This window comes from Nocardia puris (assembly GCF_003315035.1).
GTDB classification, from domain to species: Bacteria; Actinomycetota; Actinomycetes; order Mycobacteriales; family Mycobacteriaceae; genus Nocardia; species Nocardia puris.
Window position 1 is genome coordinate 510,907 of the sequence record NZ_QNRE01000004.1, and the last position, 57,671, is coordinate 568,577.

At 69.4% G+C, this 57,671-nt stretch carries 47 protein-coding genes (2 of these 47 only partly in view); 30 read left to right on the forward strand and 17 right to left on the reverse strand.

The genetic code is table 11. From position 1 onward, the window contains the following. From DFR74_RS15385 to DFR74_RS15395, 3 genes are all read right to left on the reverse strand, one after another. A protein-coding gene (locus DFR74_RS15385; protein WP_067509808.1) for a hypothetical protein crosses the window boundary here: on the reverse strand, positions 1-148 show its 5' end (the start). Its footprint begins 782 nt before the window's first position; the window shows 148 of its 930 coding nt (coding positions 1-148); the start codon lies at positions 146-148; its stop codon lies beyond the left edge, outside the window. A 52-nt stretch (positions 149-200) separates the two neighbouring features. Then, positions 201-404, reverse strand: a complete 204-nt coding sequence (locus DFR74_RS15390; RefSeq protein ID WP_067509895.1) for a heavy-metal-associated domain-containing protein — start codon at positions 402-404, stop codon at positions 201-203. A 73-nt stretch (positions 405-477) separates the two neighbouring features. After that, a complete protein-coding gene (locus DFR74_RS15395) occupies positions 478-1,896 on the reverse strand; it encodes an MFS transporter (RefSeq protein ID WP_067509806.1) in 1,419 nt (472 codons plus the stop codon). A gap of 171 nt (positions 1,897-2,067) precedes the next feature. Between DFR74_RS15395 and DFR74_RS15400 the strand changes: the two genes are divergently transcribed. Continuing rightward, on the forward strand, positions 2,068-3,240 hold the full coding sequence (locus tag DFR74_RS15400; RefSeq protein WP_067509804.1) for a DUF418 domain-containing protein: 1,173 nt from the start codon (positions 2,068-2,070) through the stop codon (positions 3,238-3,240). Positions 3,241-3,365: 125 nt separating this feature from the next. Here the strand turns inward: DFR74_RS15400 and DFR74_RS15405 are convergent, their stop codons facing one another. Both DFR74_RS15405 and DFR74_RS15410 read right to left on the reverse strand, forming a co-directional pair. Beyond that, positions 3,366-4,022, reverse strand: coding sequence for a sterol desaturase family protein (locus tag DFR74_RS15405; RefSeq protein ID WP_067509801.1), 657 nt, complete (start codon positions 4,020-4,022; stop codon positions 3,366-3,368). A 27-nt stretch (positions 4,023-4,049) separates the two neighbouring features. Beyond that, positions 4,050-4,763: a FadR/GntR family transcriptional regulator gene (locus DFR74_RS15410; RefSeq protein ID WP_067509799.1), complete on the reverse strand. Its 714-nt coding sequence runs from the start codon at positions 4,761-4,763 to the stop codon at positions 4,050-4,052. A 101-nt stretch (positions 4,764-4,864) separates the two neighbouring features. Between DFR74_RS15410 and DFR74_RS15415 the strand changes: the two genes are divergently transcribed. Then, the gene (locus DFR74_RS15415; protein ID WP_067509797.1) at positions 4,865-5,254 is read left to right on the forward strand and encodes an NUDIX hydrolase; all 390 of its coding nucleotides are present in this window, start codon (positions 4,865-4,867) and stop codon (positions 5,252-5,254) included. A 595-nt stretch (positions 5,255-5,849) separates the two neighbouring features. Here DFR74_RS15415 and DFR74_RS35975 read toward each other — a convergent pair. The 6 genes from DFR74_RS35975 to DFR74_RS15445 are packed head-to-tail and all read right to left on the reverse strand — an operon-like array spanning position 5,850 to position 13,835. Then, positions 5,850-6,734, reverse strand: a complete 885-nt coding sequence (locus tag DFR74_RS35975) for a hypothetical protein (RefSeq protein WP_067509796.1) — start codon at positions 6,732-6,734, stop codon at positions 5,850-5,852. Next, entirely contained in the window at positions 6,731-8,413 is a 1,683-nt protein-coding gene (locus tag DFR74_RS15425) for an ABC transporter family substrate-binding protein (protein WP_067509794.1), read from the reverse strand. Before DFR74_RS15425 ends, DFR74_RS35975 begins: the two co-directional genes overlap by 4 nt. Then, on the reverse strand, positions 8,410-10,086 hold the full coding sequence (locus DFR74_RS15430; RefSeq protein ID WP_067509792.1) for an ABC transporter family substrate-binding protein: 1,677 nt from the start codon (positions 10,084-10,086) through the stop codon (positions 8,410-8,412). Before DFR74_RS15430 ends, DFR74_RS15425 begins: the two co-directional genes overlap by 4 nt. 10 nt (positions 10,087-10,096) lie before the next feature. Continuing rightward, positions 10,097-11,944, reverse strand: a complete 1,848-nt coding sequence (locus DFR74_RS15435; protein ID WP_067509790.1) for an ABC transporter ATP-binding protein — start codon at positions 11,942-11,944, stop codon at positions 10,097-10,099. After that, on the reverse strand, positions 11,941-12,861 hold the full coding sequence (locus DFR74_RS15440; protein ID WP_067509787.1) for an ABC transporter permease: 921 nt from the start codon (positions 12,859-12,861) through the stop codon (positions 11,941-11,943). The genes DFR74_RS15435 and DFR74_RS15440 overlap by 4 nt, the downstream gene beginning before the upstream one ends. After that, positions 12,858-13,835 carry an ABC transporter permease gene (locus tag DFR74_RS15445; protein WP_067509785.1) on the reverse strand — a complete coding sequence of 326 codons (978 nt, stop codon included), beginning with the start codon at positions 13,833-13,835 and terminating at the stop codon, positions 12,858-12,860. The genes DFR74_RS15440 and DFR74_RS15445 overlap by 4 nt, the downstream gene beginning before the upstream one ends. Positions 13,836-14,034: 199 nt before the next feature. Here DFR74_RS15445 and DFR74_RS15450 point away from each other — a divergent pair, with 199 nt between their 5' ends. Next, positions 14,035-14,835, forward strand: a complete 801-nt coding sequence (locus DFR74_RS15450; protein WP_067509783.1) for a Cof-type HAD-IIB family hydrolase — start codon at positions 14,035-14,037, stop codon at positions 14,833-14,835. Positions 14,836-14,887: 52 nt separating this feature from the next. Further along, the gene (locus DFR74_RS15455) at positions 14,888-15,301 is read left to right on the forward strand and encodes a hypothetical protein (protein WP_067509781.1); all 414 of its coding nucleotides are present in this window, start codon (positions 14,888-14,890) and stop codon (positions 15,299-15,301) included. 12 nt (positions 15,302-15,313) lie between these two features. Here DFR74_RS15455 and DFR74_RS15460 read toward each other — a convergent pair whose 3' ends face one another. Continuing rightward, a complete protein-coding gene (locus DFR74_RS15460) occupies positions 15,314-17,683 on the reverse strand; it encodes an N-acetylmuramoyl-L-alanine amidase (RefSeq protein WP_084537743.1) in 2,370 nt (789 codons plus the stop codon). A gap of 266 nt (positions 17,684-17,949) precedes the next feature. Here DFR74_RS15460 and DFR74_RS15465 point away from each other — a divergent pair, with 266 nt between their 5' ends. From DFR74_RS15465 to DFR74_RS15495, 7 genes are all read left to right on the forward strand, one after another. Then, complete coding sequence (locus DFR74_RS15465) at positions 17,950-19,347, forward strand: SpoIID/LytB domain-containing protein (RefSeq protein ID WP_113975118.1); 1,398 nt, start codon at positions 17,950-17,952, stop codon at positions 19,345-19,347. A 448-nt stretch (positions 19,348-19,795) separates the two neighbouring features. After that, positions 19,796-20,587, forward strand: coding sequence for a MerR family transcriptional regulator (locus DFR74_RS15470; protein WP_067509779.1), 792 nt, complete (start codon positions 19,796-19,798; stop codon positions 20,585-20,587). Positions 20,588-20,788: 201 nt separating this feature from the next. Then, positions 20,789-21,850 carry a hypothetical protein gene (locus DFR74_RS15475; RefSeq protein ID WP_113975119.1) on the forward strand — a complete coding sequence of 354 codons (1,062 nt, stop codon included), beginning with the start codon at positions 20,789-20,791 and terminating at the stop codon, positions 21,848-21,850. A 343-nt stretch (positions 21,851-22,193) separates the two neighbouring features. After that, positions 22,194-22,817 (forward strand): hypothetical protein, encoded by a 624-nt coding sequence (locus tag DFR74_RS15480; protein WP_067509776.1) that lies wholly within the window; start codon positions 22,194-22,196, stop codon positions 22,815-22,817. Positions 22,818-22,832: 15 nt separating this feature from the next. Continuing rightward, on the forward strand, positions 22,833-23,087 hold the full coding sequence (locus DFR74_RS15485) for a hypothetical protein (protein WP_067509775.1): 255 nt from the start codon (positions 22,833-22,835) through the stop codon (positions 23,085-23,087). Positions 23,088-23,118: 31 nt separating this feature from the next. Then, positions 23,119-23,322 carry a hypothetical protein gene (locus tag DFR74_RS35425; RefSeq protein ID WP_067509772.1) on the forward strand — a complete coding sequence of 68 codons (204 nt, stop codon included), beginning with the start codon at positions 23,119-23,121 and terminating at the stop codon, positions 23,320-23,322. 328 nt (positions 23,323-23,650) lie between these two features. Next, positions 23,651-23,920, forward strand: coding sequence for a hypothetical protein (locus DFR74_RS15495; protein WP_067509770.1), 270 nt, complete (start codon positions 23,651-23,653; stop codon positions 23,918-23,920). An 82-nt stretch (positions 23,921-24,002) separates the two neighbouring features. Here the strand turns inward: DFR74_RS15495 and DFR74_RS15500 are convergent, their stop codons facing one another. Further along, the gene (locus tag DFR74_RS15500) at positions 24,003-25,220 is read right to left on the reverse strand and encodes a hypothetical protein (protein ID WP_067509768.1); all 1,218 of its coding nucleotides are present in this window, start codon (positions 25,218-25,220) and stop codon (positions 24,003-24,005) included. 197 nt (positions 25,221-25,417) lie between these two features. Here DFR74_RS15500 and glf point away from each other — a divergent pair, with 197 nt between their 5' ends. The 16 genes from glf to DFR74_RS15580 all read left to right on the forward strand — a co-directional run bounded on the left by glf (position 25,418) and on the right by DFR74_RS15580 (position 51,387). Continuing rightward, positions 25,418-26,635 carry a UDP-galactopyranose mutase gene (glf, locus tag DFR74_RS15505; protein ID WP_067509766.1) on the forward strand — a complete coding sequence of 406 codons (1,218 nt, stop codon included), beginning with the start codon at positions 25,418-25,420 and terminating at the stop codon, positions 26,633-26,635. A 23-nt stretch (positions 26,636-26,658) separates the two neighbouring features. Next, positions 26,659-28,644 carry a glycosyltransferase gene (locus DFR74_RS15510; protein WP_067509893.1) on the forward strand — a complete coding sequence of 662 codons (1,986 nt, stop codon included), beginning with the start codon at positions 26,659-26,661 and terminating at the stop codon, positions 28,642-28,644. Further along, entirely contained in the window at positions 28,641-29,201 is a 561-nt protein-coding gene (locus DFR74_RS15515) for a phosphatase PAP2 family protein (RefSeq protein ID WP_195124908.1), read from the forward strand. The genes DFR74_RS15510 and DFR74_RS15515 overlap by 4 nt, the downstream gene beginning before the upstream one ends. A 64-nt stretch (positions 29,202-29,265) precedes the next feature. Further along, positions 29,266-30,192: a decaprenyl-phosphate phosphoribosyltransferase gene (locus tag DFR74_RS15520; RefSeq protein ID WP_067509764.1), complete on the forward strand. Its 927-nt coding sequence runs from the start codon at positions 29,266-29,268 to the stop codon at positions 30,190-30,192. A 4-nt stretch (positions 30,193-30,196) separates the two neighbouring features. Next, the gene (gene zomB, locus DFR74_RS15525; protein WP_232331764.1) at positions 30,197-32,116 is read left to right on the forward strand and encodes a flagellar motor control protein ZomB; all 1,920 of its coding nucleotides are present in this window, start codon (positions 30,197-30,199) and stop codon (positions 32,114-32,116) included. Positions 32,117-32,346: 230 nt separating this feature from the next. Beyond that, entirely contained in the window at positions 32,347-33,432 is a 1,086-nt protein-coding gene (locus DFR74_RS15530; RefSeq protein WP_067509761.1) for an alpha/beta hydrolase, read from the forward strand. A 362-nt stretch (positions 33,433-33,794) separates the two neighbouring features. Beyond that, positions 33,795-34,853 (forward strand): alpha/beta hydrolase, encoded by a 1,059-nt coding sequence (locus DFR74_RS15535; RefSeq protein WP_084537731.1) that lies wholly within the window; start codon positions 33,795-33,797, stop codon positions 34,851-34,853. Between the two features lie 300 nt (positions 34,854-35,153). Beyond that, positions 35,154-36,164, forward strand: coding sequence for an alpha/beta hydrolase (locus DFR74_RS15540; protein ID WP_067509886.1), 1,011 nt, complete (start codon positions 35,154-35,156; stop codon positions 36,162-36,164). 294 nt (positions 36,165-36,458) lie between these two features. Beyond that, positions 36,459-37,496, forward strand: coding sequence for an alpha/beta hydrolase (locus DFR74_RS15545; RefSeq protein WP_267465286.1), 1,038 nt, complete (start codon positions 36,459-36,461; stop codon positions 37,494-37,496). A gap of 147 nt (positions 37,497-37,643) precedes the next feature. Next, complete coding sequence (locus DFR74_RS15550) at positions 37,644-39,509, forward strand: alpha/beta hydrolase-fold protein (protein WP_084537729.1); 1,866 nt, start codon at positions 37,644-37,646, stop codon at positions 39,507-39,509. Positions 39,510-39,577: 68 nt separating this feature from the next. Continuing rightward, on the forward strand, positions 39,578-40,114 hold the full coding sequence (locus DFR74_RS15555) for a DUF732 domain-containing protein (protein ID WP_067509758.1): 537 nt from the start codon (positions 39,578-39,580) through the stop codon (positions 40,112-40,114). Continuing rightward, positions 40,111-41,091 (forward strand): cutinase family protein, encoded by a 981-nt coding sequence (locus DFR74_RS15560; RefSeq protein ID WP_084537727.1) that lies wholly within the window; start codon positions 40,111-40,113, stop codon positions 41,089-41,091. Before DFR74_RS15555 ends, DFR74_RS15560 begins: the two co-directional genes overlap by 4 nt. Positions 41,092-41,256: 165 nt before the next feature. Next, entirely contained in the window at positions 41,257-42,276 is a 1,020-nt protein-coding gene (locus tag DFR74_RS15565; protein ID WP_067509754.1) for an LLM class F420-dependent oxidoreductase, read from the forward strand. 194 nt (positions 42,277-42,470) lie between these two features. Beyond that, positions 42,471-44,390, forward strand: coding sequence for a long-chain-fatty-acid--AMP ligase FadD32 (gene fadD32 / locus DFR74_RS15570; protein ID WP_067509752.1), 1,920 nt, complete (start codon positions 42,471-42,473; stop codon positions 44,388-44,390). A gap of 110 nt (positions 44,391-44,500) precedes the next feature. Then, the gene (gene pks13, locus DFR74_RS15575) at positions 44,501-49,846 is read left to right on the forward strand and encodes a polyketide synthase Pks13 (RefSeq protein WP_084537725.1); all 5,346 of its coding nucleotides are present in this window, start codon (positions 44,501-44,503) and stop codon (positions 49,844-49,846) included. Further along, entirely contained in the window at positions 49,843-51,387 is a 1,545-nt protein-coding gene (locus DFR74_RS15580; protein ID WP_067509750.1) for an acyl-CoA carboxylase subunit beta, read from the forward strand. Before pks13 ends, DFR74_RS15580 begins: the two co-directional genes overlap by 4 nt. 58 nt (positions 51,388-51,445) lie before the next feature. On the opposite strand, the gene DFR74_RS15585 is transcribed toward DFR74_RS15580, so the two are convergent. Then, a complete protein-coding gene (locus DFR74_RS15585; protein WP_067509748.1) occupies positions 51,446-51,943 on the reverse strand; it encodes a peptidylprolyl isomerase in 498 nt (165 codons plus the stop codon). A gap of 128 nt (positions 51,944-52,071) precedes the next feature. Here DFR74_RS15585 and DFR74_RS15590 point away from each other — a divergent pair, with 128 nt between their 5' ends. Next, complete coding sequence (locus DFR74_RS15590; protein WP_067509746.1) at positions 52,072-55,407, forward strand: arabinosyltransferase domain-containing protein; 3,336 nt, start codon at positions 52,072-52,074, stop codon at positions 55,405-55,407. 84 nt (positions 55,408-55,491) lie between these two features. After that, a complete protein-coding gene (locus tag DFR74_RS15595) occupies positions 55,492-55,782 on the forward strand; it encodes a hypothetical protein (RefSeq protein WP_198161750.1) in 291 nt (96 codons plus the stop codon). Between the two features lie 76 nt (positions 55,783-55,858). On the opposite strand, the gene DFR74_RS35980 is transcribed toward DFR74_RS15595, so the two are convergent. Both DFR74_RS35980 and DFR74_RS37145 read right to left on the reverse strand, forming a co-directional pair. Beyond that, positions 55,859-56,020, reverse strand: coding sequence for a hypothetical protein (locus DFR74_RS35980; RefSeq protein WP_170160759.1), 162 nt, complete (start codon positions 56,018-56,020; stop codon positions 55,859-55,861). Between the two features lie 250 nt (positions 56,021-56,270). Beyond that, entirely contained in the window at positions 56,271-56,435 is a 165-nt protein-coding gene (locus DFR74_RS37145) for a winged helix-turn-helix transcriptional regulator (protein WP_233444443.1), read from the reverse strand. Here DFR74_RS37145 and DFR74_RS37150 point away from each other — a divergent pair. Continuing rightward, complete coding sequence (locus tag DFR74_RS37150; RefSeq protein ID WP_067509744.1) at positions 56,358-57,056, forward strand: zinc-binding dehydrogenase; 699 nt, start codon at positions 56,358-56,360, stop codon at positions 57,054-57,056. The two genes, DFR74_RS37145 and DFR74_RS37150, sit on opposite strands and share 78 nt — an antisense overlap. Before the next feature lie 204 nt (positions 57,057-57,260). Here DFR74_RS37150 and DFR74_RS15605 read toward each other — a convergent pair whose 3' ends face one another. Further along, positions 57,261-57,671, reverse strand: partial view of a HEAT repeat domain-containing protein gene (locus tag DFR74_RS15605; protein WP_228789710.1) — the 3' portion only. The gene runs 426 nt beyond the window's last position; the window shows 411 of its 837 coding nt (coding positions 427-837); its start codon lies off the right edge, out of view — the gene reads right to left on this strand; its stop codon occupies positions 57,261-57,263.

Here is a 57,671-nt window from a genome sequence, read left to right on the forward strand (position 1 = left end):
TGTTCGCCTCGGTGCCGGCGTCGTGCGCGATGTCGTGCGCGGCCGGGCCGGAGGGTTCCGGCCCGACCAGCGCGCCGGTCGCGAAGGCGATCCCGAAGACCGCCGCGAGGCCGAGCGTGAATCCGGCGAACTTGGTGGTCGCGTTCATCGGGGTGCTCCGTTTCCGGGGTAGTGCGAGGTTTCCGGGGTAGTGCGAGTGATCAGCCGAGCCGGAACCCGGCGAGCTCCACGGCGGCGGCGACCTGGTCGCGGTCGGTCTCGCCGGTGACGGTCACGGTGGCGGCGTCCAGATCGACGGCCACCTCGGTGACGCCCGGCAGTGCCCCGAGCTTGTCGCGCACCTTGCCGACGCAGCATCCGCAGGTCATACCGTCGACGGTGTAGGTGGTGGTCGCGGTGCTCATGTGGTCCTCCTGGTCTGGATTCGCGGCGTTCCCCGCCGCTTCGGTTTTTACCATACCCCCCTAGGGTACTTTGTCAATCGGTCGCCCCGACCAGCTCCTTCGCCGGTGCGCGCAGGGTCGCGGCCGCGATGCCCGCCCCCGCCAGGGCGATCAGCGCCGCCCCCGCGAACGCCGCGGAGAACCCGCTGGTCAGTTCGTCGATATCGGTGAGCTGCCCCGCGCCGAAGGCGGTCGCGACCGCGGTCATGGCGGCCAGGCCGACGGCCGAGCCGACCTGATAGCTGACGTTGACCAGGCCCGAGGCCAGACCGCCCTCCTCGGGCGGCGCCGCCGAGATGGCGGTGCCCAGCGAAGGGATGAACGCCAGCGACATACCGCCGGCGGCCACCAGCGACGCGGGCAGAACGTCGATCCAGAACGTGCCCGTGGGGCGGATCAACGACATGATGCCCAGGCCGAGGCTCAGCACCAGCAGACCGGTGACGATCATCGGTTTCGCGCCGAACCGGGCCATGGCGCGCGGGGCCAGCACGATCATGCCCAGCATGATCAGCGTGGTCATCGGCAGCAGCGCCGCGCCCGAGGGGAACGCGCTGTAGCCGAGCACCTGCTGCAGGTAGAGGTTGAGGAAGAACCACATCGGCACCCACGCCGCGCCCAGCAGCAACTGCGCGACATTGGCGGCCGCGAGATTCGGCGCGCGCAGCATGCCCAAGCGCATCAAGGGTTCTCGCCGCCGCGACTGGATCGCGACGAACCCGGCCAGCAGTGCTGCGGCCACCGCCAGCACACCCCAGGTCTCACCCGAGCCCCAGCCGATTTCCGGCGCCCGCACGATCCCGTAGACGGCGGCGGCCAATCCCGCGGTGACGGTCACCGCGCCGAGCAGATCGATCGAACCCCGCCGGGCGGGCGCGTCCGGCATCAGCGCGGGCACGGCGATCAAGGCCAGCAGCGCGAGCGGGGCGTTGATGTAGAAAACCCAAGGCCAGCTGATGTATTCGGTGATCACGCCGCCGAGGAACACGCCCGCCGTGCCGCCCGCCGGCGCCGCCGCGCCGTAGATCGCGAGCGCCTTGGTGAGCTCGCCCGGCGTGGCGCCGAACAGCATCATCAACAGCGTCAGCGCCGAGGGCGCGATGAGCGCCGCGCCGCCGCCCTGGATGGCGCGTCCGGCCAGTTCGACCCCCGCGTTGCCGGCCGCGCCGGCCAGGATCGAGCCGGCCAGCAGGGTTGCCCAGCCCGCCGCGAACACCCGTCGCGCGCCGAACAGGTCCGAGAGCCGTCCGCCGAGCAGCAGCAGTCCGCCGAACGCGATCACGTAGGCGTTGAACACCCAGGTCAGGTCCTCCTGCGAGAACCCGAGCGCCGCCTGCATCTCGGGCAGGGCAATTCCGATGATCGAGGTGTCCATGATGACCACGAATTGCGCGGCGGCGATCACCCCCAGCGCCCACCATCTCTTCGTGGTGGAAATCCCTTGTGTAGCCATGACTTTTCCGTCCTTCCGGAACCGGGACCGGTTCCATGGCGACGTACCATACCCCCCTAGGGTATCTTCTCGTCAAGTGTTGATTCCGTGGGATGTGCGAGATCGCTGCGGTGCGGGCACGCATCGCCCGGCTGATTGCCATCGAGTAGCTGATTCCGGGAGGATGCTCGGATGGCCGAACAGCGGGGGAGCGATGTGGCGCTCGTGATCGCGGTGGGCGTGGCGACGATCGGGATGATCGTCGCCGACGTGATGGGCGGGAATCCGCTGGGGTGGTCGGGGCCGGGATCGCTCGCGGTGGGGCGCGCGGCGGTGTGCTTCGTCGTGTTCGGCGGGGTGGTGCTCGCGGTGCTGTCCGGCGGGTCGCGGCCGTTGCGCGGGGCGGAGATGGTGGCGGCGCGGTTGGGTGCGCTGGTGCGGGCGGGGGCGTTGTTCGTGCTCGGTGGTGTGCTGGTGACGGTGTCGGATTCGCCGTCCGTGATCTTGGAGAGTTTCGCGGTGCTCGTCGCCGTGGGGGTGCTGGTGCTCGGGTGGCGGGCGCGGTGGTTGTTCGTCGCGGCGGTGGTGACGGCGGTCGCGGGGCCGTTGCTCGTGTGGTGGTGGCAGCCGGAGATGCCGCGGCGGTACGCGGATTACCTCGACGGGTGGGTCGCCTCGGATCGGTCCGGGTCGGGTTTCGTCGCCGAGATGGCGTTCGATGGCGTGTACCCGGTGCTGGTCTGGGTGCCGTTCCTGCTGCTCGGGGTCGCGATCGGGCGTCTCGATTCCGAGGAGGTGCGGGTGCGCGTCGGGCTGGTGGTCGGCGGGTTGGTCGCGGCGGTGGTGGGGTATTTCGCGGTCTGGTCGATGGAGGGGGATTCCGCGGGGTTCGGGTGGACGGCCTACACGCCGCTGGAGGAAGGGGCGTCGACGGGGGCGACCTACATCGATCTACCGCCCGACTCCGACTTCTATACGATGTGGTCCCTCTCGACCGGCCCCACAGGCCCCGCCTACGACCCGCTCCTCGCCGCCTCCGCCCAATCCGTCGTCACACCGCTCCAGATCCTCGGCTCGGCCGGTGTCGCGGCGCTACTCCTCGGGCTCATCCTGCTGATCCCCACCACCCTGCATCGCCGGCTCGCTCCACTGTCCGCCGTCGGCCGCATGCCGATCACGCTGTACACCCTCTCCGTCCTGGCCCTCACCGGCCTGAACCTCGAAACCCTCGACCGCGCGGCGGTTCTCATCACCCTCCTGACCCTCACCCTGATCGTCGCCTACTTCTGGAACCGCTTCCTCGGCCGCGCGCCCCTCGAATGGGCGACCGACCGCCTGGCCGACCGCCTCACGTCGATGTCGTGAGTGCGCCGGCAGGCTTGGCGAACTCCTTCTTCGCGGGAGTGGACTCGCATCAACGGGCGGCCCCGATCTGGAACGCCCACTTTCTCGACCGGTCGGTCTGACCGGATCGGGCGCCTGGGCGTCCGCTAGGCGGTGCCGTGGAGGTTGCGCGCCGTGGCGGAGGTCGGGACCGCGGCAGGGTCGGGGCGCGTGCCGAACAGGCGGTCGGCGGTGCCGGAGGTGGTGACGGTGAACCAGTAGTGCTCGTTCTTGTAGTGGTGGTGGCGGTGGTTGCGCCAAACAGCGCGGTAGAGGGCGGTTTTCGGCTTGTAGTCGGTGTGGATGAGGTAGTGGGTCCACTCGTAGAGGAGGCCGACCACGGTGACGGTGAGCAGGAAGGTCAGGCCCAGCCCGACGCGCGGGAACGCGAACGCGGTGAGGGCGAGCAGAACGACGATGACCACGATCAGCGAGCGGGTGGGGATGAAGATCAGGGGGATGTCGCGCGGGTCGCGGTGATGGCGGCGGTGGTCGCGGGCCAGCTCGCTGTCGAGCGTGATCGGCCCGAGTTTCCTGGGCCGCCAATGCAATACGGTCACGTGCACCACCCACTCGAACGCCGGGAACAGCGCCAGCATCACCAGAGGCACGAGCGCGTCGGTGAGCTGCCAGTCGCCCACGATCAACCGGACGGTGAGCGCTCCCGCCAGCACGGTGGCGATCATCCACGGTGAAGGATGGCGCAGGAATTCGCGGAACGCGTCGCTCAGCGAAAGTCCGCGGCGCAGTGTGGATTCCGACATTGTGAAACACCTCGTCGTGTCACGCGATCAGTGCCCGTCCAGGGCGTCGATCAGGGCGGTGGTCGCCGGCTCGAGCAGTGCCCGAGCCTTCTCGGCGGCCTTGTTGGGGCGGCCCGCCACGATGGCGGCGGCCAGGTCGCGATAGCCGGGCGCGTTGCCGACCTCGGCAGTCATCAGGGGCGCGAGCGCGGCGAGCGCGGGTTCGTAGGCGGCGCGCAGCATGTTGAACATCAGGCGGAAGACGATCGAATCGGCCGCGTCCACCACGTGATCCCAGAACTCCAGCGCGTGCCGTTGCCGCGCGATCGGGTCGGTTTCGGCGGCCAGTGCCGCGACGGTGCGATCCAGCGCGGCGCCCAGCTGTTCGCGATCGGCGCGCGCGGCCGCCAACTCGGCGACCTTCGGCCCGTTGTGCAGCCGCGCCTCGAGGATGCTGCGCGCGACAGCCGGTTCCAGCGTGCCCTGCTGGATCAGCAGGCGCGGCAGCACTTCCAGGCCCGCGCCGCGCCGGTAGTCGAGCACGGTCGTCGCGTCCCCTTGACGCACCGCCACCAGTCCGGCCGCGGCCAACCGCTGCAACGCCTCGCGCACCGCGGGCCGCGAGACGCCCAGCGCCTCGGCGAGTTGCCGCTCGCTCGGCAGGGCTGTGCCGGGGGACAGTTCCCCGCTCAGCACATCGGCCGCGATCTGTTCGAACACGTCCGCCGACACCGACCGCTTCACCACTGGTTGCCACGCCATGCCTCCACTGTGCGCCGCTCTGGTCTGCTGGTCAAGTGGTCAGACCAATTCCGTTCGGCGGGTGCGCGTGGCAGACTTGGGAACCGGGAGGGAGACAAGACATGAGCGAACAGCATTTCCGTGCGCACGCGTTGCTCATCCGGGCGGGAAAGGTGCTGCTGCACCGAGTCCCGGATCGCGGTGACGTGTGGGAGATCCCCGGCGGTTCCGTCGCCCCCGACGAGACGCCGGCCGAAGTCGCGCGCCGCGAAGTCACCGCCGAAACCGGCCTCGACGTCCTCGTCGCCGACGAACTCACCCACTTCGTCGACAGCGCCGGCGACACCCACACCATCACCTTCGGCTGCTTCGAAAACGAAGTCCACCCCGAAGCCGACCCCACCCCCGCCGACTTCCAATGGATGTCCTACGAACAGGCCACCCACCTACCCTTGGCCTGGCACGTCCGCAAAACGTTGGAACACGCCGACGCCCTGGGCATGCTGTCGTAGGGCGCGCCCGGCAAACCGGCTGGCGCGGTTCGGCTCAAAGGCTGAGCGTTGCCCCGTCGTACCTGGTTGTCGTTGACCGCGCCATCGATCGCGGAGTGCGGGCCTCTTGCTCCGCTACGCCTTCGCGGCTCCGCTGCGGTCTGTCCGACGGTTCGGGCCTGGCGTCGAGCGGGTGCGTGCTCGCCCCATCGAGTCAGCTGCCGGTCGGCGTTAGTGTGCAGAGATCGGACTCGATCCCGCCCGTCGCATGGCCTCGGCGTGTCGCCCTGAGTGGATTGGCGTGCCGTAGCCGAGCCGACATCTTGGTGTCGCACTGGAACTTTCGAAGCCGTTGTCCTCGATCCAGGGATTGCGGACAACACAAAGCCCCGGCGACATGATCGAAGTCAGCGGCCCACCGGGGCTATTCGTCCTTGCGGCTGAAGAACATCGGCGAGGGATCGCAACCTGCCCTCGGCGCCGAGCATGTACCGGAGCTCAGGGAAGTGCGGCGTCAGGTCGCCGAACGCCGGGAAGCCCGAGGGGGAGTTGGTTCTTCGACCGGTGAATCGGCCGGTGGTGACCGCGGGTGGTCCGGGGACGAGCGGGTGCTGCGCTAGCTCGGGTCGGACCCGCGGATGGCGGGGAGCCAGGTGGCCGTCGCGAAGGCGACAGTGAGGGCGGCGGTGAAGGTCCAGAGGGTGCCGCCGTCGAGGTAGATCCAGAGGAGGGCGGCGAAGGGGGCGGCTACGGCGGGTTGGGCGTCGAGGAGGAGGCGGCGGGGGAGGCGGGTGGTGGTCGCGGTGAGGGTGGGGGCGTCGGGGGTGGGGCGGGTCGGGTTGTCGATGAGGCGGCCGGGGGGTTCGGTGGTGCGGGCGCGGCCGGAGGGGTAGAGGCGGAGGGATTCGGTGTGGAGGGAATGGGTTGTGGCGGTGGCGTTTTGGGGGGTGAGAGTTAGGAGAGCCGGGTCGAAGTAGACCGGGAGCCAGTGGGTGGGTTGGCCGGGGGTGGTGACTTCGAGCCAGGTGCGGCTGGTGAGGCGGTGCTGTTGGCGGATGCGGGTGATGTGGACGGTGGCGCCGGTGGGTATCCGCTGGGGGTGCTTCCCGGGGACGGGTGCGGCTCCGGCGGCGGTGCCGGGGCTCGGTTCGGGGTCGCCCCCACGCCCGCGTCCGGCCCCCGTCGCCGACGTGGTGCTAGTGCCGACGGTGTCGCGCGCGGTGGTGCCGCCAGGTACCCTCTCGGAGCCGCCCGCATCCGAGTCGCGGCGCCCCGAACCGGTTGCGCTACCGCTGGATTCCCCCACCGGCAACCCATTCGACAACACCCCCAGAGCCCGGCACACGCGAAAACCCGTGTACCCCACGATCGCCAGGGCGACGGTCGAGATGGCCGCCCCCTGGTCGATCGTGGCGAACGGGATCCAGGCCGCGCACACCGCGAGCGCACCCGCTGTCACCGCGAGGGGATAGGACAGCGGGTGGCCCGCGCGTGGGCTCACGGCAGGAAGCCGACCTTGGTCGGATCGACCGACGCCAAGCCGAACGCGCCGTAGTTGGCGAGCTTGTCGCGGGTCGCGACGGTGCCGGCCGACTGGGTGATGGGCAGCGAGTGACCGAGTTCGAAGATCATCTTGTCGGCCTCGTTGGCCAGTTCGACGGCGCGATCCGGGTCGAGCTCGGAGATGGTCTCCTCGATGAGCGCGTTGAGTTCGGGGCTGCCGATGCGGCCCTTGTTGCTCAGCGGGTTGGCCGGGTCGTAGGAGTAGATCTGCGGCAGCGAGCCGAGCGGGAAGATGCTGCCGCCCCAGGTGAACTGGCAGATCTCGAAGTTGCCCGGGTCGATGACGTCGGTGAACAGCCCGTTGCCGGGGAAGGTCTGGATCTCCATCTTCACGCCGACGGCGGCGAGGTTCTGCTGCGCGATCTGCGCGACCTGCACCCAAGTGGCCTGCTGGAACATCACATTGCGCAGCACCAGCTGGCGCCCGTCCTTCTCCCGCACGTCACCGTTGAGCGTCCAGCCCAGTTCGTCGAGCATGCGGGCCGCCTCGGCGGGGTCGTAGGCGACGACTCCGGAGTTGTCCTGGTAGCCCTTCTGCCCGTGCAGGAAGACGTGGTTGTTCAGCGGCTTCGGATTCGTGACGACGCCGTTCTGGATGGCCGTCGCGATGCCCTGCCGGTCGATCGCCTTCGAGATCGCGATCCGCAGCTGCGGGTCCTCGAGCAGCGAGCCGGGCGCGCCGTTGAAGGTGAAGTGCGAGAAGCTCGGGCCGGGCGCGCGGCGCACCACGATGCCGGGCGAGTTCGAGGCGGTGGTCACCTCGTCGATGCCGGAGACCGTCGCCGCGTCGAGTTCGTTGTTCTGGAGCGCGCCGATGCGGGCGGAGTAGTCGAGCACCGAGTAGGTGATGTTCTCCAGCTTCGGGGTGTCGCCCCACCACTGCGGGTTGCGCCCCAGCGTGATGCGCTGCTGCGCGCGGTCGATGTTCGTGATGATGAACGGCCCGGACGAGACCGGCAGCTCGTTGCGGGCCCAATCGTTCAACGCCTGGGGCGATTCGGTGGCGGCCTTCGGGTACAGGGGGTTGAACATGCCCTGCCACTCGGCGTAGGGCTGGGCCATCGTCACGATGACCTGCCGATCGTCGACGCCGCGCTCGACCTTCTCGATCCGGCTGTAGCCCTGCGTCGCGCGCACCTGGAATTCGAGGTCGCGCCCGCTCAGCGCGTTCGCCTGGGACGCGAAGTCCTCCCAGGTGATCGGCGTGCCGTCGGTCCAGATGGCCTCGGGGTTGATCGTGTAGGTGATCTGCTGCGGGTCGGTGCCGGTGAGCTGGACGTCGGTGAAGAAGTTCTTGTCGACCGTCAGGTTGCCCGCCGCGTCGGAGTTGATCGTTCCGGGCAGCGTCCAGCCCACGACTTCCGAGGAGTCGCCGTCGGCGTCGACGTGCAGGGTGTTGTAGGTGGCGGGGAACGAGGTCAGCGCCAGCCGCAGATTCCCCCCGTCCCGCAGCTCGCTCACATCCCGGGGGTTGATGTCGTTGGTGTCGCCGATCGACGCGTCCCCGGTCTCGAGGTTCGAATCCCCGCCACAGCCGGACAGGATCAACGCGAGGGCGACGGCGGGCGCGGCCACGCGCAGGCCGAACCGGCGCGGGCGAGATAACGTAGCGGTCATTGCACGAATCCGATCTTGGTGTAGTCGTAGGTCGCCAGGCCCGGCGAACCGAAGTTGGCCAGGTCCGAGCGCACCCCCCAGCTGCCGTCCGACTGGGTGAGCGGCAGGGAATGGCCCATCTCGAACACCGTGCGGTCCACCTCGTTGGCCATCTCGATGGCCTTGTCCGGGTCGAGTTCGCGCAGGGTGCGGTCGATGAGGTCGTTGAGTTCGGGCGAGCCGATCCGGCCGTAGTTGCCCTGCAGATCGTCGGGGTCGTAGTAGTAGATCTGCCGCATGCTGCTCAACGAGAACGCGTCACCGGCGAAGATGAACTGCGCGGCGTCGAAGTCGCCGGGCTGGATCACGTCGGTGAAGAATCCCGCGGCGGGTTTGGTGTCGATGGTGAGGCCGACGCCGATCCGGGCCAGGTTCTGCTGGATGATCTGCGCGATCTGCACCCACAGCGGGTCGTTGTACATGACGTCGCGGATGATCAGCTTGCGGCCGTCCTTCTCGCGCACGTCACCGTTGAGCTTCCAGCCGAGCGCGTCGAGTTCGCGCGCCGCGGCGTCCGGGTCGAACGGCAGGCTGTTGTCCTGATAGCCCTTCTGGCCCTGGAGGTAGAGGTGGTTGTTCAGCGGTCGCGGGTTCTCGACCAGCCCCGCCTGGGTGGCGGCCGCGATGCCCTGCCGGTCGATGGCCTTCGAGATCGCCACGCGCACACCCTGTTCGGCGAGGATGGAGCCGGGCGCGCCGTTGAAGGTGATGTGGCGCCAGCGGTTGCCGGGCGCGCGGCGCACCTCGATGCCCGGGGTGTTGCGCACGTTCTGCACATCGTCGATCGAGGCGAGCGAGATGGCGTCGATCTCGTTATTGCGCAGCCCGCCCACCCAGGCGCTGCGGTCGAGCACCGTGTACGTGATGGTGTCGAGCTTCGGGCGCTCACCCCACCAGTTCGGGTTGCGGCCCAGCACGATTCGGCTCTGCCCGCGATCGGCGGACTGGATCTGGAACGGCCCGGCCGTGGGTCCCATCGCGTCGCGCAGGCCCTCGTTGAACGACTCCGGCGTGGCCGTCACCGATTTCGGGAACAGCGAGGAGTTGCCGGAGAACTGTCCGCGCCATTCGGCGAACGGGTGGCTGAAGGTGAGCACGGCCTGGCGGTCGTCGACGCCGCGCTCGACCTTCTCCACAAACTCGAAGCCGTTGGTGATGGCGATGAAGAACGACTTGTCGCGTCCGCTCAGCGCGTTGGCTTGGGAGGCGATGTCTTCCCAGGTGATCGGATTCCCGTCCGACCACGTGGCTTTCGGGTTGATGGTGTAGGTGACCTGTTGCGGGTTGGTGTTCGTCAGCTCGACCGAGGTGAAATAGTCCTGGTTGACCGTCAGTTCGCCCGCCGCGTCCACGATGAACGAGCGCGGCATCATGGGCCGCTGGATATCGGCGATCTCGCCCTCGTTGCCGTCGTTGGACAGCGTGTTCCAGTTGGCGGGGTAGGAGGTGACAGCCAGCCGCAGGTTGCCGCCCTCGCGAATCTCCTCGCGCGGGCGCGGATTGATGTCGCTGGTGGTGCCCAGCTCGCCGGACAAGCCCTCCGCGGACGGATCGTCGGCGCTACAGCCCGCCGCCACCAGTCCGGCCGCGACCAGACAGACCGCCCACCGTATACCGCTGGATCGCCACCGCATCCTGCCCTCCTTATCCGCTGACGACCGGTAGGGGTACCGCGTCGATCAGCCTGCGGGTGTACTCGTGTTCCGGATCGGCGAAAATCCGCTCGGCCGGTCCGGATTCGACGATCTTGCCCCGGTACATGACGGCGATGTCGTGGGCCAGGTTGCGCACCACCGACAGATCGTGGGAGACGAACAGATACGACAGGCCGCGCTCGGTCTGCAAGTCGCGCAACAGGTTCAGCACGCCCGCCTGGATGGACACGTCCAGCGAGGACACGGGCTCGTCGAGCACCAGCAGCTGCGGGTCCAGCGCCAGCGCCCGCGCGATGCTGATGCGCTGCTTCTGGCCGCCGGAGAAGTCGGCCGGGTAGCGGTCGGCGTGCTCGGGGCGCAGGCCGACCAGTTCCAGCAGTTCGGGGACGCGGCGGCTGATCTCGGCGCGCGGGCGGCCGTCGATGCGCATCGGCTCGGCGAGCGCGTCGAAGATCGGCAGGCGCGGGTCCAGGGACGCGGTCGGGTCCTGGAACACGATCTGCATCTTCCGCCGGATCTCGCGCTTGTCGGCCTTGGTGAGCGCGGCGACATCGCGGCCCATGATCTCGATTGTGCCCGACTGCGGCGCCACGAGGTCCATGATCTGGGTGAGCGTGGTCGACTTGCCGGAACCGGATTCGCCGACCAGCGCCAGCGTGCGCCCGGACCGCACCTCGAAGCTGATGCCGTCGACCGCGCGCACCTCGCCGCGGCGGCGCTGGAACACCACGCCCGAGGTGATCGGGAACGTCTTGACCAGGTCGGTCACCCGCAGCACCACATCGGGATGGGTCTCGAGCTCGGCGCGCGGCTCCTCGATCTCGGCGCGGTAGGCGGCGAACAGGCCCGCGCTGTCCACCTCGGCGGTGCGGATGCAGGCCGCGGCGTGGCCGGGCGAGGTCATCTCGAGCGGCGGTTCGGCGGCGGCGCAGTCATCGATCGCGATCGGGCAGCGCGGGGTGAACGAGCAACCGCGCGGCAGTTTGTGCATGGCGGGCGGCGCGCCGGTGATCGGGATGAGCGGGGAGCGCGCGGGCCTGTCCATGCGCGGGATGGAGCCGAGCAGCCCCACCGTGTACGGCATCCGCGGCTCGTTGAAAAGGGCTGCGGCGCCCGCGGATTCGACGATGCGCCCGGCGTACATGACGGCGACGCGGTCGGCGAGCGTGGCGGCGATGCCCATGTCGTGGGTGATCATCACGACCCCGGCGCCGGTGATGTCGCGCGCCTTGCGCAGCAGGTTCAGGATCTGCTTCTGCACCGTCACGTCCAGCGCCGTGGTGGGCTCGTCGCAAATGATGAGCGCGGGATCGTTGGCGATGGCCATGGCGATCACCACGCGCTGGCGCATACCGCCGGAGAATTCGTGCGGGAACGCCTTCGCCCGCATCTCGGCGTCGTCGATGCCGACCAGCTCGAGCAGTTCGACGGCCCGCTCGGCCGCCTCCTTCTTGCCCATCGACTTGTGCGCGAGCAGAGCCTCGGCGATCTGATCGCCCACCCGGTACACCGGCGTGAGCGCCGAGAGCGGGTCCTGGAATACCATGCTCAGCGAGCTGCCGCGCAGTTTGGACATCTCGCGGTCGCTGATGCCGAGCAGTTCGCGGCCGCGCAGCCGGATCGAGCCCGTGATGCGCGCCTGCTCGGGCAGCAGACCCATCACCGCCAGCGACGACACCGATTTGCCCGAACCGGATTCGCCGACGATGGCCAGCACCTCGCCGTCGGCGACGGTGTAGTTCACCCCGCGCACGGCGTCGATGCGGCCCTCCTCACTGGGGAACGTGACGCGCAGATCGGCGACTTCGAGCAGGGGGGCGGTGGAGCCCGAGGTCATTCGTCGGCCCCTTTCTTACGCGAGCGGGCCCGTTTGGCGCTGGGGTCGAACGCGTCGCGCAGACCGTCGCCCACCAGGTTCGCCGAGAGCACCGTGATGATCAGCAGGCCGCCGGCGAACATGTACAGCCACGGGTAGGTGAGCGCGGACGCGGTGCCCGCGGCGATCAGCGAACCGAGCGACACGTCCGGCGGCTGCACGCCGAATCCCAGGTAGCTGAGCCCGGTTTCGGCCATGATCGCCGCGCCGACCGCCAGCGTGGTGTCGATGATCAGGATGGACGCGATATTCGGCACGATGTGGCTGACGATCACCGTGCGCGTCGGCGCGCCCATGTAGCGGGCGGCCCGCACGAATTCCCGTTCCCGCAGGCTCAGCGTGAGCCCGCGCACCAGGCGCGCGCTGATCATCCAGCTGAATACCGACAGCAGCACGATCAGCAGCAGGATCGACCCGCTGCCCTTGGTGCGCGGCGCGAACAGCGCGATGATGATGAAGCTCGGCACCACCAGCAGCAGATCCACCAGCCACATCAGCGCCCGGTCGGTCCAGCCGCCGAGCAGGCCGGCCAGGGTGCCCACCGCGGCCGCGATGAGGGTGGAGAACACCGCCACGCACAGGCCGATGATCAGCGATTTCTGGAGTCCGCGCAGGGTCTGGGCGAGTACGTCCTGGCCGATGGCGGTGGTGCCGAACGGGTGGTCCAGGCTGGGCGGCTTGCGCAGCGCCGTGTAGTCGAGTTCCTGGTAGTCCCAGGGCAGGAACGGCGGCAGCGCGAAGCTCAGCACGAACATCAGCGCCAGCACGATCAGCCCGGCCACCGCGGGCTTGTTGCGCAGGAACCGGCGCAGGATCAGCTTGCGCCTGCCCATCGCGACCTCGGGCGCACCCTGGATGATGATCTCGGTCTCGGTCATCGGACACGCACCCTCGGGTCGAGCAAGGCGTAGACGACATCGGACAGCAGACCCGCGATCAGCACCATCAACCCGGCGAACGCGGTGATGGTGACGACCGGGTACAGGTCCTGGGCGTTGATGGAATCGAGCAGCCACTCACCGACGCCGTGCCAGCCGAAGATCTTCTCGGTGAACGTGGCCCCCGTGATGATGCCCGCCAGGCTGTAGGCGAACAGGGTGGCCATCGGGATCAGCGCGGTGCGCAGGCCGTGTTTGTAGAGCGCGCGGTTGCGGGTGAGGCCCTTCGCGCGGGCCGTGCGAATGAAATCGCTGCTCAGCACGTCGAGCATGGCGTTGCGCTGGTAGCGGCTGTAGCCGGCGATGCCGCCGAGCGCCAGCGCGGTGGTGGGCAGCACCAGGTGCTGGAGCCGGTCGAGCAATTGCGGCCAGAAGCCCTCGATCGCGGTCGCCGAGGTCTCCCCGGTGTAGAGGAAGATCTGCGCGCCGGTGAGCGAGTTGATCTCGAGTGCACCGTATTTCAGCAGGTTCGCGAGCAGGAATATCGGGGTGCTCAGAATCAGCAGGGAGAAAACCGTTGTGAAGTAGTCGCTGAATTTGTATTGGCGTATCGCGCCCGCCGCGCCGATCAGCACACCCAGCACGGTGCCCATGATCGAGCCGAGGATGAGCAGGCGCAGACTCGTCGCGACCCGGCGCGGCAATTCCTCGCTCACCGGCTGCCCGGCCAGCGTGGTGCCGAAATCCCCGCTCGGGATGCCCTTCAGCCAGGTGAGGTAGCGCTCCGGAATCGGATCGTTGAGATGTAATTCCTCGGCCTTCGCGTCGATCACCGACTGCGGTGGGCGGGGATTGCGCTGTTCCAGACTGTCCAGCGGGCGGAATGTCAACGACGCGAGACTGAACGTCAGAAACGAGGCCAGCAGCAACAGCACGACATAATTGAGCGCGCGTCGTAGCAGGAAGCCGGTCATCAGTCCTCTGGTTCTGCGGCTGGGCGGGCCAGCGGGGCGAGTGTTAGCACATGATCTTAAGGACGGTGCCCCGGACGCGCGTGCCATGTGGGCCCACGGCATGTCCGCGAAACCCCCGCGCCGGTGGTCCGCGACCGCGCCGAGACGCTTTTCCGGCAGGATGGAATAGGTGACTCGCCTGCACCTCCCCAAGCCGAAGATGGTGGCCACCGACGTGGACGGCACCCTCATCGATCACGACGAACGCGTGACGCCGCGCACCAGGGCCACGGTCGGGGCGCTCATCGCCGACGGTGTGCCGTTCGTGCTCGCCACCGGACGCCCACCGCGCTGGATCGATCCCGTGGTGGACGGGCTCGGGTACGCGCCGCTGTGTGTCTGCGGGAACGGCGCGGTGATCTACGACAGCGCCACCGATCGCGTGCTGGCCAGCCACACTCTCGACGTCGAGACGCTGAGCTGGATGGCCGACCTCGCCGAACGGGCGCTGCCCGGCTGCGGCCTGGCCGCCGAACGCGTCGGCGCCAGCGCGCACGACGCCGTGACGCCGCAGTTCGTGAGTTCCCCGCTCTACGAACACGCCTGGCTCAACCCCGACGACACCGCCGTCGCCCGCGACGAGGTGATCGACACGCCCGCCATCAAGATGCTCATCCGGCTGCGCGGCGCGCCCAGCGGCGAGATGCGCGACGTGCTCGCGCCCCTGATCGGCGATCGCGCCGACATCACCTACTCCACCGACCACGGCCTCATCGAGCTGTCCGCCCCCGGCGTGACCAAGGCGTCGGGTCTCGCCTCGGTCGCGCAGCGCCTGGGCGTGGAACATCCGGCGATCATCGCGTTCGGCGACATGCCCAACGACGTGCCCATGCTGAGCATGGCCGGACACGGCGTGGCGATGGCGAACGCGCATCCGGAGGCGTTGGCGGTGGCGGATGAGGTGACGGCGACCAACGCGGAGGACGGGGTGGCGCGGGTGCTGGAACGGTGGTGGACCTGAGCGGATTTCGCTCGAAGGGCGACATCGCGCCGGGTCACCTAGGGTTCTGAGCATGAGCGCCATGGCGAATCCACCCGTTGCGGCCTGGCGGGATCGCGTCGCGCGGGTGCTGCTCGTGCTCGGCGCCGTCGCCGCGCTGGCGGGCGCGGCGTCGATGATTCCGGATTACACCGCGTTGGCGGGCGCCGAGGTCGAGCGGGTGTGGCGATCGTTCGGGCTGGTCGTCTTCGCGGGGTTGTTCCTGCTGCTGGCGTGGCGGCCGCGGGGGTTGCCCGGTGTGTGGGAGCTGGTGATCTTTCACAAGGCCGCGCTGACCGTCGCCGGCGTGGTCTGGTTGTCGGGTGAGGTGGACGGTGCCGGCGAGCTGGTGGTGAGCGACGGGGTGCTCACGGCCGTGCTGGTGGGGTGCTATCTGCTGACCGAGGGCTGGACCGCGTGGCGGCCCAGCCCTCCTGCCGAGGTGTGATCTCCGGAACGGTCAGCCGGCCGGGGCTGGTTCGGGAGGGGTTGCGGGAGCGGGGGTTTCGGCCGGCGGCGGAGCGGAGACCTCGGTGCCCTCGTCGCGGCCCATTTCCTGCTGGTAGGTCTCGTTGTAGGTCTTCCAAACCGTGGTGACGATGCCGGTGATCTGGTTGAGGATCAGCGAGCCGTACTGGAAGTCGGCGCGCAGGCCGTCGGGCACGGGGTAGGCGTCGGTGAGGGGGAGACCGAGGATGCCCGCGTCGGCGCCGAGTTGCAGGAAGCGGTCCAGGATCTCGCCCAGCACCTCCACCACCTCGCCGTCGGGCGTGGTGTACACGTAGCCGTTGACGAACTTCGCGTACTGCGCGCCCTGCGCGGCGGGCAGCACCTCGGAATCGGCCTGGCCGAGCGGGCCGTCGGGACCGCCCGACGCGGCGTAGTGCTTGGCGATCAGGTTGTCGTTCACCATCGTCAGCAGCTTCGCGGTGAGCGCCGCCAGCGTCGCCAGATCCGACTGGGTCCGTTTGCGCGGTGGCTGCTGCTGATTCGGGCTCGGTCCCCCGCCGCTCGCCGCGATATCGCGGATGCGATCCATCGCCGCGTAGCCGGCGTCGCCGGGGCAGCTGGTGTTGCCGACGTCGCGGTGCGCGAACACGATCGGCAACCGCACCGCCTCACCCTGGCGGTACGGGGTGAACTCGGTGCCCTCGGAGTACATCGTCGTGTAACCCTTGGGGTCCAGGCCGGCGATCTTGGTGCGCCAGCCGACGAACCGGCCGACCGCGTTGATCGCCGCGTCCGAGGGCGCCTCCGACTCGTGGTTGCCCATGAGCGCCACGCCCGAGGTGTTCTCGTTGAACCCGCCCGCGTGCGCGCCCTGCACCGGGCGATCCAAGCCGCCCTTGCGGCCCTCGAACACCTGGCCGTACTTGTCGACCAGCGCGTTGTAGCCGATGTCGCACCAGCCCAGCGTGCGCGAGTGATAGGTGTAAATGGCGCGGACGATGCCCGCCGACTCGGATTTCGAGTAGTCGTTGCGGCCCGCCGTGTGATGCACGGTGACGCCGCCGAGCGCGTCGTCGTAGGTCGGTTCGGCGCAGCGGATCGACTCGTCGGCGCCCCACTGCGCGCGGGTGATCACGTTCGGGCCGCCGCCGGGCAGCGCGGCGGCCACCTCGGAGAGCGCGCCGTCGATCGCGCCGCGGCCCGGATCGATGAGCACGGCGGTGAGCGGATCGGCCTGCATAGGATCACCCATCGGCGCGGCGGCGGGTGTGGGCTCCCACGGCGCGGATGGCGGTGCGGCGGCGGGGTTTCCGGCGGCCCGGTCGCGGGTGACGAGGATCTGCACCGCCGTGGTGTTGCCGACGTAGATCGGTTCGGTGCCCGCCGTGCCGCCGGCCGGGGTGGCGTCGTCGCGGCGGGTGTCGATCGGTTCGGTCTCGTACCACGGGCCCCAGGTGCCGTCGGGCTGTTTGGCGCGCACCATCGCCTTGGTGCCCGCCAGATCGGCGGCGGTGAGCGCCACGACGCTGAACGGCGTATCACGCGACAGCTCCTTGACCTGCGCGCCGACCTGATCCACCAGATCCGCGGGCACGGCGCCGGGAGCGAGGGCGGGCGTGTCGGGGGTGGTGCCCTCCGGCAGCTGCGCCGGGTCGGCGATGAAGCGGATGGGCTGGGGGACGGGGCTGGGAGTGGCGGGAGCCGGGATCGACTGGGTCGCGGGGGTGTTCGGGGTGGTGGGTGCGGGGGTTGCGGGTGCGGCACCGGCTGGCGGCTGGGAGTCGGGTGCCGTGTTCGCGGGTGCGGAGTCGGGCGCGCTGCCGGGGGCCGGAGCGCCGTCGGGTGCGTGTGGGTTGGGGGTCGCGCCGTCGGGTGAGGGAGCCGCACCGTTGGGGGACTGCGGGTTCGAGCCCGCCGGCGACTGCGAGCCGGGGTTCGACGCACCGGGAGCGCCCGCGTTCGGCGCTCCGGGCGACACGCCGGGCGCGGGTGTCGGAATTGCGGTGCCCGGGGTGGGTGTGGGGATCGCAGCGCCCGGTGCGGGGGTCGGGGTCGCGGCGGGCGCCTGGGTTTCGGGGGCGAAGCGCGGGAGCGGAATCTCCTTGGGTAGCTGCACCCCCGGTGGTAGGGGTAAGCCTTCCGGAATCGGGATGGAGGCGGGCAACGGGAGCATCCGCAGATCGGAAAGGCGCAGGTCGGGCAGGTCGAGGCCGGTCAATTCGCGCAGCGGCAAGGTGATCTCGGGCGCCTGCGTGAGCATCACCTCGGCCAGCTGGGCGGGCACCGCGGCCACATCGGTGTCGTTGGCTTGGCGGTAGTCGGCCGAATCGCCCGGGACCAGTGCCGCGAGGGGAGCCGCCACCGCCAGCGTGGTCACCATCGGGAGCACGTATGAACGTTTCGGTTTGCGGTGCGGCACGAGCGTCTCCAATCAGGTCGAACCGGTGATCAGGCGCGGTGTTCAGGGCCTTGCTTCCTGATGCATCAACCATCACACTAGTTCACTAATGTCACATATCTAAACCTCTTGTTGAGGATTAGGATCATGTGATTGCTCGAATGTAGCTCTCGGAATGCGACCGGAATGGAAACGACATGCCGACAACCGCGACGTGATCCGGTCCCGACGACCCGTGGGAGTACCCGATGCGCAATAGAATCCGACCAGGTCCGCTACCGTTTCACGCACTGCTGGCCGCGGGCGGCGCAGCGGTGCTCACCGGCACGATGGTGACCGTGGGGGCGTACACGACAGGGGGGTCGACACCCGGCGACACGCCGTATCGGGAACTCGCCGGACCCGGCCACGGACGTGGCATGAGCCAGCACGGCGCCTTCGACAACGCCCAGCAGGGCTGGCTCGCCGAACGAATCCTCGAGCACTACTACCCCGGCGCGACGCTCGGCACCGTCCCGCCGACCGTGCTCGCCGTCCGGCTCCAAGGTATGGACAACGGCTCCCTCGACGCCTTCGCCGACGCGGGCATCCGCGTGGCGGGCCGTGAACTCGAACCCGGCCAGGTCGCCCACCTCACCCCGCTGCCCGACGGCGGCGCGAACGTGGTGGTCACCGTCGGATGCGACGGTGAAGTCCTGTGGCAATCGGCCACCTCCGATCCCTGGGTCTATCCGCTGGATCCGAATCCGGGGCGGCCCGCCGCCGAACACCTGAAATTGTGCGGCGGCCCCAGTTATCGTGGTGCGTTGGGCGTGGCCAGCGAAAATGGTGAATCGCGCGTGGTGAACCGGGTGGACGTCGAGGATTATCTGCTCGGTGTCGTGCCCGCGGAAATGCAGGCCAACTGGGCGGACAAAGGCGCGGCGGAAGCATTGCGCGCCCAAGCCATCGCCGCGCGCTCGTACGCATTGTCCGAAACCCGCTATCCCTATGCCGGGACCTGCGATTCCACCGACTGCCAGGTGTATCCCGGTACCGCCAAAGAGGATCCGCGCGCCGCGGCGGCGGTCGCGTCCACGGCCGGGACGGTGCTCCTGCGCGACGGACGGATCCTGCGCTCGGAGTACTCCTCGGCACCCGACGGGGGTGAGCCCGCCGACATCCAGACCTTCGAGGTGGGGCCGATGCCCTCCGAACTCGAGGTCGCGCGCCCGCCCGCCGACCCGCGCACCCGCACCTCGACCACCGAGACGATCATCGACGCCGAATACCGCCGCACCGGCGGTGAGGACGGTCCGCTCGGCGCGCCGCTCGGGCCGGAGTGGGTGCTGCCGTTGAACTCCGGGACCTACCGGCTGTTCACCAACGGCGTGATCATCGCGACACCGACGCTAGGGCCGCAGGTCATCGACTTCGACACGCTGCTGGATCTGATCCCGGACCCCGACGAGCGGCCGTCGATTCCGGAGAACATGCCGGAGTCGGGCGCGGTGCCGCCCGGGTCGGACACGTCGCCGGGGCAGAACGCCGTTCCCGGTTCGGAGTCCACGACCGGTCCGGATGTGGCCCCGGGCGCGGAGTCCGTTCCGCTGGGACCCGAGCACGTCGTGCCGGGTGAACCCTCGGAACCGGTTTCCTCCGAATAGTTTCCGCTCGCGCGCGGCTTCCCGGTCTCGGCTGGGGGGCCGCGTCGCTCTTTTCGGGGTGACGGGACCGGGTTCGAACGGGCCGCCCACGTACCCCGGGGACCCGAGGCTGCCGAGCAGCGGCGACGCGGGCGAGAGCGTAGGTTCGAGGTGACAGGTGCGAAGCACGCGCCGGACGACTCGTGGCACCTTCCGCTCCGCAGCCGCATGCCGGGTAGTCGTGTGTGCTGCGGGCTAACCGTGACGCGCGCTGTCCGCCCACGGCCGGGTTCCAGAGCGGTGATGCGACCGGGGTCCCGGACGTTGTGGGTCGGCCCGGCTCGGGCCCGGTAGCTCGAGTCGGTTCGCGGACTGTCTCGGCGCGCTCGTGCCGCCCTCCGCGAAGCCCCTGGACAATCAGGGTTGACCTTGACGCTACGTCAACTTGCAGACTGGTTTCACCGACGAGATGAAGGAGACCCGGATCGTGGGAACGGGTACCCGGACCGGCGAATGGTCCATCCAGGATCTGGCCAGGGCGGCCGGTACCACCAGCCGAACGCTGCGCCACTACGGGCAGCTGGGGCTGTTACCGCCCAGCCGGATCGGCCCCAACGGGTATCGCTACTACGACCAGGACTCCCTCGTGCGGCTGCAACGAATCCTGTTGCTGCGGGAACTCGGCCTCGGCCTGCCGGTCATCGCCGAGGTCCTCGCGGGGGAGCAGGACGCGGCCGCCGCGCTGCGCACGCACCTGGACCTGCTGCGGCAGGAACAGGACCGGATCCGGCGGCAGATCGACTCGGTGACGGCCACGCTGGACAAGACGGAAAGAGGTGAAAATCTCGTGGCAGCAGAAGTTTTCGACGGGTTCGACCACACGCGCTACAAGGATGAGGTCATCGAACGCTGGGGCAAGGACGCCTACGAGAGCGGCGACCGCTGGTGGCGCTCGCTCAGCGACGAGGAGAAGAAGCAGTTCCAGCAAACCCAGGCCGATATCGCCGCCGACTACGGCCGCGCGTTCACCGCGGGGCTGGCGCCCGACAGCGACGAGGTGCAGGCCATCACCGCCCGCCACAAGGACTGGGTCGGTGTCGGCTGGCAGGGGCGTGAGGTGGTGGCGGACTACTTCATCAACCTCGGCCAGATGTACGTCGACGACCCGCGCTTCACGGTGCACTACGACAAGCACGCCGAAGGCACCGCCGCCTTCGTCCGTGACGCGATGAAGATCTACGCCGAGGCCAACCTCCGCTAGGTCGAAGCACGAACGCCCGCACGCCCATCCGCGTGCGGGCGTTCCGCGTGCGGGCGAGGGCGAGGTTCTTTCCCCCGGCGCGGGGTCTGTTGCGCCGAGTGGGAATCGCGCGATTGTTCCCGCGCAGGTGAGTGTGGGGGCACGGTTGGGCATACTCGACCATCGGGAGTGACGATCGCGCGGTGGAGGAGGGTGGACCGGATGGTCGACATGAGTGTGGGGGTGTCGCGTGAGAGGCCGGGGACCACCGCGGCGAACGTGACGATCGGGCTGGCGGCGCTCGGCGCGCTCGCCAATCTGGTGGGCGCGCTGGTGGTGGGCGTGGGAGTCCTGCGGCACGCCGCTCGCTACGACAACTCCCTCGCCGGCATCACCGTGCTCGGCGGAGTGCTGCTCGCGTTCGCCCTCGGCTACGGCGCGCTGCTGGTCTACCGCCGTGACGAGGCCGGGCGATTCGCGATCCTGCTCGCGGCGGGAGTGTGGACGGCCGTCGGCGCGGTCGGCCTGTTCGGCGCGCTGATCGGGTACGAATCAGACTACGGCGTCCGCTGGCCCGGCTCGAGCGGATACTCCGCCGACATCGCCACCTCCACGACGGGCTTGCCCGGTGCGATCACCGCCTTGGTGCACAACGATGTGCTGCCCAACCTCACCGGACTCGTGCTGCCCGTGCTGATCCTCGTCGCGGCCGGGATCCATGCGACCGCACTGTGGTTCGAGGACGATCCCGCGCTGGCCGCGCGACGGCGGGCGCTCGCCGCGCAGTACTCGCCGGACCAACCCCGGCCGAGCGGCGGCACCGCCATCGCGGCGGGAGTGCTCGCGGTGCTGGGCTGCCTGGCCAACGCTCTGGTCGGGGCCGGCTTCTTGATCCTCGCGCTCGCCGGTGCCGACGGGATACACCTGCGTTCGACCTACATCGTCGATTCCGACGTCTACCAGCTGGTTTTCAGCGCCTCCAGCGTCCTCGTGGCGATAGTGCTCGGCGTCGGCGGCGCGTTTCTGCTGATGCGCAGAAAGGTGGGCCGCGTCCTGGTCATCCTCGGCTGTGTGGGCGCGCTCCTGCCCAGCTCGGTCACCACGGTGATCGATGTGATCCAGCGTGGTGAACTGGGCTCGATCTCGGCGGCCACCGCCCTGGCCGCCCTCCTGTTCGCCCTCGGCTTCCCCGTTCTCACCCTCTACCTCGCCGCCCACCGCAACACCCGCCGCTGGCTCACGGCGCCCGCGCAGCCGTCAGGGGCCGAACTGCAAGGAACCTGAGCCGGCTCCCGGGGCCCGCCTCGGGCACGTCGCTCCACCCATCTCCGGCTTTCCCCCACCGACACTTTCGTGCTGGTGATGCTGCGGTCCACCCTGGGGTGAACGCGCGCACCGCGCCGGCTCCCGAGTAGGTGGTCGGCGTGGGCCGACGACGTCGACCTGGGCGGGGGTGCGCGGCCGGGCCGTGGTGGGCAGGTCAGCGAGGTGGGCGCAGGCACCAGAGCGCCGGGGACGCGAGGGAGGTTTCGGTCGCCGCAATGCCGGGCGTACTTCCGGGCCCCGCACGTCGGCCCCGTGGCGGTAGAGTCACGCGCGGAGGAGATCTGCGACGGGGGAGGGTGTCATGTATCCGGGATATCCCGCGCCGAACGGTTATGCGCCGTACGGGAACACGCGGCCGCCAGGTGGTGGGACGGCGATCACCGCCGGGATTCTGGCGTTGCTCGGGTGCGTGGCGGGTGTCGTCGGCCTGATTTCGGGCGTGGTCGCGGTGGTCGATTTCCACGACTACAACGACGTGTTCAACGATTCCGTCTACAGCGGGTTCGAGTACGAGATGTTCCTGTACGCGCGCATCGGTTGCCTGGCGATCCTCGCGCCACTACTGGGGATCGGCGGCGTCATGCTGCTGATGCGCCGTCGCGCGGGCCGTTCGATGGTCATCATCGGCTGCCTGGTCGCCATCGTCCTGAGCATCGGCAGCCTGGTGACGAACGGCGCGCTGCTCGGCAGCATAGGCGCGCTGGACGGCCGGACCGCGGGCGTCTCGTTGCTCGGCACCGTCGTCGGCCTGATCTTCCCGGTCACCACCCTGATCCTCGCCGCCGTCGGCGCGACCGTCCGCTGGATCGACGCCCGCGCCACCACCTCGGCCCCCGCCTACGGTTACCCGCCCAACCCGTACGGCCAGCCGAACCCGTACGCCCAACCCAACCCCTACGGCCAGCCGCAGTACCCGCCGTATTGATGCCGAAAGCCAGTCATGGCGCTGGTGCTCGCCACCGGCGCCATTCTCCTGCTCGCGCGCCGCCTCGCCGGCCGGGTGGTCCTGCCGATCGGCTGCGCCATCGCGGTGATCCTCGGCATCGCGAACATCGTGACCCGCTGGTCGGATTCCTACCTCGCGACGGTCTACGGAGTCGTCATGATCGCCGTCCCCCTCGCCCTGGCGGTCTTCGCCCTCCTGGAACCCACCGCCCGCTGGCTCCGCACCCGCCCGGTTCCGCAGGCCCGTTAGCGCCGAATTCCGCACAGCGAAGGGACATTCGATGAGCTACCCGCAGATGCCACACGGCGGCGCGCAACCGGGACAGCAGCCCTATCCGCAGCCCGGTGCGAACGGGCAGTTCGCCTTTCAGCCGGGGTATGCGCCACCGCCACAGGGGCAGCAGATGTACGGGCGCCCGCCCGGCCCGCGCCCGAGCGGGGCGACGGCGATCCTGGCGTCCGTCGCGGCCCTGGTGGCCGGGTAGTTCCTCGTCGCGTCGGCGGCGGGCGGCGTATTCATGTGGCGCCACGACTATTCGAGCTTCCTGTACTACCGCACGCCGCCGTGGCCGTACTCCGTACTCCTGGGCGCGCGCGATGGCGGGGCTGGGCGCGGCGCGCAGTGCGAGATCGCTGAGCAGCCGGTCGGAAGCCTGTAGCTCGCAGATCTTTTCGACCAGGTAGACGAACGCGTCCCACGGGTCGCCGAGGGTGAGCGCGTCCTCGGCGATGCGGCTGCCCGCCTCGACGCGGTCGGAGACGGCGGCGGCGATCAGGTCGTCGCGGGTGGGGAACCGGTTGTAGAGGGTGCCGATGGCCACGCCCGCGCGTGGCTCCGGCGCACTGCTGTTCTCCTCCGGCCACTCCGAACGCCACTTCCAGCCCTACCTCGCCAACTTCGGCGTGGCGCTCGGCGCGCTGATCGGCAACAGCAAGGCCGAACGCATCGTGGACGAGAACCCCGAAGCGGTACCGCCGGGTCTCGTCCTCCCGCGCATCACCAATGCCGAAGTGGGCGAACGCTATTGGCGGCTGTATACCGAACGCGACACGGTGGAACTCGACGTCGGCTTCCCGGCGTGACGGGTCGGCCTGCGCGCTCACCGGCAGTTCCGCACGCGAAAACGCCGGGCCGAGAACAAGTCTCGACCCGGCGCTCTCCCGATCAGGCCGCGCACATGGACTGCATGACACCCTTCAGCACCGGCGCGCCGTACGTCGTCGGCGCGAACGCCAGCGTCTGGATGATCGACAGCGGCGTCGTCACCGCCGACCCCACCCCGGTGAACCCGAGCGCGGTGTTCCCGGCGGTGAGCAGCAGGCTGGTCACGTCCAGGCTCAGTGTCGCCAGGTCGAAGGCGTGCTCCACCTCGATGTCGGCCAGCGGCACGGTGTTCAGCGCGCGCCCCTCGTAGATGCTGAACCCGAGGTTGGTGAGGAAGGTCAGCGGGCCGTAGTCGATGGCGTGCACGAGCGGTCCGAGTTCCTCGGTGCGCCGCATCAGCATCAGTTCGGCCACGCGGTTGTCGCGCAGGAAGGCCTGGAGCGAGTCGGCGGCGGCGTGCATCGCCGGCCGGTCCAGCGGCAGCCCGGCGGTGTCGAGGAAGGTCCTGGTGCGTTCGACCAGTTCGCGGGTGGTGAGGTCGGCGACGGGCGTGCAGGTGCCGTCGGCGAGCACCACCGAATTGGCCAGGTCGATGAGCGGCTGCGGCAAGACGACGTGCCCGATCGGCGGCTGCTCCAGCTCGAGCGCCGGATACACCCCCGGTGCGGTGCAGGTGGTGGCGACGGCGTTCTGGATCTGTCGCGCGACGGCCTTCACACCATTGAACATCGCGCCCACGATCGGCTTGAGGAAGAAGCCCACCGTCGGCACCAGGCTGGCGGCCAGCTGCGCGGGGATCTTCACGATCCGGGTGGCCAGGATGAACACCTCGACGACGTCGTTGACGGTGAGTTCGGAGATCGACACGGTCTCGTGCACGCGTCCGGTGCGCACCGCGTCCAGGCCGTTCACCAGGTAGGTGACGATCGGGTCGTCCAGGAACTCGAGCCGCTCACCGACCTGTTCGGGCAGTTTGGGCAGTCCGTCGCGGTGCACCCGCAGCGATGCGACGGCCAGGCGGAAGTCCTGCACCTGCCGGTCGTAGTCGGCGAGTTGCGCGGGCGGGACCGCGGTGCGGACGGCGCTCGCGGCGGCGGTGACCACGTCGTCGAACGTCGGCGCGCCCGGCAGGCACGGGCCCGCGGCGCCGGCGACGGGCGTCGCGGCGAGGGTCTGGGGTGTGGCGTTCGCGGTGGCCGGAACGAGGACTCCGGTACCGAGAACGGCGCACAGCGCGACGGCCGCCGTCAGCGGGGCCAGGAGGCGCGGGATTCGCATGGGCGTACTCCGGGTGATGGTCGGTGACCGACTCGGGGGCGACAACTGGACGTATGTTCAGCTCGGGTGCCTATGTAATAGCGCCGCGGTGGACGGCAGGTTGTGGTTTCGGCGAACATCGCGAGAATTTCCCGTGGCCGCCACCGGGGGCCGCCTTCCCCGGGGGCGCGCGCGGACTTCCGATACTCTGGGCTCCCGTGACCGTCGCATCGTCCCCCGGTAACTCCACACCCTTCGATCTGATCGTCGTCGGCTCCGGCTTCTTCGGGCTGACCATCGCCGAGCGCGTCGCCGCGACCCTCGGCAAACGCGTCCTGGTCCTGGACCGCCGCCACCACATCGGCGGCAACGCCTACTCCGAACCGGAACCCGAGACCGGGATCGAGATCCACAAATACGGTGCGCACCTGTTCCACACCTCCAACAAGAAGGTGTGGGACTACGTCACGCAGTTCACCGAATTCACCAACTACCAGCACCGCGTCTTCGCGATGCACAAGGGGCAGGCCTTCCAGTTCCCGATGGGCCTGGGCCTCATCTCGCAGTTCTTCGGGCGCTACTTCACCCCCGAGGAGGCGCGCGCGCTCATCGCCGAGCAGTCCGCCGAGATCGAGACCGCCGACGCGCAGAACCTCGAGGAGAAGGCGATCTCGCTGATCGGGCGCCCGCTCTACGAGGCGTTCATCCGCGACTACACCGCCAAGCAGTGGCAGACCGACCCCAAGGAACTGCCCGCGGGCAATATCACCCGCCTGCCGGTGCGCTACACCTTCGACAACCGCTACTTCAACGACACCTACGAGGGCCTTCCGAAAGAGGGCTATACGAAGTGGCTGGAGAACATGGCCGCCTCCGAACTCATCGAGGTGCGCCTGAACACCGACTGGTTCGAGGTGCGCGACGAGTTGCGCGCCCAGAACCCCGACGCCCCGGTCGTCTACACCGGCCCGCTGGACCGCTACTTCGACTACAGCGAGGGCGAACTGGGCTGGCGCACCATCGACTTCGAGACCGAAGTCCTGGCCACCGGCGACTACCAGGGCACCTCGGTGATGAACTACAACGACGGCGACGTGCCGTTCACCCGCATCATCGAGCCGCGCCACTTCCACCCCGAGCGCGACTACCCGGCCGACAAGACAGTCATCATGCGCGAGTACTCGCGCTTCGCGCAGACCGGCGACGAGCCGTACTACCCGATCAACACCCCCGAGGACCGCGCCAAACTGCTGGCCTACCGCGAGCGCGCCAAGCGCGAGACCGCCGAGGCCAAGGTGCTCTTCGGCGGCCGTCTCGGCACCTACCAGTACCTGGACATGCACATGGCGATCGGCTCGGCGCTGAGCATGTTCGAGAATGTGCTGCGACCGCACCTGGAATCGGGCGCCCCGCTCACCGACGGGGTCGCCGAGTGACCACCGCACCGATCCTGGACGATATGACGAACCGGACCCGCGCGATCTCGCTGCTACAGCGCATCATCCTGCCCCGGCCGGGCGAACCCCTCGACGTGCGCACCCTCTACCTGGAGGAGTCGGCCACCAACGCGCGCCGCGCGCACGCGAGCACCCGCACCTCGCTGTCCATCGGCGCGGAGTCGGAGGTCTCGTTCTGCACCTACTTCAACGCGCTGCCCGCCAGCTACTGGCGGCGCTGGAGCGTGCTGAGCTCGGTGGTGCTGCGGCTGGAGCTGGCCGGGCACGGCCGGGTCGACGTGTACCGCTCCAAGGCCGACGGCTCGCGCATCCACGTGCAGGGCAAGGAATTCGGTGCGCCGCGAGCTCAGAGCCCGGAGGCGGTAGCGGAGCGTGACCACGTAGGGCTCAGTGAGTGGCGCGAATTCAACACAGCCCCCACCGGGGCCGACTCCACCACCGTCGAGTTCGAGACCGACCTCGCGCCGTTCGAGGACGGCGGCTGGATCTGGTTCGACATCACCACCGACACCGCGGTCACGCTGCTCTCCGGCGGCTGGTACGCGCCGGCCGAGGCGCCCGGTGCGGGCACCATCGCGGTGGGCATGCCCACCTTCAACCGGCCCACCGACGCGGTGAAGACGCTCGCCGCGCTCGGCGCCGACCCGCTGGTGCTGGACAAGATCGAGGCCGTCATCATCCCCGACCAGGGGACCAGGAAGGTCGTCGACGAGCCGGGCTTCGCCGAGGCCGCGGCCGTGCTCGGCGCCCGGCTGGCCATCCACGACCAGCCCAACCTCGGCGGGTCGGGCGGCTACAGCCGGGTCATGTACGAGGCGCTGAAGACCACGAACGCCGAGTACATCGTCTACATGGACGACGACATCGAGATCGAGCCCGACTCGATCCTGCGCGCGCTGGCCTTCGCCCGCTTCGCGCGCTCGCCGATCCTGACCGGCGGCCAGATGCTCAACCTGCAGGAGCGCTCGCACCTGCACACCATGGGCGAGGTGGTCGACCGCGGCATCTTCATGTGGACCGCCGCTCCCAACGTCGAATACGACCACGACTTCGCGAAGTACCCGCTGCGCGACCGGGACAACTCCAAGCTGCTGCACCGGCGCATCGACGTCGACTTCAACGGCTGGTGGACCTGCGTGATCCCGCGCCGGGTGGCCGAGGAGCTCGGGCAGCCGCTGCCGCTGTTCCTGAAGTGGGACGACGTCGAGTACGGCCTGCGCGCCCGCGCCGCCGGGTACCCGACCGTCACGCTGCCGGGCGCGGCCGTGTGGCACATGGCCTGGAGCGACAAGGACGACGCCATCGACTGGCAGGCGTACTTCCACCTGCGCAACCGCCTGGTGGTCGCCGCGCTGCACCTGCCCGGCGACGGGCGCGCGATGGTGGCCAACACCGTCAAGGCGACGCTGAAACACCTGCTCTGCCTGGAGTATTCGACGGTCGCGATCCAGAACGAGGCGATCCGCGACTTCCTGGCCGGTCCGGAGCGGCTGTTCGAGCTGCTGCCCAGCGCGCTCGGCAAGGTGCACGCGCTGCGCAAGGAGTACCCCGACGCGGTGGTGCTGCCGTCCTCGACCGACCTGCCGCTGGCCAGCCACCACGCCGTCGGCGCGGTCGGCGAACCGGGCAACCCGATCGCCAAGGTCGCGCGCCTGGCCAAGGGCGTGGTGCACAACCTGCGCGCCGCCAAACCCGAACACCACGACACCCCGCAGCTCAACGTGCCCACGCTGGACGCGCGCTGGTTCCTGCTCTCGCAGGTCGACGGCGTCACGGTGACCACCGCCGACGGGCGCGGCGTGGTGTACCGCAAGCGCGATCCGCGCAAGGCGGCCGCACTGCTGCGCGAGGCCCTGCGGTTGCGCAAGGAACTCGCCGCCCGCTTCCCGGAGTTGCGGCGGCGCTACCGGGACGCGCACGCGGAACTCACCGGCACCGCGGCGTGGGAGAAGGCATTCCTCGACGACCAGAACGGAACCGGCAAGTGAACGCGGTCAACCCCAGCCTGCGCGATTCGGCCACCCGGCCGCCCGAGGTCGCGGTCCTCAACGCCGTGCAGTCCACGATCGGCGCCAACCCGGCGGTGGTGTCGGCGGCGCGCGGCATGTCCCATTTCGGTGAGCACGCGCTGGGCTGGGTCGGCATCGCGGCCGCGGGCTGGCTGGTCGACAAGCCGCGCAGGCGGCAGTGGGCCGGGGTCGCGGTGGGCGCGGTGGGCGCGCACGCGGCCTCCATCGTCATCAAGCGGATCGTGCGGCGCCCGCGCCCCAACGATCCGTCGGTGCAGGTCAACGTGGGGACGCCGAGCAAACTGAGCTTCCCGTCCTCGCACGCCACCTCCACCACGGCGGCGGCCGTGTTGCTCGGCAGGCTCACCGGGCTACCCTTGCCTGCGGTACTCGTCCCGCCGATGCTGCTCTCCCGCGTCGTGCTCGGCGTGCACTACCCCTCGGACGTGCTCGCCGGTTCCGCGCTCGGCGCCGCGTCGGCCGCCGCCGTGCTCGCCGCCGAGAAACGGTATGAGCGCAAGGGCGGAGGCAGGTAGTTTGCGTAACGACGTGGCGGCGGGGGATGAGCACCGCACATCGAACACAGAAAAGGTCTTGGACATGAGTGAAGAGCCGACCGGCGCCGACCTGGCCGAGGCCGTCGTCAAGGGCCCGCCCAAGACCCTGGTCGGCGGACTCGTCAAGGCCGTCCGCCCGCGCCAGTGGGTCAAGAACGTCTTGGTGCTGGCCGCGCCGCTGGCCGCGGGCTCGGTCACCGAGATCGACGTGCTGGCCAACGTGGGCGTCGCCTTCGTGGTGTTCTGCATGGCCGCCTCGGGCATCTACCTGGTGAACGACGCCATGGACGTGGAGGCCGACCGGGCGCACCCGACCAAGCGCTACCGCCCCATCGCGGCGGGCGTGGTGCCGGTCAACCTGGCCTACGGCCTGGCGGCGATCCTGCTCACCGCCTCCATCCTCGGCTCGTTCCTGGCCTCCTGGCAGCTGGCGGTGGTGATGGCGGTCTACATCGTCATCCAGCTGGCCTACTGCTTCGGGCTCAAGCACCAGGCCGTGCTCGACATCTGCATCGTCTCCTCGGGCTTCCTGCTGCGCGCCGTGGCCGGTGGCGCGGCCGCCTCGATCCCGCTCTCGCAGTGGTTCCTGCTGATCATGGCGTTCGGTTCGCTGTTCATGGCGGCGGGCAAGCGCTACGCCGAGCTGCAGATCGCGCTGGGCACCGGCGCCAAGATCCGCAAGTCGCTCGAGTACTACACACCGACCTACCTGCGCTTCATCTGGACGCTCGCGGCCACCGCGGTCGTGGTGTTCTACGGCCTGTGGGCGTTCGAACAGGACGAGAAGAACGACACCACCTGGTTCGCGATCTCGATGATCCCGTTTACCATCGCAATCCTGCGTTACGCGGTCGACGTCGACGGTGGCGAGGCCGGAGAACCCGAAGAGATCGCGCTGGGGGATCGCGTCCTCCAGTTCCTCGCAATCGCCTGGATCGGAGCGGTAGGTGTCGCTGTCTATCTCACCTGACGAAATGCTGGTAGAGGGAGCGGAGCGAACTGAAGACGAGTCCGAACGTCCCGCCCACGCGCGGGACCGTTCGGCCCTGTCGCTACGCCTGTCCCGCGCCACGTTCGTCGGTGGGATCGCGCTCACCGTCGCACTGTTCGCGGCGGGCGCCTGGAGCAGGCGCTGGATCGCCGATGACGGCCTGATCGTCCTGCGCACCGTGCGCAATCTGCTGGCGGGCAACGGCCCGGTCTTCAACGCCGACGAGCGTGTCGAGGCCAACACCAGCGCCGCCTGGACCTATATCGTCTGGTTCTTCTCCTGGCTCACCCAGATCCGGCTCGAGTACGTGGTGCTCGGCGTCGCGCTGACGCTCTCGCTGGCCGCGATGGTGTTCGCGATGCTGGGCTCGGCGCGCCTGTGGGGCGGTACGTCCACGGCGCTGCTGCTACCCGCGGGCGTGCTCGTCTACATCGCGGTGCCCCCTGCGCGCGACTACGCCACCTCCGGCCTGGAGAGCGGGCTGGTGATCTTCTGGATCGCCGTGCTGTGGTGGCTGCTCATGCGGTGGGCGCAGGCCGATCGCGTGCGCGTGCCCGAACTGCTGGGCCTGGTGTTCTTCGCCGGGCTCGCGCCGCTGATCCGGCCGGAGATGGCGCTGGTCGGCGCGCTCGCTCTGCTGATGATCTTCCTCGCGCCGATGCCCGAGGCCCGGTTCTCGCCCACGGTGCTGCGGGTGCTGATCGTGGCGGCGGCCGGACTGCTGCCGATGGGTTACCAGATCTGGCGCATGGGCTACTACGGCCTGCCCTACCCGAACACGGCCGTCGCCAAGGACGCGGGCGGCGCGAAATGGGAGCAGGGCTTCACCTACCTGTGGGACTTGGTCGGCCCCTACTACCTGTGGGTGCCACTGCTGGTGCTGCTGATCGGCGGTGTGTTCGCGGGCCGTTCCGGCCTGGTGCGCCCGTCCCCGCGCAAGCTGGACGGCTGGTCGGTGCGCGGGCTGCGCGCCTGGCTGCGCTCGCCCGCCGCGGTGGTCACGCTGGTGCTGTTCAGCGGGTTCGTGCTCACGATCTACGCGCTGCGCGTGGGCGGCGACTTCATGCACGGGCGGATGCTGCTCTCGCAGCTGTTCCTGTTGCTGCTGCCCGTCGCGGTGCTGCCGGTGCGGGTGCCCCGCGAGGGGCTGCGCGCGGTGGGCAAGCCGCTCGCGGTCGTCGCGGTGGCCTGGCTGGCCGCGATGGCGTGGGCGGTCGTCGCCTCGGGCACCACGGCCATCACCAACGGCACCAAGATCAGCTCCTCGGGCATCGTGGACGAGCGGGTGTTCTACGTGCTCAACACCGGGCACGACCACCCGATCCGCGCCGAGGACTACCTCGACTACGCGCGCATGCGGCCCATGGTCGAGGCCATCGCGAACACCCCCGACGGCGGTCTGCTGCTGAACTCGCCCTCGTTCATGATGTGGTACATCGCCCCGCCGCCCCAGCCGATCCCCGAGGGCGGCGCCGGGCACACCGTGTACTTCCTGAACCTGGGCATGACCAGCATGAACGTGCCGCTGGACGTGCGCGTCATCGATCCGATGGGCCTGGCCTACCCGCTGGCCGCGCACAGCGACCGGCTCGCCGACGGCCGCATCGGCCACGACAAGAGCCTGTTCCCGGACTGGGTGATCGTGGACACGGGCATGGTCGATCGCAAGCCGTGGATGCCGTGGTACCTGGACGAGGACTGGGTCACCCAGGCCCGCGCGGCCATGGGCTGCCCCGACACCCAGGCGCTGCTGATCTCCTCGCGGGAGCCGCTGACCTTCGAACGGTTCCGGCACAATTTCCGCAACGCGCTGAATTTCGCGAGCTACCGCATCGACCGGGTGCCCAAGTACGAGATCCAGCGCTGCGGGCTGGTCGATCCGATCCCGCAACCGCCGCGCTGATCCGCGCCCCACGTGTCACACTGGTCGCACGAATCGCGGGGAGTCTCTTTGGACATCTCTACAAAAGTGGTGTGCGCCGCTTTATATCGGTTTGATAACGCCCTCGCATCGATGGCGGGTTAGGCTCAGGCGGCGCATCCGCGGGGAGGTGCACTCGTCATGGAGAGATCCGGCGGAACCCGTCGGCGCGGCCGCGTGCGGCCGCATGAAGGAAAGGCCGTAACGAACACATGCGAGGCGTGATCGGGCGTGGCGCGCGGACACAACGTTCGCGCGCCGGTAGAGCCCGTGACTGGATCAAGAAGTCGGTGCTGGTGTCACTGGCCGTCGTACTGCCGCTGGGAGCGACGGTCGCGGGTCAGGGAGCCACGGCATCGGCGGCGTTCAACCCCGACGGATTCGACTTCTGGGTCGACTCCAGCATGGGACCCATCAAGTCGCGGATCTTCCGCGCGGCCGACGGCAACACCAACCGCGTCGTGTACGCCCTGGACGGCATGCGCGCCCGCGGCGACCTGAACGGCTGGGAGATCGACACCGAGGTCGCCCGCGAGCTGGCCAAGTGGAACATCAACGTGGTCATGCCGGTCGGCGGCCCGTCCAGCTTCTACGCGGACTGGAACGCCCCGAGCACCTTCCTCGGCATCCCCACCGGTTCCGGCCCGTCCGGGTCGTCGGCGGGTTCGTCGATGACCGGATCGTCGGGCTGGCAGGAGACCCTGGGCAAGGTCAACACCTACAAGTGGGAGACCTTCCTGACCCAGAACCTGAAGAACGCGCTGCGTGACCGGCTGGGCTTCAGCTCCACCCGCAACGGCGTGTTCGGCCTGTCGATGGGCGGCAGCGCGGCGCTCACGCTGGCCGCGTACCACCCGCAGCAGTTCAGCTTCGCCGGCGCGTTCTCCGGCTACCTGAACATCTCGGCCCCCGGTATGCGCGAGGCCCTGCGCCTGGCGATGATCAGCGCGGGCGGCTACAACATCGACGCGATGGCCCCGCCGTGGGGTCCGCAGTGGCTGCGCATGGACCCGTTCGTCTTCGCGCCGCGCCTGAAGGCCAATAACACCCGCCTGTGGGTCGCCGCTGGCAGCGGTCTGCCCTCCGGTGGCGACATCGGCTCGCCGATGGACGTGGTGCAGGGCGTGCCGCTGGAACTGCTGGCCCACGTCAACACCCGCGCGTTCCAGGTCCGCATGGCGACCCTGGGCGCGAACAACGTGACCTACAGCTTCCCGCCCACCGGTATCCATAACTGGCGGAACTGGGAGTCCGAGGTCTACCGCATGATCCCGGACATGTCGGCCAATATCGGCTGACCCTGGTCACGTAGCGCGGCGTCGCCGCGCGGGCTTGTGTGCCCGCCGCGACGACGCCGCCGGGCCGAGTCCCGAGAGAACCGCCCGCGCGCTCGCGCCGGGCGGTTTTTTCGTGCCCCGACCGGGGCATCCACCCGCACCCGCGACAACGAATGCGAGGTGGGGGACCGCGAATCCTTGTGCCGTGGATCACTATCCAGCAACATGGAGGCATTCGTTCCCGATTCATACACAGAGAGCATGCACTGAGGTCGAAACGTCCGGTTCTGCGCCGGACGGGCGATCTTCGTGCCCGATGAGGGGGCCGGTGATGTTGCCTGCTATTTGCCATTCGCCGGCCGCTGAAGGAGAGGTCGAGTCGAATGCGAGTTGTCCGCTGGAAACGTAGGGCCGAACGGCCGTCCTCCCGCGCACGGATGCGGGTGTGGGCGCTGGGGGTCGCGATGGCGATGCTGGCCCCGCTCGGCGTATCGGTCGCGGGCACCGGCGCCACGGCGTCGGCGGCGTTCAATCCGGCGGCGTTCGACTTCTGGGTCGACTCCGGTATGGGCCCCATCAAGAGCCGCGTCATCCGCGCGGCCGACGGCAACACCAACCGCGTGGCCTACGTCCTGGACGGCATGCGCGCGCCCGAGACGCTCAACGGCTGGGAGATCGAGACCGACATCCCCGGCATCCTCGCCAGGAACAACATCAACGTCGTCATGCCCGTCGGCGGCATGTCCAGCTTCTACGCCGACTGGAACGCCCCGAGTGAGTTCTTCGGCATCCCGGCCGGTGCGGGGTCGAGTTCGGGTTCCGGCGCGCTGAACGCCTTCGCGGGCGGCCCCGGCAAGAGCTACCGGTACCAGTGGGAGACCTTCCTGACGCAGAACCTGCGCTGGGCCCTGCGCGATCGGCTCGGGTTCAACCCCCACCGCAACGGTGTGTTCGGCCTGTCCATGGGCGGCAGCGCCGCGCTGACGCTGGCGGCCTACCACCCCGATCAGTTCAGCTTCGCCGGCGCGTTCTCCGGCTACCTGAACATCTCCGCGCCCGGTATGCGCGAGGCCATCCGCCTGGCCATGCTCGACGCGGGCGGTTACAACGTGGACGCGATGGCCCCGCCGTGGGGTCCGCAGTGGCTGCGCATGGACCCGTTCGTCTTCGCGCCCAACCTGATCCGCAACGGCACCCGGGTGTGGATCGCGGCGGCCAGCGGCCTGCCCACCAACACCGATCCGCCGAGCTTCAACACGCTCAACGGCATGGGCCTCGAGGCGCTGGCGCTGGCCAACACCCGGGCGTTCCAGGTGCGCATGGCGACCCTGGGCGGCGGCAACGCGCACTACTCGTTCCCGCAGTTCGGTATCCACGCGTGGAACACCTGGAACGACGAGGCGCTGCGCATGATCCCGGACATGTCGGCGAATATCGGCTGATTCCGGCTGTCTCGACCGCCCGCGACCCGAATGGTCGCGGGCGGTTTCGTGTTGTCCGGAAGATCGCTGAGTACGGTGCCGCTCCGGTATTCGCGACGTGTCACGGAAAATCGGGCAAATCTTCCGCTTTCGTCACGATCCGATCTCGCCACGTGTAATTACCGGCGTGTAGGCCGAATTCCCGCTTATAGAAAGTGGTACCGCCGACGAACAGCGCACGTTCGGTTCCCGGCGTCGAGTGTCGATTGTCATGCATGGCGGTTGCGGTCGATGGGGATCGCAGGGCGAAAGGTCGAGTCGATGCGGGATGGCGGGATACGCGGGATAGTTGCCAGAGGATGGTCGCGGGGGTGGCTGCGCCGGTCGGCCGCCGGTCTGGCACTCGCGGTGGCCGCGCCGTTCGGGGTGGCGGCGGTGGGGCCGATTCCCTCGGCCGCCGCGGACTACAACCCGGCCGGTTTCGATTTCTGGGTCGACTCCAGCATGGGCCCGATCAAGACGCGCGTCTTCCGCGCCGCCGACGGCAACACCCGCCGCGTCGTGTACGCGCTCGACGGCCTGCGCGCCCGCAACGACCTGAGCGGCTGGGAGATCGACACCGAGATCTCGCGGGTGCTGCCGCAATGGAACATCAACGTGGTGATGCCGGTGGGCGGCCAGTCCAGCTTCTACTCGGACTGGATCGCGCCGAGCAACACCAACGGCCAGACCGCCCCGTACGCGTGGGAGACCTTCCTGACCCAGAACCTGCGCTGGGCGCTGCGTGACCGGCTGGGCTTCAATCCCTACGGGAACGGCGTGTTCGGCCTGTCCATGGGCGGCAGCGCCGCGCTCGCGCTGGCCGCCTACCACCCCGACCAATTCCGTTACGCCGGTTCGTATTCCGGCTACCTGAACATCTCCGCGCCCGGTATGAAAGAGGGGTTGCGGCTGGCGCTGCTGGACGCGGGCGGGTTCAACATCGACGCCATGTGGGGCCCGCCGTGGGATCCGCGCTGGCTGCGCAACGACCCGTTCATGTTCGCACCGCTGTTGCGCGCCAACGGAACTCGCCTGTGGATCGCGACCGGCAACGGGGTGAACGGCCCGCGCGACGTGATCGAGGAACCGATCGACGTCTACCACCTCGGCAACGCCATGGCGCTGGAGACGATCGCGCTCGCCAACACCCGCGCGTTCCAGGCCCGGATGGACAGTCTGGGCGGCGCCAACGCCGTGTATCGCTATACGCCGGTGGGCGTGCACTTCTGGCGCTACTGGGAGGATCAGGTCTATGAGATGCTGCCGGATCTGAGCGCCCATCTCGGGTGAGATGACAAAATCGGACATCCGGGACGACATCGCGACCGGAACGCGATAGGGTCACCGCACGATCACAGAGTGTGCGCGGGCGGATATCGGCCAACGGAGCGGCGGCAATCTTGCTAACGATTCGGGTGTCGAATATTCTCTCGCGAGCGCAAGTGTGTGACCAGATCGTTGCAGCGCGGTCATCTGTGCCGGAGGTCGGGATCCGGCGCGAGTGTGACGTGCGTCTCGTCGGCACGGGTGTCGGCTCGCCTCACGGTGAGCGGGCGCCACAACAGCAGAAAGAGAGCAGTATTCATGCGTTTCGGCAGGGCCGCCGCGCCGAAGAGTGTCAAGGCAGGACGGCGAGGCGCACCTCGTGGATGGCGTCAGCGAATTCTGGCTGTCGGCGCAGCGGCACTAGCGCTGCCGATCGCCACCGGACTGGCGGCCCCGACCGTCGCCACGGCCGCCCCGGCGTACGCGCCGGTGTTGCGTGCGCCGGCGGGGGGCTACGAAGAGCTCATGGTGCCCTCGCAGATGGGCCCGATCAAGGTCCAGGTGCAGTGGGCCGCGCGGGGCGGCAACGCCGCGCTCTACCTGCTCGACGGCATGCGCGCCCGCGACGACCGCAACGCCTGGTCGTTCGAGACGAACGCCATGGAGCAGTTCAAGAACGACAACATCACCCTGGTGATGCCGGTCGGCGGCCAGTCCAGCTTCTACCGCGACTGGTACGCGCCCTCGAACACCAACGGGCAGAAGACCACCTACAAGTGGGAGACCTTCCTCAGCCAGGAGCTGCCCAACTTCCTCGCGGGCTATGGCGTCTCCAAGACCAATAACGCCGTCGTCGGCCTGTCCATGGGCGGCAGCGCGGCCCTGGCCCTGGCCGCCTACCACCGCGACCAGTTCAAGTTCGCCGGTTCCTACTCCGGCTACCTGAACATCTCCGCGCCGGGCATGCGCGAGGCGATCCGCATCGCGATGCTGGACGCCGGCCGCTTCAACGTGGACGCGATGGCCGCGCCGTGGAGCCCGGAGTGGCTGCGCATGGACCCGTTCGTGTTCGCCCCGCAGCTCAAGGGCCTGCCGATGTACATCTCGGCGTCCTCGGGCCTGCCCGGCCAGCACGACCGCCCGAACTCGCCGGTCGGCGTGTTCAACACCGGTAACGCGATGGCGCTCGAGGCCCTCTCGCTGGTGAACACCCGCGCCTTCCAGGTCCGCCTGAACTCGCTGGGCATCCCCGCCCACTTCGATTTCCCGGCCACCGGCACCCACAACTGGAAGTACTGGCAGGACCAGCTGTGGAACACCCGCAAGGGCATCCTCGACGCCACCGGCGCCTGGTGAGGTAAGTACCCGAAAGTTCCACGACGCCGCCGTTTCCCCAGGAAACGGCGGCGTCGTCGCGTTGAAGGGTCAACCCTCTGAGACGGATTCGTTAGCTACTGGCGTGGCGTGCACGGAACTTCGTCTTTTCAGGAGTACAAAACTCTTGTGGCTGGAGTTGCTTGTGGTAAGAGAGCGAAACGGCGCGGCGGACGTTCCGCACGCGGTCGGCTCACCCTGCTGGCCACCGCGCTGACCATCCCGCTGGCCGCCGGACTCGCCGCCGCCCCCGCCCAGGCCCAGCCGGCCGCCGTGCCCGCCGAGGCCACCGTCCACAACGCCATCTGGCTGACCGACCGCCGCGTCGCCCTCTGGGTGAACTCGCCGTCCATGGGCACGCCCGTGCAGGTGCAGCTGCTGCTCGCCCGCGACTGGAACACCCGCCCCGACGCGAAGTTCCCGCTGCTGTTCATGCTCGACGGCCTGCGCGCCACCGAGGACGAGAGCGGCTGGACCAAGGACGCGGGCGCCGCCGACTTCTACGCCGACAAGAACGTCACCGTGGTGCTGCCGGTGGGCGGCCAGTCCAGCTTCTACGCCGACTGGTTGCAGCCCGACAACGGCCGCAACTACAAGTGGGAGACGTTCCTGACCAAGGAACTGCCGCCGCTGCTGGAGAGCCAGTGGCGCGCGACCGACGCCCGCGGCCTGGCGGGCCTGTCGATGGGCGGTACGGCCGCCATGTTCCTGGCGGGGCGCAACCCGCAATTCGCGAAGTACGCCGCCTCCTACTCCGGCTTCCTCACCACCACCACGCTGGGCATGCCGCAGGCCATCCAGTTCGCCATGCGCGACGCGGGCGGCTACGACTCGGCCGCCATGTGGGGCCCGCCGACCGACCCGCAGTGGGAGGCGCACGATCCCTACCGGCTGGCCGAGCACCTGAAGGGCGTGAGCCTCTACGTCTCCAGCGGCGCCGGCACCACCGGGCCGTTCGATCAGGAGTCCGGGATCATCCCCGGCATCAGCACCAACTTCGCCGGGATGGGTCTGGAGATCCTCTCGCGGCTCACCTCGGAGAACTTCGTCACCAAGCTCGGTGAGCTCCAGATCCCGGTGCAGGTGAATTACCGTGCGTCCGGGACGCATTCGTGGCCCTACTGGGATTTCGAGATGCGCCAATCCTGGCCGCAGGCCGCCTCGGCGCTCGGCGTGGAGCCGAACGGCCCGGCGTGTGCGGCGGCCGGCGCGATCGGCCCGGTGGCCGCCGCGAACGGCTGGCTCGGCCCGTGCCGCACGGCCGAGTACGCGGTGCCGGGCGGTGTGGCGCAGGACTTCGTCGGCGGCCGGGTGTTCTATTCGGGCGCGACAGGCGCGCACGCGGTGGGCGGCATGATCGGCGGCGGCTACCAGGCCGCGGCGGGTCCCGGCGGTCCGCTCGGGCTGCCCATCGACGGGGAACACCCCCTGCCGGACGGGCGCGGGCGCTACCAGGCGTTCCAGCACGGCTCGCTGTACTGGACGCCACAGACCGGCGCGCATGTGGTGCGCGGCGCGATCCTCGACGAGTGGGGCAGGCAGGGCTTCGAGCGCGGCCCCGCGGGCTACCCGGTGGCGCCCGAGGTGAAGACCCCCAACCGCGACGGCGCGGTGCAGGCGTTCGAGAACGGGCCCTTCTACTACAGCGCCGCCACCGGCGTGCACCGCGTGCAGGGACTGATCCTGGGCAAGTACGCCGAAATGGGTTACGAGAACAGCTGGCTCGGCTTCCCGGCCGCCGAGGAGCAGCCGCTGAAGGACCTCGGCCGCTACAGCCGGTTCGAGGGCGGCAACCTCTACTGGAGTCCGCTCTCGGGTGCCTGGGCGGTGCGCAACGGTCCGCTGATGGACGCGTGGGGCGCGGAGGGTTTCGAGAACGGCAGGCTCGGCTATCCGGTCGGCGACGAGTTCGCCATCCCGGGTGGTGTGCGCCAGAACTTCCAACTGGGGTTCGTCACCGTCGTCGACGGCAAGGCGCAAGTGCACGGCAACTGAACCCCGCCGTTGCCATTACCCTGGGGGCCGACCGATCCCCCCTGCCGACAGATCGAGGACAGACATTCATGCATCGGACCCGTGGAAAGGTATTCGGCGTCGCGGTGGCCGTGGCCGCCACCGCCCTGCTCACCGCGTGCGGTGACAACGACTCCACCGCGTCGAGCACCCCGACGCTGACCACCACCGCGGCGGCGCCCACCTCGGCCGCGGCGCCGACCGGCGCCGAGAACCACGAGGACCACGGCCAGACGCCGGCACCCGCCCCCGAGACGACGCCGCAGGCCGAGACCCCGGCCCCCGAGCGTCCGCAGCCGGTGCCGACCGCCGAGACCCCGCAGGGTTCGGCCGACCTCAGCGAGCGGGACCAGAAGTTCCTCGACGCGCTGAAGGAGCAGGGCATCACGCCGTACGGGCCCGATATCGCGCTGAGCATCGCGGCCTACGTGTGCGACGGCACCGCCTCCGGGGTGTCCGATCAGGAGATCACCACCTTCGTCAACGCGATGGCCGGTGCCGACCCTTCCTTCGACCCGGCCAAGATGCCGGTCGAGAAGGCCGGTGAGATCTACATCCAGACCGCGAAGTCGACCTACTGCCAGTGAGCGCGCGTCGCGGTGCCCGATCCCGCAGGTCCCGGCCGGCGGGCTGTCTGGTGTTCCTCGCGGTGGTGGCGCTGCTCGTCATCATCGTGATCGCGCTGTGGTACCTGCTGGCCGGGCGCCTGCGGGTGCCCGAGCCCGGCCCCGGGCCCGAGCCGCCGCCCACCACCCAGCCCGAGACCTGTCCCGATGTGCAGCTGTACTCGGTGCCGGGCACCTGGGAGTCGAGCAGCGTCGACGATCCGTACAACCCGTCGGCCAATCCCGCCTCGCTGATGCTGAACATCTCCGGGCCGCTGCGCGCACAGTTCCCCGGCGACCGGCTCGACGTGTACACGGTGCCGTACGTGGCGCAGTTCTCGAACCCGATCGCGATTCCGCCGGACGGTCAGCAGTCCTACAACAACAGCCGGTCCGAGGGCACCCAGCGCCTGATCGACGCGATGACGGCGCGCGCAAGTGAATGCCCCTTGACGACCTATGTGCTGGCGGGCTTCTCCCAGGGCGCGGTGATCGCGGGCGACGTGGCCGCCCGCATCGGCGCGGGTGAGGGCCCGGTCGCCGCCGACCGCGTGCTGGGCGTCGCGCTGCTCGCCGACGGTCGCCGCACCGGCGAATCCGGGCCGGGCCAGGCCGTCGAGATCGGCCCGCCGCCGCCCGGCGTGGGTGCCGAAGTCGCGCTGGCCGGGTTGAACGTGCCCGGCATCACGATGACCGGCCCGCGTGAGTTCGGCCCCCTCGGCGAGCGCACCTTCACCATCTGCGCGCCGGGCGACCTGATCTGCGATTCGCCGCGCCAGGCGCTGAATCCGGTGAACTGGGTGCCGAGCGTGCTGACCCTGGTCGGCGCGATCGGCAATCCGGTGCACAACCTGTACAACGGCTATGTCGTGGACGGCAACGGCACCACGGCGACGCGGTGGACGGTGGGGTGGGCGAGCGGCCTGATCGAGTCGGCCCCGCGCCCGCCGCATTCGTGAGATGGCACAAACCACACCCTCGCGGCGTGTGCCGGGCACCGCGCTCGGAAGACAACGCACAGGAGTTCGTCGGTACGTTGTAAAGTGCGCTGATGATCGCGACGTACGCCCGAGTATCCGGGGCTGTGTCGCGCCGCATTTCCTTACAGCCAGGAGCATGAGTTCATGACACAAGCCGCCGCACCGGCCGGTGAGCTGACCGCGCTGGGCACCCCCGCGCGTCCTTTCCGCTTCGCGGCCGCGGGCGAGGGAAACAAGCAAGAGGGTGGCGCGCGCAAGTTCGTGCAGACGGCGCAGCAGGCCGAGGAGTACGGCTTCGACACCTTCGTCGTGCCCGACCACCTCGGCGACCAGATCGGCCCGATCGCCGCGCTGGGCGCGCTGAGCCAGGCCACCGAGCGGATCCGGCTGGGCACCTCGGTGCTGGCCAACGGCTTTCGCCATCCGGTGGTGCTGGCCAAGGATCTCGCCACCATCGACGTGCTCTCCAAGGGCCGCCTGGAAGTGGGCATCGGCGCGGGCTGGAAGCAGGACGAGTACCTCGCCGCCGGCCTCGACTACGACTCGCCGGGTGTGCGCCTCGCCAAACTGGACGAGACGCTGACGATTCTGGACGTGCTGCTGCGCGGCCAGGAGTGCCACTTCGAGGGCAAGTACTACAAGGTCGACGGGATCAAGGGCACGCCGCGGCCGCGGCAGGGCCCGCGCCCGCCGATCTGCACCGGCGGCGGCGGACCGAAGATGCTGCGCCTGGCCGCCAAGCACGCCGACATCATCTCCGTCGTTCCGGTCACCACCAAGAACGGCAAGGGCCTGCTCTCCGGCATCACCCTGGAGAAGACCGTGGAGAAGGTGAACTTGATCAAGGAGGCCGCGGGCGACCGCTTCGCCGAGATCGAGCTCAACTGGGCGATCACCGCGATCGTCATCACCGACGACCGGGAGAAGACCGCGGAGATGGCGCTGTCGGCCATCGATCGCGGCCTGCACCCGGACCTGGAGGTGGACACCAAGCTCTCCGTCGAGGACATCCTGAACTCGCCGTACGTGGCGATCGGTAGCTTCGAGGAGATCGCCGAGCAGATCCGCCGTGTGCGGCAACTCACGTCGATGTCGTACGTCGGGGTGTTCCCCACCCAGATGGACGCTTTCGCGCCGGTTATCCCCCTGCTGCGGGAAGAGTGAACGGGTCATCTCTGTAACATGACCCTGGTTTGAATACATCTAGCCGATAGCGGTCACCGCGCAGACCGCAGGAATAATCCGCAGGCTGTCGTCTTGTCACGAGAGCATCCGCGGGCGAAAGCGAGTCGGGGCCTCACAGGTGAACAGTGGTGTACGCACCGCCGTTCAGGGTGCGCCTCGGAGGAGAAGAAGGAATGGAAGAGACTTTCGACGACTACCTGGACGAAACCGGGAACATCCGAATTCCCGAGGATCACACCCTGGTTGATCACGTCGAGAAGCACACCCGCAATGACGCGAACACGCTCGCGTACCGCTACATCGATTATTCGCGGGAACGCGATGGTGAGGTACACGAGCTGACGTGGCAGCAATTCGGGGTGCGGCTGCGCGCGGTGGCCGCCCGCCTCCAGCAGGTCACCAAGCGGGGTGACCGGGTCGCGATCCTGGCCCCGCAGGGTCTGGACTACGTGGTTTCCTTCTTCGCCGCGATCTACGCGGGCACCATCTCGGTGCCGCTGTTCGACCCGGACGAGCCCGGTCACACCGACCGCCTGCACGCGGTGCTCGGCGACTGCCAGCCCTCGGCCATCCTGACCGCCAGCTCGTCGGCGGCCGGGGTGCGCCAGTTCTTCCGCGCGCTGCCCGCCGCGCAGCGCCCGCGCATCATCGCCGTGGACGCCATCCCCGACAGCGTCGGCGAGACCTGGGTGCGCCCGGACCTCAAGATCGACGACATCGCCTACCTGCAGTACACCTCGGGTTCCACCCGCGTGCCCGCCGGTGTGGAGATCACCCACCGCGCGGTCGGCACCAACCTGCTGCAGATGGTGGACGCGATCAACCTGGACTGGAACTCGCGCGGCGTCACCTGGCTGCCGCTGTTCCACGACATGGGCCTGCTCACGGTGATCCTGCCCGCGGTGGGCGGCAAGTACATCACCATCATGTCGCCGAGTGCGTTCGTGCGGCGGCCCTACCGCTGGATCAAGGAGCTGGCCGCCGTGTCCGACGGCGCGGGCACCTTCGCCGCCGCGCCGAACTTCGCCTTCGAGCACGCCGCCGCGCGCGGTTTGCCCAAGCAGGGCGAGTCGCTGGACCTGTCCAACGTGATCGGCCTGATCAACGGCTCCGAGCCGGTGACCACGTCCTCGATGAAGAAGTTCAACGAGGCGTTCGCGCCGTACGGCCTGCCCAAGACCGCCATCAAGCCCTGCTACGGCATGGCCGAGGCCACGCTGTTCGTCTCGGCCACCAAGGCCGAGGACGAGGCCAAGGTCACCTACGTCGACCGCGACGCGCTGAACGCGGGCCGCATGGTGAAGGTGGAGCCCGGCACCGACAACGCGATCGCGCAGGTGTCCTGCGGTTATGTCGCGCTGTCGCAGTGGGCCGCGATCGTGGACCCGGAGACCGTCGAGAACGACGGCGGCGGTCATGAACTGCCCGACGGCCGGGTCGGCGAGATCTGGCTGCACGGCAACAACATGGGCATCGGCTACTGGGGCCGCCCGGACGAGACCAAGAAGACCTTCCAGAACAAGATCACCGAACGCCTGCCCGAGGGCAGCCACGCCGAGGGCACGCCCGAGGACGCGAACTGGATGCGCACCGGCGACTACGGCGTGTACTTCGAAGGCGAGCTCTACATCACCGGCCGGGTGAAGGACCTGGTGATCGTGGACGGCCGCAACCACTACCCGCAGGACCTCGAGTACTCCGCGCAGGAGGCCAGCAAGGCGCTGCGCCCCGGCTTCGTCGCGGCGTTCTCGGTGCCCGCCAACCAGCTGCCCGCCGAGGTGTTCGAGCAGGGCAGCCACTCCGGGCTGAAGACGTTCGACGCCGACGACGCCTCCGAGCACCTCGTCATCGTCGCCGAGCGCGGTCCCGGCGCCGGCAAGGCCGATCCGCTGCCGATCGCCGACGCGGTGCGCGCGGCGGTCTCGCAGCGCCACGGTGTGACCGTGCGTGACGTGCTGCTGGTGCCCGCGGGCTCGATCCCGCGCACCTCCAGCGGCAAGATCGCCCGGCGCGCCTGCAAGACTGCGTATCTGGAGGGAACGCTGCGGGGTGGTTACACCCAGCAGGCTTTCCCCGATGCACCGGAAGAGTAAGAGCCCAGGGTGAGCTAGAGGCCGGTCACCGGCGCTCGGCGCGGACGTGTTCCGAGCCGGGCGCCATTTCGCGGCGCGCCCGGTACGGAGACAGGTAGCTTGAGGAACTGATGGCTGACAACGAGGGCACGCCCGCCGAGACGACCGAGACCGCACCCGTCGCGCCGACGGCTTCCGAGGTCGCGCCGCCCGCCGACATCACGGTGAGCGAGGTGCGAGAGTGGTTGCGCCGCTGGGTCGCCGACGCCACCGGGCAGGCGATCGAGCAGGTCACGGTGGACCGGCCGATGGAGGAGTTCGGCCTGGCCTCGCGCGACGCGCTGGCGCTGCACGGTGACATCGAGGAGATCACCGGCGTGGTGCTGGCGGCCACCGTCATCTATCAGCATCCGACCATCGCCTCGCTGGCCGAGGTCATCGTCAACGGCGAGCCGGAGCTGCCGGCGGAGTCGGCCGACGACGCCTTCTACGCCGGATACACCCCGGGCGAGGCGCACGACATCGCCATCGTCGGCCTGTCCACCCGCCTGCCCGGCGCGGGCGACACCCCCGAGTCCACCTGGGACTTCCTCATCAACGGCGGCGACGCGATCCGCGAGCTGCCCGAGGGCCGCTGGGAGGAGTTCACCAGCGATCCGGCCACCGCGAAGCTGATCGAGGAGAGCAACACCCTCGGCGGCTACCTGGACCAGGACGTGGTCAAGGGCTTCGACGCGGAGTTCTTCGCCATGTCGCCGGTCGAGGTGGAGCGCGTCGACCCGCAGCAGCGGCTGATGATGGAGCTCACCTGGGAGGCGCTCGAGCACGCCAGGATCCCGGCCAGCGAGCTCAAGGGCGAGCAGGTCGGCGTGTTCGTCGGCTCCTCGACGCAGGACTTCCAGCTGATCGCGGCGCTGGGCCTGGGCGATCGCGACCCGAGCCTGCCGATCTCGGCGGAGGCCTACGCGCTGCTGGGCGCCTCGACCGGCATCATCGCCAACCGCGTCTCCTACTTCTTCGACTTCCGCGGCCCGTCGGTCACCGTCGACACCGCGTGCTCGTCCACCATCGTCGCCGTGCACCAGGCCGTGCGCGCGCTGCGCGACGGTGACGCCGACCTGGCGCTGGCCGGCGGCGTGAACATGATCCTCGCGCCGGTCGCCTCGCTCGGCTTCGAGAAGAACGGCGCGTTCGCGAAGAACGGCCGCATCAAGGCGTTCTCCGCCGACGCCGACGGCATGATCCGCTCCGAGGGCGCGGGCCTGGTGGTGCTCAAGCGCCTGGCCGACGCCGAACGCGACGGCGACAAGATCTACGCCGTGATCAAGGGTTCCGCGGTGAACAGCGACGGCCGCTCCAACGGCCTGTTCGCCCCCAACCCCGACGCGCAGGCCGACGTGCTGCGCGCCGCCTACCGCGACGCGGGCATCAAGCCGTCCACCGTCGACTACATCGAGGCGCACGGCACCGGCACCCTGATCGGCGACCCGATCGAGGCCGACGCGCTGGGCCGGGTGGTCGGGCGCGGGCGCGACGCCGACAAGCCCGCGCTGCTCGGTTCGGCCAAGACCAACTTCGGCCACCTGGAGTCCGGCGCGGGCGCGGCCAGCCTGGCCAAGATCGTGCTGGCGTTGCAGCACAACGTCATTCCGCCCAACCTGCACTACGCGGGCCCGAACCCCTACATCCCGTTCGAGCAGGCGAACCTGAAGGTCGTGGACACCCCGACCGAGTTTCCGCGCTACAGCGGTGTGGCCACCATCGGCGTCTCCGGCTTCGGGTTCGGCGGCACCAACGCGCACTTGGTGATCCAGGAGTACGTGCCGGCAGCCGCGACGGAAACCGAAGCGCCGCAGGTCGATTCGGACGGCGAAGAACTGGACGCCGAAACCACCGACGTGGTGGCCGAGGCCACCGAGATCGTGGCGGAGGCCGAGGCCGCCGAGGCCGAGCCCGAGTGGTCGCCCGGGCGCGAGGAGCCGCTGCCGGTGATCCTCGCCGTGTCGGGGTACCTGCCCTCGCGCCGCAAGCGCGCCGCCGCCGAACTGGCCGACTGGCTGGAGGGCGCGGGCAAGGACGCGCCGCTGGCCGATGTGGCGCGGGCGCTGGCCAAGCGCAGCCACTGGCGCTCGCGCGGTGTGGTCGTCGCCAAGACGCACGAGGAGGCCGTCGCCGGTCTGCGCGCCATTGCCGCGGGCAAGCCCGGCAACGGCGTGTTCACCTCCGACGCGCCCGCCGCGCAGGGCCCGATCTGGGTGCTCTCCGGCTTCGGCGCGCAGCACCGCAAGATGGGCAAGCAGCTCTACGCGGAGAACGCGATCTTCCGCCGCGCCGTCGACGAGGTCGACGAGCTCGTGCAGGACGAGGCGGGCTACTCGATCCGCGAGATGCTTCTCGACGACGCCCAGGACTACAACGTCGGCACCTCGCAGGTCGGCATCTTCACCATCCAGATCGGCCTGGCCGCGCTGCTGCGCGCGCACGGCGCCGAGCCCACCGCCGTCGTCGGGCACTCCATGGGCGAGGTCGCCGGAGCCTACATCGCGGGCGGTCTCGCGCTGGAGGACGCGGTGCGCGTGATCTGCGCCCGCTCGCGCCTGATGGGCGAGGGCGAGCAGATGATCAGCGACGACGACGTGCGCAATATGGCGCTGGTCGAGCTGAGCGCCGACGACGTGGCCACGCTGCTCGCCGACTACCCCGACGTGGAGTGCGCGGTGTACGCGGCGCCCACCAACACGGTGATCGGCGGCCCGGCCGAGCAAGTGCAGGCGATCGTCGCGAAGGTCGAGGAGGCGGGCAAGTTCGCGCGTGTGCTCCCCACGCGCGGCGCGGGCCACACCTCCCAGATGGACCCGCTGCTCGGCGAATTGGCCGCCGAACTGGCCGGCATCGAGCCGACCGAGCTCACCGCCGGCCTGTATTCCACGGTGCACAAGGAGACCTACTACCGTCCCGGCAGCGACCCGGTGCACGACGAGGACTACTGGGTCACCAACATGCGCCACAGCGTGTACTTCACCAACGCGGTGAAGCTCGCCGTGGACGCCGGCCACACCACCTTTATCGAGCTGGCGCCGAACTCGGTCGCGCTCATGCAGGTGCTCGGCACCACCTACGCGGCCGGGCTGCACAACGCCCAGCTCATCCCGACGCTCAAGCGCAAGGAAGACGAGTCGGCGGGCGTGATCTCGGCGCTGGCCCAGCTCTACGTCAACGGCCACGCCGTCGACCTGCCCTCGCTGTTGCCCGACGGCGACTACGCCGACGTGCCGCGAACCCTGTTCCTGCGCAAGGAGTTCTGGCCCAAGGGCCGGATGGCCGCCGGTGGCGGCAGCGGTCGCGCCCCCGGCGCGCACGTCGCGCTGCCCGACGGCCGCCACGTGTGGGAGGTGCAGGCCTCGGCCGTCACCGAGCTGCCCGCGCTGGTGCGCGCGGCCGCCGCGCAGGTGCTCGGCGACGTGGCGCTCGGCGCGTCGGTGCCGCACGGCGAGCTGCCCGCCGCGGGCACCCTGACCACCACGCTGACCCCGCACCTCGGCGGTGCGTCGGCGCAGGTGCATGCCAAGGAGGGCAACGCCTTCCGGCTGCTGTTCGAGGCCGTCGTCACCTCCGGAGCGCCGCTGCCGGAGGCCGTCGCCGCGCAGCCCGTCACCGAGACCGCCGCGGCGCCCGCCGAGGTGGAGGTCGTGGAGAGCTTCGGCGACCGGTGGGACCCGAACGGCAGTCAGACCCTCGAGGACCGGCTGGCGCTCATCGTCGCCGAATCCATGGGCTACGCCGTCGAGGACCTGCCGATGGAGATCCCGCTCATGGAGCTGGGTCTGGACTCGCTGATGGCCATGCGCATCAAGAACCGCGTGGAGTACGAGTTCGACATCCCGCAGTTGCAGGTGCAGGCCGTGCGCGACGCCAACCTGCACGAGGTCGGCAAGGTGCTGCGCTACGCCATCGAACATCGCGACGAGGTGCAGGCCATCGCCGAGCGCCAGGCCGCGGGCGAAGACGTCACGGTGGACGCCGATTTCGTCGCCGCCGCGCGCGCCGCGCTGGAGGCGGGGGAGGATCCCGTCGCGGCGGCGAAGGACGCGGGGGCGGAGGTGCCGGTGGCGCAGGCCGCGACCGCTACGGCGGAGTCCGCTGCCGCGACTGGTGCATCCGCCGGCGTTACCGCCGAGTCCGCTACCGCTGCCGGTGGGTCCGGCTCCGTGAACGCCGAGTCCGGCGCCGCTGCCTCGACTGTGGAGTCGACCGCCGCCGCGCCGAGTACCACCGGAACGGCGACTGCGACGCCGAGCACCACCGAGCTATCGGCCCAAGCGAAGTCCACCGGAACCACCGATATCGCCGCTGTCTTCGGTGGCACCGACCCCGCCGAGCCGGCCGACACCGAGAACGTCCCGCCGCGCGACGCGGCCGAGCGCCTGGTCTACGCCACCTGGGCGATCGTCACCGGCAAGTCGGCGGGCGGCATCTTCAACACCCTGCCGATCCTCGAGGAGGAGGTCGCCGAGAAGCTGGCCGAGCGCCTCACCGAACGGGTCGGCGCGGAGGTCACCGTCGACGACGTGCTCGACTCGGAGACCATCGAGGAACTCTCCGACGTGGTACGTGAGCTCCAGGACAGCGGCGCCGACGTGGACGGTTTCGTCCGCCCGCTGCGCGCGCGCCCGGACGGTTCGAATGCCGTGCCCGTCTTCGTGTTCCACCCGGCCGGTGGCAACACCCTGGTCTACGAGCCGCTGCTCAAGCGCCTGCCCGCCGACACCCCGATGTACGGCTTCGAGCGCGTCGAGGGCTCCATCGAGGAGCGGGCCCGCCAGTACCTGCCGGAGCTGCGCAAGATCCAGGGCGAGGGCCCGTACGTGCTGTACGGCTGGTCCCTGGGCGCGGTGCTCGCGCTCCAGGTCGCGCAGTTGCTGCGCGCCGAAGGGGCGGACGTGCGCCACGTCGGCCTGATCGACCTGGTCATCCCGGTCGAGGACGAGGACAACAGCCCCTCCGAGCGCGTCCGCCGCATCGAGCGCTACCAGGCCTTCGCCAAGAAGACCTACAACGTGCAGGGTGAACTCGACCGCGAGCAACTCGAGACGCTGGCCGCCGCCAGCGACGAGGAACAGTTCAAGATGATCGGCGATCTGATCAAGCTCAGCGGCACGAAGATCCCCGGCGGCGTGCTCGAACACCAGAAGCATTCCTGGGTGGAGAGCCGCGAGCTGGCCAAGATCCAGCCGAAGCCCTACGGCGGCCACGTCGTGCTCTACCTGGCCGATCGCTACCACGACGGCGCCATCGAGCTCGAACCGCGCTACGCGCACCGGCGGCCCAACGGTGGCTGGGACGAGTACGTGCAGAACCTGGAGATCATCCATATCCCCGGCGATCACTTGCAGATCATCGACGAGCCGCGCATCGGCACGATCGGCGCCGACCTGACCGCGAAGCTCACCGGGATCGAGGCGAAAGGGGCCCCGTGAGCACTACTGCCGAGAAACTCGCCGACCTGCGTAAACGCCTGGAGCTGGCGCAGGAACCGGCGGGTGAAGCGGGGGTCACCAAGCGGGCGCGCAAGGGCATACCCAGCGCCCGCGACCGGATCAACATGCTGCTCGATCCGGGCACCTTCGTGGAAATCGGCGCCCTGGTGCGCAAACCGGGCGACCCGGCCGCGCTCTACGGCGACGGCGTGGTCACCGGGCACGGGCTCGTCGACGGCCGCCCGGTCGCGGTGTTCTCGCACGACCAGACCGTCTACGGCGGTTCGGTCGGCGAGATGTTCGGCCGCAAGGTCGCCTACATCATGGAGTACGCGGCCCGGGTCGGCTGCCCGGTCGTGGGCATCAACGACTCCGGCGGCGCGCGCGTGCAGGAGGCGGTCACCTCGCTGGCCTGGTACGCCGAGCTGGGCCGCCGCCAGGAACCGCTGTCGGGCCTGGTGCCGCAGGTGTCGATGATCCTCGGCAAGTGCGCGGGCGGCGCGGTGTACGCGCCCATCAACACCGACGTGGTGGTGGCGACCGAAGAGGCGTACATGTTCGTCACCGGTCCCAAGGTGATCCGCGAGGTCACCGGCGAGGACGTGAGCCTGGAAGAGCTCGGCGGCGCGCGCAGCCAGGCCGAGTACGGCAATATCCACCACGTCGCCAAGGACGAGGAAGCCGCCTTCCGGTGGGTGCGCGAATACCTGAGCTTCCTGCCCACCAGCTGCCAGGAACCGCCGCCCATCGTGAACCCCGGGCTGGAACCGGAGATCACCGACTCCGATCGCGAACTGGACTCGATCGTGCCCGACTCCGACAACGCGGGCTACGACATGCACGAGATCCTGCTGCGCATCTTCGACGACGGCGATTTCCACGAGTTCGGCGAGACGGCGGGCCGCAATATCATCACCGGTTTCGCCCGGGTCGACGGCCGCAGCGTCGGTGTGGTCGCCAACCAGCCGATGGTCTACGCGGGCGCCCTGGACGCGCGCGCCTCCGACAAGGCCGCGCACTTCGTGCGGCTGTGCGACGCGTTCGAGCTGCCGCTGGTCTTCGTGGTGGACACCCCCGGCTTCCTGCCGGGCGTGGAACAGGAGAAGATCGGCGTCATCAAGCGCGGCGGCCGGTTCCTGTTCTCCTTCGTGGAGGCCACCGTCCCGAAGGTCACCGTGGTGATCCGCAAGTCCTACGGCGGCGGCTACGCGGTGATGGGGTCCAAGCAGCTCGGCGCCGACGTCAACCTGGCCTGGCCCACCGCCCGCATCGCGGTGATGGGCGCGGAGAGCGCGGTCAGCCTGATCGGCGCCCGCCAGATCGAGGCGGCGCCCGAGGACCAGCGCGCGGCGATCCGCCAGCAAATGATCGACTTCTACAACGCGACCGTCGCCACGCCGTGGGTCGCGGCCGAACGCGGATACATCGACGCGGTCATCGAACCGGCCACCACGCGCCTGGAGATCCGCAAGGCCCTCCAGCTGCTCCAGGACAAGACGATCTCCCGCAATCCGCGCAAACACCACCTGCTGCCGCTCTAGAACGCGGATCGGGCCGTATTCCTCGCGGAATACGGCCCGATATGTCGTCGCGGGTGTCTCAGGCGACCGTCGCCGACGTGATCACCACGTCGTCCAGCGGAACGTCCTGGTGCATACCGGCCGAACCGGTGGCCACGCCGGCGATCTTGTCGACCACCTCGGTGCCGTCCACCACGGCGCCGAACACCGCGTAACCCCAGCCCGAGGGGGTGGGCGCGGTGTGGTTCAGGAAATCGTTGTCGGCGACGTTGATGAAGAACTGCGCGGTGGCCGAATGCGGGTCGTTGGTGCGGGCCATCGCGACCGTGTACTTGGTGTTCTTCAGGCCGTTGCCCGCCTCGTTCTGGATCGGGGCCTTGGTGCCCTTCTGCCGCATACCGGGCTCGAATCCGCCGCCCTGGACCATGAAACCAGGGATGACGCGGTGGAAGATCGTGCCGTTGTAGTGGCCGGCGTTCACGTAGTCCACGAAGTTCTGCACCGACGCGGGCGCCTTGCTCTCGTCCAGTTCCAGGACGATCGGTCCGAAATTCGTCTCGAGATTCACCTTGGTCATACCCCCACCTTTCCATTGCCGGGGTGACCGGTCAGCAACACGGGTCCCCTTTTCGCGTTTCGCACCGCTGTCGGCGCGGTGTGAATCCGCCGGTCGCCCCGCGCGGGCACCGGCTAGCATTTGCAACCGTGCCCGACGCCGCAACCGCTGTCTTGACAAAGCCTCCCGCCGCACCCGAGGTTCGTCCCAAGGATTTCCGCACCGCGCGAATAATCGCGCTGGTGGCCGGAACGCTGGGCGCGTTGCTGGCGCTGGCCGCGCCGTTCCTGCCGGTCAAGCAGACCACCGCGATCCTGAGCTGGCCGCAGAACGGCACGCTGGACAGCGTGCAGGCGCCGCTGATGTCGCAGGTGCCGATCGACCTGACCGCGACCATCCCGTGCGCCGCCGTGGCCGCGCTGCCCGAACAGGGCGGCATGCTGCTGGCCACCGCGCCGCCGCAGGGCGACCGGGCGGCGCTGGAGGCGCTGTTCGTGCGGGTCTCCGACAGCGCGGTCGACGTGGTGGACCGCAACGCGGTGGTGGCCTCGGCCGAGCGGTCGCGGATGGGGGAGTGCTCGGCCATCACCATCACCTCCGACCAGAACCGCACCCACGCGGCGTTCGTCGGCCTGACGAACACGGTGGAGCGCCCGGTCGAGGGCGGCGCGCCGGGTCAGGTGGAGACCGTGCAGGTGCCGGTCGAGGGGCAGCTGCTCGGTGATCTGCGCCCGCAGGTGGTGGGCGTGTTCACCGATCTGCGCGGCGATGTCCCCGCGGACCTGGCGTTCGACATGACCGTCGACACCCGCTTCAGCTCCAGCCCCACGCTGGTCAAGCTGCTGGCGATCCTGGGCGCGGTGCTGTGCACGCTGCTGGCGCTGGGCGCGCTGGCCCGCCTCGACGGCAGTGACGGCCGCGGGCACCGTCGCTTCCTGCCCGCGAACTGGTTCAAGCCCACCGCCGCCGACGGCGCGGTGATCGGCACGCTGCTGGTGTGGCACTTCATCGGCGCCAACACCTCCGACGACGGCTACATCCTGAGCATGGTGCGCGTCGCGCCGGAAGCCGGCTACATGGCCAATTACTTCCGCTGGTACGGGGTGCCGGAGGCGCCGTTCGGCTGGTACTACTACGTGATCCAGGTGTTCGCGGAGATCTCCACCGCGAGCCCGTGGGTGCGCCTGCCCGCCCTGTGCTGCGCCATCCTGTGCTGGCTGGTGATCAGCCGCGAGGTGGTGCCCCGCCTCGGGCGCGGCGTGCGCAACAGTCAGGTGGCGCTGTGGACCGGCGGCCTGGTGTTCCTGGCCTTCTGGCTGCCGTTCGACAACGGCCTGCGCTCCGAGCCGATCGTCGCGCTGGGCGCGCTGCTGACCTGGGTCTCGATCGAGCGGGCCATCGCCACCGGCCGCCTGCTGCCCGCCGGTATCGCGGTGCTGATCGCGGCGTTCACGCTGGCCGCCGCGCCGACCGGCCTGATGTGTGTGGCGGCGCTGCTGGCCGGCATCCGGCCGCTGGTGCGAATCGTGGTGCGCCGCCATCGCGAACACGGCACGCTGCCGCTGCTGGCGCCCATCGCCGCGGCGGGCCTGCTGGTGTTGACCGTGGTCTACAGCGACCAGACCTTCGCCGGCATCCAGGAGGCCAACCGGGTGCGCCAGGCCACCGGACCCAACCTGGCCTGGTACGAGGACTACCTGCGCTACTACTACCTGTTCGTGGAGACGGTCGACGGTTCGCTCTCGCGCCGCTTCGCCTTCCTGGTGATGCTGCTGTGCCTGTTCACCACCATGCTGGTGCTGCTGCGCCGCAGGCGGGTGCCCGGCATCGCGAGCGCGCCGACCTGGCGGCTCATGGGCATCGTGTTCGGCACGATCTTCTTCATGATGTTCAACCCGACCAAGTGGACCCACCACTTCGGCGCGTACGCGGGCATCGCGGGTTCGCTGGCGGCGGTGACCGCGGTCGCGGTGTCGGCGACGGCGCTGCGGGCGCGCAAGAACCGGGCCATCTTCCTGGCCGGGCTGCTGTTCGTGCTGGCGATCGCGTTCTCGGGCATCAACGGCTACTGGTACGTGTCGAGTTTCGGGGTGCCGTGGTTCGACAAGCGGATCTCGCTGTCGGGCTACCAGTCCAACACGCTCATGCTGATCCTGTTCGGCGTCGCGCTGGCGCTGGTCGCCTGGTTCACCCTGCGCGAGGAGTACATCAAGCCGCAACCGTCCGCGAAGACGGCGCGCGGCAGGCGGATTCGCAAGTTCGCCGCCATCCCGCTGACGATCGTCGCGGCGGGCATGGTGCTGCTCGAGGTCGCCTCGCTGGCCAAGGGCGCGTACTCGCAGTACCCGGCCTACTCGCTGGGACGGTCCAATATCGAGGCGCTCGGCGGCAAGACCTGCGGCTTGGCCGGCGACATCCTGGTGGAGCCCGACCCCAACGGCGGCAGGCTGAATCCGATCATCGACCCGGCCGCGCCGCCGGCCAACGGCGATCCGCTGGCGGGCGCGAACCCGGTCGGCTTCGACCCCAACGGGGTGCCCGACGACCTGTCCGCCGACGCCGTCGAGGTGAAGCCGGGCACCGGCAACACCTCCACCCAGTCGGTGGGCGCGGCGTTCGCCGAGGGCGAGAGCGCGGGCACCGGCGGCGGCCAGGGTGAGCGCGGCGTGAACGGCTCCACGGTCGCGCTGCCGTTCGGCCTGGACCCGGCCACCACCCCGATCATGGGCAGCTACCAGGAGGGCGTGCAGCAGCCCGCGCACCTGACCTCGAGCTGGTTCGAGCTGCCGGAGCGGTCCGAGGACCGGCCGCTGATCGTGATCACGGCGGCGGGGCGCATCATGTCCTTCACCGACACCGGCGATATGACCTACGGCCAGTCGCTGCGGGTGGAGTACGGCAGGCGGCTGCCCGACGGCGGCGTCGAGGTGCTCGGCGAGTACCTGCCGCGCGATATCGGCCCGTTCCCGTCCTGGCGCAACCTGCGGGTGCCGCTGGACGAGATCGCCCCCGACGCCGACGCGGTGCGCGTGCTGGCCAACGACCCGATCCTGATCGGCGACCAGTGGCTGGCGTTCACCCCGCCGCGCATGCCGCAGCTGGTCTCGCTCAACGACTACATCGGCCGCGACCAGCCGGTGCTGCTGGACTGGGCGGTGGGCCTGCAATTCCCGTGCCAGCGGCCGTTCAGCCACGAGAACGGCGTCGCCGAGGTGCCGAACTACCGCATCCTCCCCGACCGCCCGCTGGCCATCAGCTCCACCAACACCTGGCAGGCCCAGGAGTTCGGCGGCCCCCTCGGCTTCTCCCAGATGCTCGCCAAGTCCGTCACCCTCCCGACCTACATGAAGGACGACTGGGCCCGCGACTGGGGCTCCCTGGAGCGCTACGACCGCTACTACCCCAACGCCCGCCCCGCCGACCTCACCACCGGCACCCACACCCGCAACGGGTTGTGGTCGCCCGGTGATATGCGAGTGTTCTGAGCGGTGGATGCGTGAAACCGCCCGGGTGGACTTCGAGTCCACCCGGGCGGTTTCTGTTCACGGCCGGGTGCGTGCACGGCTCGGGTGCACGTTGCGTTTCACGCCAAGGTTGTCGAGCTGCCCAGGGGGTCAACGGTTTTCGTTGGCGCCGGTCTACCCGCACTTTGTCGCTACGTCGTGCTGATCGAGGACGTCGTCACGACCGGTGGTGCGGTGCGCGCCGCCGCTCGGCAATTGCGTGCGCGGGGTGCGACCGTGGACACCGTGGTGTGCGCCATCGACCGCTCGCCCGCGAGGGAACACGCGCTGGCTGCCGGTGGTGTGACCGTCCGGCCGGTGCTGACCAAGGATCTGCTCGACCGTGTGACGGATTGATCCTGCTCGGTCCCGTCCGCACCGCACTCGTACCCCACCGGGTGGCGGGGTAGGGGATGTGCGGTGGCAGGCGGGGTCAGACCTCGAGCATGCGGCGGCCGAGTTCGCGGCGCAGCACCTCTTGGGCGGGCAGGCGGTTCAGGACCCGCAGGATCGCGGGCCGGATTTCGCGCTTCTCCTCGTCGGTGAGCAGATCGACGAGATCGCGCAGATCCATGTCATCGAAGGCTCCTGTCATACCCACGAGGGTACGTATCGAAACGCGATTCGTCTCGCAATCCGCGCCCCGGTCACAGATCCTTCACACCTTCGAAACCGGCAGCGCGTCAGGACAATTCGGACGCTCTCTCGGTAACCCGCCGGTCATAGAAAACCGACCGCCCACCCTCCCGGCGGGTATTCGGATCGGCTCCCCGGTTCGGATCGCCGAGCCCGAGTTGCACGGTTCTGCGTCACGGGATATTCGGTCAAGGACGCGAGGCGTACCCCTACCGCTGCGCGTCGTAGCGGGCGCGGGCGGCGAGCACTTCGCCCATGCGGGACTCGGCCCAGTCCTTCATGGTGACCAGCACCGGGTGGAGGCTGCGGCCGAGGTCGGTGAGTTCGTAGTCGACGCGGACGGGGACCTGGGGGGTGACGTGGCGGTCGATCAGGCCGTCGCGTTCGAGGGCGCGCAGGTCACCCCGATCCCCGACTCCCTCGACGACATCGCCGCCGCCACCATCCCGCTCAACGGACTCACCGCCCTCCAAGCCCTGAACGCCCTCGACCTGCGGCCCGGCGAAACCCTCCTCGTCACCGGCGCGGCCGGCGCGGTCGGTGGCTACGCGGTCGAACTCGCTTCCGCCGCGGGCGTGCACGTCGCCGCGCTCGCCGACGCCGCCGACGAACCGCTGCTCCGCACCCTCGGCGCCGCCGAAACCCTCCCCCGCACAACCGACCTCGCGGCCACCGTCCGCACCCGCTACCCCGGCGGTGTGGACGCCGCCCTCGACGCGGCGGCACTCGGCCCCGCCAGCCTCGGCGCCGTCCGCACCCTCGGCCGCTTCGCCTCCGTCACCGCCCACACCACCCCGATCCCCTTGCGCGGCATCACGGTCACCACCGTCTTCGCCCACGCCGACCGCGCCCAACTCGAATCCCTCACGACCCGCGCCACCGCCGGCGCCCTCACCCTCCGCGTAGCCGAATCCCTCCCCCTCACCGACTACGCCACCGCCCACCAACGCCTCACCAAAGGCGGCCTCCGCGGCCGAATCGTCCTGGTGCCGTAGCCATTTCCTAGCCCGTGCCGGGTGAGCACTATTGGACGCCTCCGACAGGCTTCGGCATCGACGAGCGCACGGGCGTCAGCCGCGCCTCGGAACCGATGACCTTCGCGGCGGCGTCCAGCGCGCCGGCGGGCGGCGTCGGTGGGCACGCCGGAGCCGGGGCGGATTTTCGCTTCGCGATCAAGGGCGTGCTCACCATCGGATCGGTCAGGCCGGTGCGGGTTCCGGTGGGGGGAGTTTCTCCATGGCGCGCAGGGCCTGTTTGCGCACCGGTGGATGGGGATCGTCGAGGAACGGCTCGATGAGATGCCGGACATCGGGAGCCTTCATTTGCACCAGTGCTTTTATCGCGGCCTCCCGGGTCGGTCCACCCAGATATTTCACGGCAATATCCCGGGACCGAGCGGTTTTGACTTTGCCGAGATATTCGACCAGTGGAATGGTTGGTGAACCCACCGGGAGTTCGGCCAGAAGTCCGGCGATCTGATCGAAATTTTTTCCGGTCGCGATCGTGCGTAGAGCCAAGCATGCCCAGTCCTGCGTCCGAGTCGGCAGTGGGGGTTGACGGCGCATTTGAGCGATGAGCAGGTCGATTGCTTGCTGATTGCCCCGGGCGGC

Excerpts from the sequence above, each read along its gene's own strand:
- DFR74_RS15415 (WP_067509797.1), top strand. The coding sequence starts at position 4,865 with ATGAGCGAACAGCATTTCCGTGCGCACGCGTTGCTCATCCGGGCGGGA.
- zomB (WP_232331764.1), top strand. The coding sequence starts at position 30,197 with ATGCTGGTAGAGGGAGCGGAGCGAACTGAAGACGAGTCCGAACGTCCC.
- DFR74_RS15485 (WP_067509775.1), top strand. The coding sequence starts at position 22,833 with ATGGCGCTGGTGCTCGCCACCGGCGCCATTCTCCTGCTCGCGCGCCGC.
- DFR74_RS15500 (WP_067509768.1), bottom strand. The coding sequence starts at position 25,220 with ATGCGAATCCCGCGCCTCCTGGCCCCGCTGACGGCGGCCGTCGCGCTG.
- DFR74_RS15555 (WP_067509758.1), top strand. The coding sequence starts at position 39,578 with ATGCATCGGACCCGTGGAAAGGTATTCGGCGTCGCGGTGGCCGTGGCC.
- DFR74_RS15400 (WP_067509804.1), top strand. The coding sequence starts at position 2,068 with ATGGCCGAACAGCGGGGGAGCGATGTGGCGCTCGTGATCGCGGTGGGC.
- DFR74_RS15520 (WP_067509764.1), top strand. The coding sequence starts at position 29,266 with ATGAGTGAAGAGCCGACCGGCGCCGACCTGGCCGAGGCCGTCGTCAAG.
- DFR74_RS15425 (WP_067509794.1), bottom strand. The coding sequence starts at position 8,413 with ATGACCGCTACGTTATCTCGCCCGCGCCGGTTCGGCCTGCGCGTGGCC.
- DFR74_RS15435 (WP_067509790.1), bottom strand. The coding sequence starts at position 11,944 with ATGACCTCGGGCTCCACCGCCCCCCTGCTCGAAGTCGCCGATCTGCGC.
- DFR74_RS15395 (WP_067509806.1), bottom strand. The coding sequence starts at position 1,896 with ATGGCTACACAAGGGATTTCCACCACGAAGAGATGGTGGGCGCTGGGG.
- DFR74_RS15510 (WP_067509893.1), top strand. The coding sequence starts at position 26,659 with ATGACGAACCGGACCCGCGCGATCTCGCTGCTACAGCGCATCATCCTG.
- DFR74_RS15445 (WP_067509785.1), bottom strand. The coding sequence starts at position 13,835 with ATGACCGGCTTCCTGCTACGACGCGCGCTCAATTATGTCGTGCTGTTG.
- DFR74_RS15535 (WP_084537731.1), top strand. The coding sequence starts at position 33,795 with ATGCGAGTTGTCCGCTGGAAACGTAGGGCCGAACGGCCGTCCTCCCGC.
- fadD32 (WP_067509752.1), top strand. The coding sequence starts at position 42,471 with ATGGAAGAGACTTTCGACGACTACCTGGACGAAACCGGGAACATCCGA.
- DFR74_RS35980 (WP_170160759.1), bottom strand. The coding sequence starts at position 56,020 with ATGACAGGAGCCTTCGATGACATGGATCTGCGCGATCTCGTCGATCTG.
- DFR74_RS15585 (WP_067509748.1), bottom strand. The coding sequence starts at position 51,943 with ATGACCAAGGTGAATCTCGAGACGAATTTCGGACCGATCGTCCTGGAA.
- DFR74_RS35425 (WP_067509772.1), top strand. The coding sequence starts at position 23,119 with ATGAGCTACCCGCAGATGCCACACGGCGGCGCGCAACCGGGACAGCAG.
- pks13 (WP_084537725.1), top strand. The coding sequence starts at position 44,501 with ATGGCTGACAACGAGGGCACGCCCGCCGAGACGACCGAGACCGCACCC.
- DFR74_RS15460 (WP_084537743.1), bottom strand. The coding sequence starts at position 17,683 with ATGGTGACCACGCTGGCGGTGGCGGCTCCCCTCGCGGCACTGGTCCCG.
- DFR74_RS15565 (WP_067509754.1), top strand. The coding sequence starts at position 41,257 with ATGACACAAGCCGCCGCACCGGCCGGTGAGCTGACCGCGCTGGGCACC.
- DFR74_RS15440 (WP_067509787.1), bottom strand. The coding sequence starts at position 12,861 with ATGACCGAGACCGAGATCATCATCCAGGGTGCGCCCGAGGTCGCGATG.
- DFR74_RS15410 (WP_067509799.1), bottom strand. The coding sequence starts at position 4,763 with ATGGCGTGGCAACCAGTGGTGAAGCGGTCGGTGTCGGCGGACGTGTTC.
- DFR74_RS15430 (WP_067509792.1), bottom strand. The coding sequence starts at position 10,086 with ATGCGGTGGCGATCCAGCGGTATACGGTGGGCGGTCTGTCTGGTCGCG.
- DFR74_RS15470 (WP_067509779.1), top strand. The coding sequence starts at position 19,796 with ATGAAGGAGACCCGGATCGTGGGAACGGGTACCCGGACCGGCGAATGG.
- DFR74_RS15390 (WP_067509895.1), bottom strand. The coding sequence starts at position 404 with ATGAGCACCGCGACCACCACCTACACCGTCGACGGTATGACCTGCGGA.
- DFR74_RS15465 (WP_113975118.1), top strand. The coding sequence starts at position 17,950 with ATGCGCAATAGAATCCGACCAGGTCCGCTACCGTTTCACGCACTGCTG.
- DFR74_RS15545 (WP_267465286.1), top strand. The coding sequence starts at position 36,459 with ATGCGTTTCGGCAGGGCCGCCGCGCCGAAGAGTGTCAAGGCAGGACGG.
- DFR74_RS15480 (WP_067509776.1), top strand. The coding sequence starts at position 22,194 with ATGTATCCGGGATATCCCGCGCCGAACGGTTATGCGCCGTACGGGAAC.
- DFR74_RS15455 (WP_067509781.1), top strand. The coding sequence starts at position 14,888 with ATGAGCGCCATGGCGAATCCACCCGTTGCGGCCTGGCGGGATCGCGTC.
- DFR74_RS15540 (WP_067509886.1), top strand. The coding sequence starts at position 35,154 with ATGCGGGATGGCGGGATACGCGGGATAGTTGCCAGAGGATGGTCGCGG.
- DFR74_RS15450 (WP_067509783.1), top strand. The coding sequence starts at position 14,035 with ATGGTGGCCACCGACGTGGACGGCACCCTCATCGATCACGACGAACGC.
- DFR74_RS15475 (WP_113975119.1), top strand. The coding sequence starts at position 20,789 with ATGGTCGACATGAGTGTGGGGGTGTCGCGTGAGAGGCCGGGGACCACC.
- DFR74_RS15495 (WP_067509770.1), top strand. The coding sequence starts at position 23,651 with ATGGCCACGCCCGCGCGTGGCTCCGGCGCACTGCTGTTCTCCTCCGGC.
- DFR74_RS15530 (WP_067509761.1), top strand. The coding sequence starts at position 32,347 with ATGCGAGGCGTGATCGGGCGTGGCGCGCGGACACAACGTTCGCGCGCC.
- DFR74_RS15405 (WP_067509801.1), bottom strand. The coding sequence starts at position 4,022 with ATGTCGGAATCCACACTGCGCCGCGGACTTTCGCTGAGCGACGCGTTC.